Below are 41,963 nucleotides of genomic sequence, written 5' to 3' on the forward strand. Positions count from 1 at the left end.
CCACGGGGACAGCGACCCGATGGATCTGGACGCGGTCACCGTCGGCCGACGCGAGGACGGCTACCCGTGGCTGCTACAGGGGTTGCTACACGTGGGGGTCCTGGGAGGCTCGATCCTCGGCCGGACACGGGTCCGGGGACGCGATGATGCAGCGTGGGGGCTTGATCCCCGAGTGCGCCCGGCAGGGATCGAACCTGCGACCTGGTGCTTAGAAGGCACTCGCTCTATCCGCTGAGCTACGGGCGCGCACCACCTATTGTGCTGTCTCCTATCGCGATCACTTAGCACGGTTCCCGCCGGCAACGAAATGACTCCATTTAACCACTTTGAGTGCTCGGATCTGGTGGTCATCTGGAGGTCAAATCTCTGACGCTCGCATGGCGAAGGTAGATCGCGCATCTGCCCGGCTTCGTGCCTGTGGATGGATGCGGTCTGTCCACAGGTGGAGGAACGCAGGTGCCAGGCTGGCTGCGGGGCTGGAGAGTGTGAGTCGGGACGAGATACCGATCCGGTCACAACGACCGTCCGTCACACGGAACCAAGCCAGCTACCCCATGATCCGGGAGGAACCATGATCGAGGCGTCGGTCACGCTGCTCGGCAACCTTGTCGACGAGCCTGAGCTGCGATGCACGCAGAACGGGAACTTCGTCTGCTCCCTTCGCCTGGCCAGCACGTCGCGCCGGTTCGACCGCACGCAGAACCGCTGGGTGGATGGTCGCACCGTCTTCATCACGGTCACCTGCTGGCGGCATATGGCTGAAAACGTCGGCGCATCGTTGCGCAAGGGAGACAGGACGCTCGTGGTCGGGCGGCTACGGCAGAGATCCTTCGAGACCCATGAGGGAAACCGCCGGGTCGTCTACGAGGTGGATGCCGACGCTGTTGCGGTTGATCTTGCACGTCAGACGGCAGAGGTCCGGCGGACGGTTCGCTCGAATGGGGACGATCAGGCTGCGGAAGGGGTGGCGTCAGGGCAGGGGGCCGTTGGTACGACCGACGGAGCCGGTGTGCACGATGGCAGGAGCGAGGCACGCTTCGAGACCGGTACGGAGTATCGCGACGGAGATCTTGCCGACACGGGTGCGGCCGACACGGGTGCGGATGAGCCGTTCGGCAGGTCGCTGCTCGGTGCCACCGCGCCGGTGGCAGAGTTCGACGAGGTGCCGCCCCCAGCCACGGCTCTCCACCCGGCCACAGTGTGACGCAACGGATTCGACCAGCTCCGATTTGTCCATCGACTCGGCTGTCCGCCCGCGCTGACACGGACCCGTGCCCGATCGGGATGGAAGCTGTGGGTAGCGTCGGTCCGTGACCAGCGCGCGGGGGGCCGACACGCCAATGCCCATCCCGGTGCCGCGGGGGCAGGCGGGAACGTCCCGGACGGATGGTAGCGGCCCGGATACGGAATCCACGGATCAGTCCATGGATCAGCGGCCGGAGCCGTCCGACCGGCACCTCTCTGACCGCCGGTCGGACGGTCGGCCGGCTCGTGGGCCGGGGTGGCGATATTCACGTGCGGTCCTGCGATCACGGTTGGCCGCGGTATCCCGGCCCGGCTGGACGGTCGCGGTGGCGGCCCTGCTCAGCGCGGTTGCCGCCGTACTGATCAATCAGCATCTGTTTCCCTACCTGTCGATCAACAACGACGAGGCGCTCTACCGGCTGCAGGCCCAGACTTTGGCGGGAGGCGACTTGTTTCCATCAGCGCCGCCGTCGGCCGAGTCCTACGCACCGTGGCTGGCGACGGTTGTCGATGGTCACTATGTACTGAAGTACACCCCTGTGATCGCTGGGTTGTTAGCCTTGAGCCTAGTGATCACCGGCGGGACGGCCGCGGCGCTTGCCTTTGTCGCGGCTGCCGCGGTCGGGGTGACCTACCTCGTCGGGATCGAGCTGCTCAACGACCGGCGGGCCGCCGCCGTCGCCGCGTGGTTGCTGGCCCTGTCACCGCTGACAGTCCTGCACAGCGCGATGCTCTTGCCGTATCTGCCGGTGCTCGTCCTGTCCGAATGCGTGGTGCTCGGACTGCTGCGTGGGCTGCGTACCCGTCACCGGCCGCCGCTCATCGGTGCCGGGCTGGCATTGGGGCTTGCGGCGGCGGTACGTCCGTACGACACCGTGCTGGTACTCGGCCCGCTTGTGCTGTGGGTGGTGTGCCGAGGTGCGCGTGGACGGCGGTGGTGGGTGCTGCGCTGGGTGGGAACAGGGCTGGTTGCTCCGGTCGCCCTCCTACTCGGCTACAACGCGGCGGCGACGGGCAACCCCTTCCAGCTTCCGTTCGCGCTGCTGGAACCCGATGACAAGTTGGGTTTCGGGGTCCGCAGGCTTTTTCCCACCGACACCGCTCACCGCTTCGGGGTAGCCGAAGGGATCGCCGCCATCGGCGATCACCTGTGGCTGCTCGGCGCCTGGGCGTGCGGAGGGGTTCTCCTCGCGGTCCTGTCGGCCGCGACGGTCGCCCGCCGTCGGCTGTCCGCCCCTGCGCTCGCGGTCGGAGCCGGCGCCCTGCTCCTGATTGTCGGGTACGTCGGGTTCTGGGGCGCCTGGAACGCTGCCGACCTGTGGGGCGGCACCCGCTACATCGGCCCGTTCTACCTCATGCCGGTGCTGGTCACGCTTGTCCTGTTCGGAGCCCGCGGGCTGGTGGACATGGCCTCGGCGTGGCCACGCATCACCGGTCTCGCCGCCGGCGCGGGTCTCGCTCTGAGTGCGTTCGTCCTGGTCGTCGCATTGCAGGACAACATGACGTTCACCCGGCGTGATCGCGATCTGTCGAATATGATCGCTACCCAAGCTGGTCCCATGTTGGTCATCGTTCCGGTCGACCCGGCCTTTCTCATGCACCCCACATCGGTGGTGTCCAATTCGCCGACGCTGGACGACCGGGTGCTGTACGCGGTCTCGCGGGGGCAAGCCGACTTCGACGTCGTCGCCGATCATCCGGACCGGCCGGCGTACCTGCTCAGGTTGGCCATCGGTTACAACCGGACGCTGGCATCGTCGTCGGCAGCCCAGTTGGAACGCCTGCGGGTGGTGCACAGCGCGAGTGTCGACGTCGGCATCACCGCGTCGGTGCCGGCCGGTGCCCGGGCGGCCCGTATCGAGGTGACTGGAGGCGGCAGGCGGAGCTCCTTCCCGGTGAACCCGGATCAACCACTGGTGGGCCGGCTCACCATCAGCCCCGACGGTGTGGACACAACCGGCCTCGGGTTCCGTCCGAAAGTCAGCGATGTCCTTGCCACAAAGGACCGTTCGGTGACGCTGAGGCTGTTCTACACCCCGTCGGCAGATGGCCGTGAACGTCTTCTTGACTGGACTGACCTGCCCGTTCGCGTCGATTCCAGGCAGGCCGCGGTCAGGGTCTTGGTACCGGACAGTCAGGTGGGTGCGGTGGGATCGGGGGTGACGCCGACGATCCGGCTCAGCGCGGGCTGACGACCCGCACCTGTGTCCGGCGGCGGATTCCCAGCAGTCCGAGTCCGCCGCCTCGTGGTGCCCGGCCCCTGCAGTATCTGCCCGGTGCCGGCCCGGATGAGGACGCCAGTCGCGGCTGCGGGATCCGCCCTTGCAAGTACCTGCCTGGGCCGGCCGCGGCGGAGGCTACGGCCCATGGCGAGGAGCTCTGCCGCGGCCGTACCTGCCCGGCCGGTGAGGTTCGCCGGACCGGCCGGACCGACAGGCCCATCTGACCCATAAGGTTGACCGCATGGCGCAGTACGTCTTCCAGATGCGCAAAGTGCGCAAAGCCCACGGTGACAAGGTCGTTCTCGACGACGTCACCCTGTCGTTCCTGCCCGGCGCAAAGATCGGTGTCGTCGGTCCGAACGGTGCGGGTAAGTCGTCGTTGCTTAAGATCATGGCTGGTCTTGACCAGCCGAGCAATGGAGACGCGACGCTGAGTCCCGGTTTCACCGTCGGCATGCTTGCGCAGGAACCGCCGCTGGACGAGACAAAGGACGTCCGCGGCAATGTCGAGGACGGCGTCCGGGAGATCCGTGAGGTCCTTGCCCGGTACGAGGAGATCAACGAGAAGATGGCCGCGCCGGACGCGGACTTCGACTCCCTCCTCGCCGCGCAGGCAGCCCTCATCGACAGGATCGAGGCGGCGAATGCCTGGGAGCTCGACAGCCAGCTCGACCAGGCGATGGACGCGTTGCGCCTGCCTCCCGGCGATGCCGATGTGACCAAGCTCTCCGGTGGTGAGCGGCGCCGTGTCGCGTTGTGCAAGCTCCTGCTCGAAGCTCCCGACCTGCTCCTGCTGGACGAGCCCACGAACCACTTGGACGCCGAGAGCGTCGCCTGGTTGGAGCAGCATCTGGCCCGCTACGCCGGAGCGGTGCTCGCGGTCACCCACGACCGCTACTTCCTCGACAACGTCGCCGGCTGGATCCTCGAACTTGACCGTGGCCATACCTATCCGTATGAGGGTAACTACACCACGTACCTGGAGGCCAAGGCCGCTCGGCTCAAGGTCGAGGGTGGCAAGGACGCCAAGCGCAAGCGCGTCCTTACTCAGGAGCTGGAATGGGTGCGTTCGAACCCGAAAGCCCGTCAAGCCAAGAGCAAGGCACGTCTCGCCCGGTACGAGGAGCTGGCAGCCGAGGCCAACAAGGCGCGTCCTCGCGACTTCGAGGAGATCCAGATCCCGCCCGGCCCGCGGCTGGGGAATGTCGTGATCGAGGCGAAGAAGCTACGCAAGGGCTTCGGCGATCGGCTTCTCATCGACGACCTGTCGTTCTCGTTGCCCCGCGGTGGCATCGTGGGTGTGATCGGCCCGAACGGCATCGGCAAGACCACCTTGTTCACCATGTTGACCGGTCAGGCGACTGCCGACGCCGGTGAGCTGCTCATCGGTGAGACCGTGGACATCGCCTACGTGGACCAGAGCCGTGCGGGTCTCGACCCGAAGAAGAACGTGTGGGAGGTCGTCTCCGACGGGCTCGACCACATCATCGTGGGCAAGGTCGACCTACCGAGCCGCGCCTACGTGTCGTCCTTCGGCTTCAAAGGGCCTGACCAGCAGAAACCCGTCGGTGTCCTCTCCGGCGGAGAGCGCAATCGGCTCAACCTCGCACTGACTCTCAAGAAGGGCGGCAACCTGCTGCTCCTCGACGAGCCGACCAACGACCTGGACGTCGAGACGCTGCGTTCGCTGGAGGACGCACTCGGTGAGTTCCCGGGCTGCGCGGTGGTGATCTCTCACGACCGGTGGTTCCTCGACCGTGTCACCACTCACACCCTCGCCTGGGAGGGCACGGACTCCGACCCGGCCCGCTGGTTCTGGTTCGAGGGGAACTTCGCGGACTACGAGGCAAACAAGATCGACCGTCTGGGTGCCGAGGCGGCACGGCCACACCGGGTGACCTACCGCAAACTCACCCGAGACTAGGGCACCGGCCAGGTAGTGCGGACCCCGTCCGCAGCCACCCGCAGGGGTCATGATCCAAACGAGTTTGTTGCTGTGCACGCTTTTCGGCCGAATTAGCGTACACGGCGACAAACTCGTGCCGATCTTCTCTGGTGGCCAGCGCTCATCGACGCATGCCAGCGTTCGCCAGGCCACGCATGGTTACATGACCGGCGTACTGGTGGTATCCGGGACTGTCGGTAACCAGCGTGGGCCGTGTCTTCCGGGGCGCAGCCGCGCCCTGCGGGTGAAGGCATGCCTTCCGGAGTGCACACGGGTGGATACGTGAGTGGACGCGGGTGTGCTCCCCGGATTCACTCCGGGTGGTTGACCAGGGAGCTGGCGGCCATCGTCAGGTAGTCCCAGAGGGGTTGGAAGTGCTCCGGTGGCAGGTTGAGCTCGTTGACGGCGGCTCGCATCCGGACCAGCCAGGCGTCCCGCTGGGCGGGGCCGATCGCGAACGGCGCGTGCCGCATCCGCAGCCGGGGATGTCCGCGCTGCTCGCTGTAGGTTGACGGCCCGCCCCAGTACTGGACGAGGAACATCTGCAGCCGCTCCTGCGCGCCGGAGAGGTCTCCCTCCGGGTAGAGCGGGCGCAGCAGCGGGTCCTCGGCAACCCCCGCGTAGAAATGGGCTACCAGCCGCCGGAAGGTCTCCTCGCCGCCTACCGCGTCGTAGAAGGTGTCTGCCGGGCGGGCCGTGGACGGTTGCTGGGTCACGCCATCCATTGTGCTGGACGGATCGTGGGCAGCGAGCATGATGCGGCCAACGGCATCTTTTCGGATCACCGGTTGCCGTCCGCGTCCCGGTTCCCCCACGGTGCATCGCAGTGGGGGAACCGGGACGGCGAATTCTAGCGGGGAACCGTGGCGTGGCGTCAGCCTGTTGGAGGTGGAGGTTGGAGGTGGAGGAAGGCCGGCGGACCTCGGATGCGCATCGCAGCGGGGGAACTGTGGTGGCGTACCGCAGCACAGTGTCAGCCGCAGCACGGTGTCAGCCGGAGTGCGGTGTCAGCCGGAGTGCGGCGCGAGCCAGACCGTCGTGTCCGGGGGGAGCGTCAGGGTGGCTCCGTCGTAGCCGACCGGGCTGCTGGCCAGCACAAGACGTCCGGGTATGGCCAGGCTGACATCCGTCTCGGCGGTGGACATGACACAGGTCAGGCCAGTCGTGCCGGATGCGCTTGGCAGTGCATCGGATGCGTTCGACGGAGTGTCTGACGCGACCAGTAGTGTGTCGGACGCGTCTAGTGGTGTTCCGGGTGCGTTCAGTGGCCCCGGGCGGTCGAATGCCAGGACCGCGGGCACGGTGTCGTCGCGCCAGCGCAGTCGACCGGCTCCGAGCACGGGCAACGCCCGCCGCAACGCCAGCGCTCCGCGTACCAGTACCAGCGTCGACACCGGGTCGGACGCCTGTGCGGCGACGGTCAGCTCGGCCCAGCCGTCGGGCTGGGGCAGCCATGGCGGTACGCCGTCGGCGCCGCCGAACCCGTACGGTGCCCGCTGTCCTGACCAGGGTAGCGGGATCCGGCAGCCGTCCCGGCCGGGGTTGCGCCGCCCGGATCGTTCCCAGACGGGGTCCTGCCGGTACGCCGACGGCACGTCCACCTCGGGCAGGCCCAGTTCGTCGCCCTGGTAGAGGAAGACCGGCCCGGGCAGGGCGAGCAGGGTCAGCAGCGCGGCACGGGCCCGACGCAGGCCGGTCTCGCCGCCCCCGTAACGGCTCGCCGGCCGGGTGACGTCGTGATTGGCCAGCACCCAGGTGGTGGGCGCGCCCACCTCGGCGGTGGCGGCCAGATCCGCGGTGATCGCCGTACGCCAGGCCGTCGCCGACCACGGGGCGGCCAGCAGCGAGAAGGCGAAGGTCAGGTGCAGTTCGTCGGGACGCACGTAGCGGGCCAGTCGACGTGGGTCGGCCACCCAGGTTTCGCCGACGAGCGCCCTGGCCCGTCCGTCGCGGCGGCGGTAGTCCTCGATGATCGTGCGCCAGTGCTGGTAGATCTCGTGCACGCCTTCTTGATCCCAGCTGTGGGGTTCGGCCCGCTCGCGGAAGAAGGGGACGTCTTCGGCCGGGCGCGGTGGATTGTCCGGCAGGATGTCGTTCTTGACCAGGCCGTGGGTGACGTCGATGCGGAAACCGTCGACACCGCGATCGAGCCAGAACCGGACGGTGGCGTCGTGGTCGTCGCGCACCCGGAGGTGCCGCCAGTTCCAGTCGGGCTGTTCCGGCGCGAACAGGTGCAGGTACCACTGGCCGTCGGCCACCCGGGTCCAGGCCGGCCCACCGAAGACCGAGACCCAGTTGTTGGGTGGCTCGCGGCCGTCTTCGCCCCGCCCGTTGCGGAAGATGTACAGATCCCGCTCGGGGGAACCGGCGCCGGCTGCCAGCGCGGCGCGAAAGGCCGGGTGGGTGTTGCTGGAGTGGTTCGGGACGAGGTCGACGAGAACCTTCAGCCCGTGCCGGTGAGCTTCGGCGAGTAGCGAGTCGAAGGCGGCCAGATCGCCGAACAGCGGGTCGACGTCACGGTGGTCGGCGACATCGTAGCCGTGGTCGGCCATGGGGGAACGATAGAACGGGGTGATCCAGATTCCGTCCACGCCCAGGTCGCGTAGATAGGGCAGGCGGGAGGAGATACCGGTGAGATCCCCGACCCCGTCGGAGTCGGAATCGGCGAAGCTGCGGATGTAGACCTCGTATATTACGGCGTCGAGCCACCAGTCACCCATGGTCTCATCCAATCCCGCAGCTCCGTCGCTGTCCGGCGTCCGTCGCCGAATCTTTCCAACGATCGCGGGCCCGGCTCCCCGGGCGCGAAATGTCAATGATCGAACCGCCTTCGGCCCGCTGGTCCGGAGCCTGTCGCCAGGCGCGATATCCGATAACCGAACTAGACTCCGCCAGGTGGAGGAGGTGACGACACGTTATCAACTGACTTCAAAAGGTGTGCACAGTCCGTTCGTGCTTGTCCGGCGGGTTGTGCATGAGCGAATCGGACGCCTCGGTGGCATCCTCGCCGGCTATGCTTTCGGTAGCAATATACTTACTAAAAGCAACGGCACGGCCGCCGGTGACAATACGGCCGCTGGTGACAACGCGGCGGGCAACGCCATCCGGACGGGCGCGGCCCTCACCGGGATGGCGGCGGGCCGGCTCGGGTCGGTTCTGGCCGAGCTCGGCCGAGGGACGTGGTCACTGCGCCAGATACTGGGCCGTCCTCGCGAGCGTGCCCCCGAGCGGCTCGCGCTCGAGCAGCTGGGCTTTCTTTCCGACGCCGGACTGGTGCTGTCGAGTTCCCTCGTCCCGCAGCGGATCATCGATATGATCGCGTCGCTGGCGGTACCACGGCTTGGTGACGGCGCCATCGTCTTTCTCCGTGACGGCGAGAAGGTACGCCTCGGCGCGATCGTGCACCGTGACGGCCGGGTCGCCGAGTATCTGCGCAACTTCGTTGCCACCCGGCTGCCGAGTTTGGACAGTGAGGACGGGCCCGGTCTCGTCCTGCGGACGGGTCAGACCTGGTACATGCCGTACCTGACCGACGAGCTGATGGCGCGGATGTCCACAGCGGGCATGGCCGATGCTCCGTTCCCCGCGTTCCTGAAGGGTCCGACGATCACTGTTTCGATGCCGGGGCAGGGCCGGGTACTCGGTGCTGTCACGCTTGTGCGCAGTTCGGGGACCTACACTCCCGTCGACATCAGCCTTGCCGAGCACCTGGCCCGGCGGGGGGCGGCCGCGCTCGACAACGCGCAGCTCTACAGCATCGAACAGGAGTCCGCTCTCACCCTGCAACGCTCGCTCCTGCCGGAGAACCCGCCCGCGCTGCGGGGGGTGGAGATCGCGATGGAATATCGTCCCGGAACGGCCGGGACGGAGGCCGGCGGCGACCTGTACGACGTGATCGCGCTCCCCGGCGGCCGGGTCGGGATCGCGATCGGAGACGTGATGGGACGCGGCCTGCACGCGGCTGCGGTGATGGGGCAGCTGCGGGCGGCGTTACGCGCGTACGCGCTGGAGGACTGGGCGCCGGCCGAACTGCTGTCCCGGCTCGACCGGGTCGTGGACTCGCTGCCCGGGCTGCACCTGACGACGTGTATGTACATCGTCTACGACCCGGTGAGCCGTCGGGCCACCGTGTCCAACGCCGGCCATCTGCCACCGTTGCTGGTCATGCCCGACGAGGAGCCGGACTACCTGGTCCTCGATCCGGGACTGCCGCTCGGTGTCGGCGGCGCCGGAGCGTTCTCGGAGACGTCGCTGGAACTCCCGCCCGGTTCCGGCATCGTCCTGTACACCGATGGGCTTGTCGAGTCCCGCCGGCACCCGCTGGAGGACGGCATGGATCGGCTGCGCCGCGGGTTGGTCAGGGCGAGGGAGGACTCGGCGACAGCGGATGCCGGGACGCCCGCCGCGGGGGTGCCCTCGCCAGGTTCGGCGCGGGCGCTGCTGCGCCAGTGCCTGGCCGCGTCCGGAGTGGCCGTGCAGACCGACGACGACACGGCGTTGCTGGTGATGACCACCTATCCGTCCCGGCCGGCTCTGGTGGACGTGGCGTTGCCCGCCGAACCCGAGTCGGCCGTTCACGCCCGCTCGGCGCTCGCGCGAATCCTCGCTGGACAGCGTCTTGCCGCTGTCGCGGACGACGCCTTGCTGCTCGTCAGCGAAGTGGTGACGAACGCGGTGCTGCACGCCCGCAGTGATCTCGTGCTGCGCGTTCACCAGGAAGGGGACCGGTTGCGGGTCAGCGTCGAGGACCGGGAAAGTGCCAGGATGCCTCGCCGTCAGACACCACGAGATGACGGAGAGTCGGGCTGGGGTCTGCTGATCGTTGATGTGCTCGCACACGGGTGGGGGGTGGAAACCACCGGTGACGGCAAACGGGTGTGGTTCGACCTGATGATCCCGGCGAGCGGCAACGCCGACAGGACGCTGTCGCGCTGACTACTCGCTGCTCGTCCCGTCCGCTGGCTGGCTGCTCGTTGCGTCGGGGTGGTCGGCCGCCCGGGGTCAGGCGGACGCGGCCTCGTCACCGTCGGAGCTCAGATAGCGCGACCAGCGCGGATCCATCCGACGGCTGCCCAGGATGCGCCAAGCGGCTCCGCTCGGCGCCCGGGGAGCCGTGCGAAGCCGCCAACCAAGATCAGCCACAGCTCGGTCGGCTTTCAGATGATTGCAGCGGCCGCAGGCCGCCACCACGTTCTCCCATACATGAGCGCCCCCGCGGGAGCGGGGGATGACGTGATCCAGCGATGTTGCCGGCGCGCCGCAGTAGACACAACGGTGATGATCCCGGGCCAGCACCCCCTTGCGGGTGAGGGGGACCTGCGAACGGTAAGGTACACGGACAAACCGAGCCAGCCGTACGACGACAGGCACCTCGACGGTGTACGTGGCCGAGTGGAGAACTTTGTCCCCGGGTTCGACCATGACTGCCTTCTCGGTGAGCACGAGCACCAGCGCACGCCTCTGTGAAACCACGCATAACGGTTCATACGTGGCATTGAGAACCAGCGCTTCTGTCACGCGCCGACCTCCTCGCCCTACCGGATGGCGACCGTCATGAGCTAGCCACCGGTGACACTGAGATAGTCAACCGCCTTCGGGCCTCGAACGCGAGTGGGTTTGCGATTGTCGCCGGGTAATCATTGACACACTGCGCAACCTGGCCCCCGTCCGACAAGCCTAGCGTAGCCAACAGTTTTCTGTGTGTTATGGGCGGGTGTCGGACCCCTGTTCGGTAGCTGACACGTATCGGTAAGACTGGATGCCGCCGGATCCCCTGGGGGTCGCCCACCCGAAAGTTCGAAATTGATCACATGTGAGGAGCTGACTGGAGGCCGTGGCCAACTCCCCGTCCCTGCTTGCCCAGCCGTTCGGGTCGTTACTGCCCCCGGTGGCCGCAGCGTCGAGCTCGCCGCCGCCATCGCCGGCCGCTGTGCCCGCCGCATCCGCGAGCGTGCCCGTACCGATCCCGACCGACGTCCCGCTGGGACCCAGCCTTGGCCAGATCAGGGACGCGCTGCAGAACGCCTGCGGAGCGCACCCCGGGGTGTTGTGCCGTACGGTCTACGACGTCACCCACAGCCAGTACCTTGCCGGCGGTGCCAACGTCTTCGTCGGCACGCCGCTGAAGATCCTGCTGATCCTGCTGGCTGCTTTCATCATCCGGTCGCTGCTGCAGCGGTTCATCGTCCGGACGACCCGCCGAGCCTCCACCGGAGGGTCGGGAGGGATACTGCGCTCCGGGCGCGCGGTGCTTCTGGGCGCGTTCGGTGATCCCACTGTGCTGCTGGAGCGACGCCGGCAGCGCGCTGAAACGGTCGGATCACTGCTGCGCAGTGTCACGTCCGTCATCGTCTTCGGGATCGCCTTCGTCACGGTCCTCGGCGAGCTGGACATCAACCTCGCGCCGATCGTGGCAAGTGCCGGAATCGTCGGCGTCGCGGTCGGCTTCGGCGCGCAGAACCTCGTCCGGGACTTCCTGGCCGGCATGTTCATGCTGCTGGAGGACCAGTACGGCGTGGGTGACGTGATCGACGTGGGGCCGGTCAGCGGGAACGTCGAGGCGGTCAGCCTGCGTGTCACCCGCCTGCGTGACGTTGAGGGCACCGTCTGGTACGTCCGTAACGGCGAGATCGCCCGGGTGGGGAACAAGGGCCAGCAGTGGGCACGGACAGTGCTCGACGTACCGCTCGACTACGACACCGACGTGGCCACGGCCAAGCGGATCCTCAAGCGGACGGCGGACAAGCTCTGGACGGATCCGCAGTTCGCCGCAGCCATCATCGAGGAACCCGAGGTGTGGGGGATGGAGTCGATGACCGCGGACGGCTACGCACTGCGCGTCATCGCCAAGACGCAGCCGCTGAAGCAGTGGGACGTCGCTCGCGCCCTGCGTGAGCGCTTCCGCGCGGCGCTGGAAGCCGAGGGCATCGCGCTCGGCAGCGTCCAGCGCAGCGAGGTCGTCATGATCGATGATGACGAGGAGCCGCGCGCCGATGACGAGAAAGGCGATGCCGGCCCGCACGCGACCAGCGCGACCGACAGCGGTCCCATCCCGGAGCTGGCCGGTCCCGCGCCCTCACCGGTGGGCCGGTCGTCCGGTCCCGCGTCCGCTTCTCGCTGACTCCCCTCGTCCGCGCCGCCGCTGGCTGGGCGGCCAGGTTGCCGGTGCCGCCTTCGTTCGACCGGATCGCCAGTGCCGCCTTCGGTCGGCCCGATTGTCGGCAGTGTGTCCGGCCGGATTGCCGGCGGTGTGTCGCGGTAGCTGAACCGCGGATAAGGATCACGGTAGGCGAAGCTGAGAGTTGGTCGCACCGGCTCCTGTCGCGCTGTGGGCCGGGCAGACTGTGTGGTGTGCGTGTACTGGTGGTCGATGACGAGCCGGCGGTCCGGGAGTCCCTCGAGCGATCGCTGAGGTTCGAAGGCTACGAGGTCAGTTCCGCCCGGGACGGGGCCGAGGCGTTGGACGCGGTCGCCCGCGACCGTCCGGACATCGCCGTGCTCGATGTGATGATGCCGCGGGTGGACGGCCTGGAGACCTGCCGGCGGCTGCGGGCCCGAGGCGACGACCTGCCCGTCCTCATGCTCACCGCCCGTGACGGGCTTGCCGACCGGGTGAGCGGCCTGGATGTCGGGGCCGACGACTACCTGGTCAAACCGTTCGCGCTGGAGGAACTGTTCGCCCGGCTGCGTGCCCTCACCCGCCGGGCGTCGCTGTCGGCCCGGGCGGCCAGCGCCGCCGCTGTTGCGGCCGGCGGGAGCGCGGACTCCTCCGCCGGTCTCGCCCCGGGGCTGCCGCAGGTGCTGGCGTTCTCCGACGTCCGTCTCGACCCGAGCAGCCGGCAGGTGACCCGCGGGGATCGCGACCTGACTCTCACCAAGACCGAGTTCGACCTGCTCGAGCTCTTCCTCGCCCACCAACGCCAGGTGTTGTCACGTTCGACGATCATGGAGAGGGTGTGGGGATACGACTTCGGTCCGTCCTCGAACTCGCTTGAGGTGTTCGTCAGCTACCTGCGTCGCAAGCTGGAGGCCGGCGGTGAATCCAGATTGCTGCACACGGTTCGCGGGGTCGGCTATGTCCTGCGGGAGACGGCGTGACGGACGGCGTGGCAGGCGCGGACGTGACGGCTGTCGCGGTCGGATCGAGCCCTGGCCCGTTATGAAGGCTCCAGCATGACAGCGCGGCCGGGATGAGCGTCCTACCCGGCTCGGGTACTGCCGGGCAGCAGCCGGACGTACCGGCGGATGCGTCCGGAAGTAGTATGTCCGGAAGAGGCATGTCTGGAAATGGTGCGTCTGGAAATGGTGCGTCTGGAGGCGGGACGTCCTGGCGGCGCCGCTTCGCGCACAGCCATCTGTCGCTGCGTAACCGGATGGTACTGCTGATCGGCGTCGCGGTGGCTGCCGTCGTGGCCGTGGTCGCGGGCGTGGCGCTCGCCTCGACCGGGATCGTGCTCAACAGGTCCATCGACGATCAGCTGACCGAGCAGGTCCAGGCGGCCGCTCGGACGATCGTGCCGAGCATGCCGGGTCCGCGCGGTTCGTGGCGGCTGATCGGATCCAACTTCGGTCTGCCTGCTCAGGTCATCCTCGCGGACGGCAGCACGGCCACCTGGTCGGGGCAGCCGGTGACGCTGCCCGTGAACACCACCGACCTCGCCGTGGCCGAGGGGATGGTGGACAAGCAGCTGCGTACCGTTACCGTGGACGGTGACCGGTATCGGGTGGCGACCTTCCCCCTGCTGTTCCCCGGCCGTAGCCCGGGCGCGATCCAGCTGGCTCGGCCCATGGCCGACGTCGACCAGACACTGCGTACTCTCGGCCTGATCCTGTTGGGGGTGGGCGCGGCCGGGGTGGTCGGGTCGGTGCTGCTGGGCAGGTTGATCGCGCGGGCCTCCCTCAAACCGGTGAACGCCGCCGCCGCCGCCGCCGAGGAGGTGGCCCGTACCCAGGACTTGTCCGCGTTGATTCCGGTTACTGGCAGTGACGAGATCGCCCGGTTGGCCAGCAGCCTCAACAGCATGCTGCGGGCCCTGGAGGCCTCCCGTGCGCGCCAGCGCGAGCTCGTCGACGACGCCAGCCACGAACTGCGCACCCCGCTGACCAGCCTGCGGACCAACATCGAGTTGCTGTTGCGGGCTGAGGCCAACCCGCAGCGCGCATTGCCCGCGAACGACCGGGACGCGTTGCTGCGGGACGTCGACGCCCAGATCCGGGAGCTCAGCGGGCTGGTCAGCGAGCTGGTCGAGCTGGCCCGGGACGAAGTTCCCCCCGAGGACATCGAGCGCACCGACCTGACCGAGATCGTCCACAGTGCGGCGGAGCGGGTGCGCCGGCGTGCCAAGGCGAAGAACGTCCAGATCGTGGTGACCACCGCCTCGTCTCCCGTTGACGGGCGACCGCACATGCTGGAACGGGCGGTGACGAACCTGCTCGACAACGCGGTGAAGTTTTCTCCTCCGCAGGGCGAGGTCTTCGTGACTGTTGGTGGTGGCGAGGTTGTTGTCACCGACCAGGGCCCGGGAATCGCGCCGCAGGACCGGTCCCGGATCTTCGACCGGTTCTACCGCGCCACGTCCGCGCGCGGGCTGCCCGGCTCCGGGCTGGGCCTGGCCATCGTCGCGGATGCCGCGGCCGTGCACGGCGGGAGCGTGTGGGCCGAGGAGGGCCCGGGTGGTGGCGCACGCCTGCGGCTGTCGCTTCCGGTTCCCGAGGACGCGTTGTGGTCGTCACCGTCCGTTGCAGGCTTGAGCACGGCTTGTCCCGACAGCTGGGATGAGGTCAGCTCGGCGGCCTCGTCCGGGTTTGCCCGAGCGTCCGACCGCGGACCCCGACGGGCGAGAGGATCCGTCCGTGGCCTCTGACGACACCGACATCGGTACCGGTACTGACACTGACACTGACACCGGCACCGGTACTGACGCCGGCGCGGGTAGCGGCACCGAGATCGGCACCGGCATCAGCCCTGCTCGGCAGGTGACAGGCGTCGACCCGCTGCTGGCGGAGCTGGCGGCCGTGTACGGCGTCGCCACCCGCTATGTCGACGCCGACGATCGGGAAGTCACCGTCGACCCGGATGTCGTCCGGGCTGTGCTGGGCCTGCTCGACGTCGACACGGCGAACCCGGCTGCCGCTCTTGCCGCGGCTCGCGACGCACCGTGGCGGCGTCCGCTGCCCGCCTGTGTGATCGTACGGCGGTCCGTGCCCGCGCCGGTGATCGCACGGGTGCCCGTCGGTACGCTCCCCCTCGCCCGGCTGGAGTTCGAAAGCGGTGGGCTCCGGGACCTCACCGAATGGGGTGAGGCGGTCGAACACCGGACGGTTGACGGCCAGGACCTCGTCGGCGTCCCGTTGACACCGCCCGCGGGCCTGCCGCTGGGCGATCACGTACTGCGGGTCCGGGCCGGTGCCGCCTCGGCCACGGCAAGGCTCGTCGTCGTGCCGGACGCGGTACCCGATCCTGCTGGAGCCATTCCCACCCGCACCTGGGGATGGATGATCCAACTCTATGCACTGCGGTCGGCGGGCTCCTGGGGGATGGGCGACTATGCCGACCTCGCCGAACTCGCGGTCTGGTCCGGCAGCGAGGAGGGCCGGCGTGCCGACGTGCTGCTGGTCAATCCGCTGCACGCGGTCACCCCGACGCTTCCCATCGAGCCGTCCCCGTATTTTCCGGCGAGTCGACGTTTTGCCTCCCCGCTGTATCTGCGTCCGCAGGACCTGCCCGAATACGCCCACGCGGACGCCGCCACCCGAGCCCGTGTCGATCAGCTTGCCGCCACCGCCCGCGCCGAGGCCGGTACCGAGCTGTCGCCGGGGGACGATCCGCGGGGGGACGAGCACGGTCCGGGCAGGGCCGACCTGCTGGACCGGGACGCGGTGTGGCGGGCCAAGCGCGCCGCCCTGGAGTTGCTGTTCAGCGTCTCCGGCGGCGGCACACCTACAGCGGGTGGCACGGACGCAGCGGGTGGCATGGTCATAACAGGTGGCACGGCTACAGCCGCGTCCACCCGCGCTGGCCACGAGGACGGCCACGGGAATGGCTGCGAGGACGGCCACGAAGAGGGCCACGACGGCCTCACGGATTTCGCAACCTGGTGTGCTCTCGCCGAGCGGCACGGGCCGGACTGGCGGCTGTGGCCGGCACAGCTGCACGACCCGCGGAGCTCCGCTGTCGCCGATGCCCGCGTCGAGCTGCGGGATCGGGTCGCCTTCCACCGCTGGTTGCAGCATGCCTGTGATGCTGCGCTCGCGACTGCGCAAGCGGCTGCCCGCGACGCTGGGATGGCTGTCGGTATCGTGCACGACCTTGCGGTCGGCGTGGATCCCGGTGGCGCGGACGCCTGGGCGTTGCAGGACGTGTTCGCGGCCGGCGCGACCGTGGGAGCACCTCCGGACGGGTTCAACCAGCAGGGCCAGGACTGGGCGCTGCCCCCGTGGCGGCCCGACCGGCTGGCCGAAACCGGTTACGCACCGTTTCGACAGATGGTTGCCGCGGTGCTTCGCCGGGGCGGCGGACTGCGGGTCGACCACATCCTCGGATTGTTCCGGCTGTGGTGGATCCCGGCCGGAAACTCCGCGTCGCAGGGCACCTACGTCCGCTATGACGCCGATGCCATGCTCGGCCTGCTCGCACTCGAGGCGGCCAGGGCGGGGGCGCTCGTCGTCGGTGAGGACCTCGGTACGGTCGAGTCCTCGGTCGCGGCAAGGCTTGCCCGCGCGGGAGTGCTCGGGTCGACCGTCGCGTGGTTCGAACGCGACGCCGACGGTGGGCCACTGCCGCCGCGACGCTGGCGGGAACCGGCGATGGCGAGCATCACCACGCACGACCTGCCCACCGTCGCCGGCTATCTCACCGGTGAGCACGTGCGGGTACGGGCCCGTCGTGGCCTGCTGCGGCGCTCGGAGGAGGCCGAACTCCAGGCATGGCGGCGGGAACGGGACGCACTGATCGCCCTGTTGCAGGGCGAGGGCCTGCTGGCGGTGGATCTCATCGTCGCGGATCCGGCCGACCTGCCGAGGTCCGCTCCCGCTCCTGGCTCCAGCCCTGGATCCGCTTCTGCTCCTGGATCCGCTTCTGGCTCTGATCCCGCTGTTGGTCTCGGCCCAGCGGCCGGTCTCGGCCCGTCGGCGCTGCGCGAGGTCGCCTTTGCCCTGCACGGCCTGCTCGCCCGCTCGCCGTCGCGGATCGTGCTCGCGGCTCCGGGTGACGCCCTGGGCGACCTGCGTCAGCCGAACCTGCCCGGCACTGTGGACTCCTATCCGAACTGGAGGCTGCCGGTGACCGACGCCGACGGTCGACCTGTCACCGTGGAACGACTGCGGGTCGACCCGCAGGTACGCCGGTTGGCCCGGCTGCTCGCCTGCGTGCGGGAACAGGACCGGTGAGTGTGACAGCGACCAAGGACGAGGTGACGCGGCATCGCGGGGCTGCGCCGCCGTACCGTGCCGCGTGGACATGGTTTCAGGCGACCATGGGCCAATCACCCGGTAACCTTCGCAACGTGACTCGTCGACGTCCTCGGCACACCACCACTCGCCGCGTGCTCACCGCCGTGGTGATGGCTCTTCTTGCGATTCCTGCGATGTGCGGCGCCGCGCTGGCGCAGGACATCGGAGACCGGTACAGCCCCGCTCCGCTCACGCCGCTGGAGGCCTGGGCCATCTACGGCGGGACGATCGTCGGCGGGTTCCTTGTCGCGACCGCGCTCACGCTGCTGTCGAGTCGCAACAGCAGCCCGTCCCGTTACCGGCCGGGGCACTCCTGGGAGCATGACGAGGTCTGGATCGGCGAGCCTCCCACGGCCGCCGAAGGCGAGCATCCGCACGTGGCCTCGCCCGGTACAGGCGGTGCCAGTGGCACGTGGTGAGCCCTTCACCTGGGAGCAGCGTGATCGTCTCGAACGGGCGCAGGCGGCGGCGCAGGCCCAGACCGGCATCCGGTTCACCGTCCGGGTGGGCGTCGTCGACGGTGACGCAAGGCTGTTCGCCGAACGGGTACTGGCCAACCTGGTGGAGCTCCCAAGCGACCCGGCCGTTGTCGTCCTGGTCTCTCCCGGCCAGCGGTTCGTCCACGTCATGACGACGCAGGCGGCCAAGCAGCGCATCACCGACCAGGCTGCCGGGCTCGCCGTCCTGACGATGACCTCCAGCTTCGCGCTCGGCGACATCGTCAACGGGATCATCAACGGCCTGCGCCAGCTGGCCGACGCCGCAGGCGGGCACCCGTCCGCCTTCCCCGGCGGGCCGATCGGGGTGTTAGCGCGTGTCTGACAGTCGTGAGCATTGTTCACAACTCGGATTGCGATCGGTGTCGCCGTAGGCCGGCATCGGTCCGACCTGCCCGATCAGCGCGTTTTGGTTGACATCACCAGCCGTCCGACAGGCTGATCGAACGTTGTTGTTCAGCGACCTTCCGGTCGGCCGAAGAGCGCGCGATCATTTTTTCGTGCTCGGCGGATGGTCATCTCCACGCGTGTGCCCGCGAAGTCCGCAACCCCGATTCCTTCTTCTCGCTACCGGCCGAGAAGTGCTGTGCGCCGTCCATTTCCATTCCATTTCCGTTCCGTTTTCGGACGGTTTCTGGATGTTCATCGCCGTGTTCCTCCTGCATCCGCCGATTTCGTCCTAGTGTTACCGGCGGCGCGGACAATGCCGTCCGGAAGGGTCGCCGGCGGCGACGAAAGAGCAGAAAATCCGCAGCCTTCGGCCCGGCGCTGTTGCCGCATCTTGGAGGTCAGCAATGGAACGGCGGACGTTCTTGCGTTCCACCATTGCCGGAGCAGGCGTCATCGCCTTCTCCGGAGCGATGTGGGACACGGCCTTGGCCGCTCCCGCCCAGAATGGTCCCGGCCCCTACGGATCACTGTTGCCCGCCGACGCCAACGGCGTCATGCTTCCCTCCGGCTTTACCAGCCGCATTGTCGCCCGTTCCAGCCAGGTGGTCTCCGGGACCAGCTATACCTGACACAACGCCCCGGACGGCGGTGCGGTTTTCCCGGACGGCACGGGTTGGATATACGCGTCGAACTCCGAGGTCGGTAGTAGTGGCGGTGGCGCCTCGGTGCTGCGGTTCAACTCCAGCGGCACCATCACCTCGGCCCAGTGGATCCTTTCCAACACCAGCTCCAACTGCGCGGGCGGGGCGACTCCCTGGGGCACCTGGCTGTCGTGCGAGGAAACCTCCTCGGGACGGGTGTGGGAGACCTACCCGGCCACCGGCGCGTCCGCGGTGAGCCGCCCGGCCATGGGCCGCTTCAAGCACGAAGCGGCCGCGGCGGACCCGGTCCGCCAGGCCGTCTACCTGACCGAGGACCAGACCGACGGCTGTTTCTACCGGTTCCGCCCGACCACCTGGGGAAACCTCTCCTCGGGCACCCTTGAGGTGCTGGTCGCCGGAACCGGCACGTCCGGAATGTTCACCTGGCAGGTCGTTCCGGACGTGGACGGTTCACCGACCACCACCCGCAACCAGGTTTCCGGCGCGAAGCACTTCAACGGTGGCGAGGGCTGTCACTACGCGAACAACACCGTCTGGTTCACCACCAAGGGCGACAACCGGGTGTGGGAGGTACATGTCGACAACATCACCGGGTCGACATACGGGGACCTGTACGTCGCCGAGGACGGTGGCAACCTGGAGATCTGCATCATCACTCCGGACGACATCGTGGCCCCGTTCCTGCGGCTGGTGGGCCACGACTCGTCGGAAATCACCGGCCCTGCCTTCACCCCCAACGGCCAGCGGCTGTACTTCTTGTCCCAGCGAGGCACCTCCGGCTCGTCCTCCGGAGGCATCACCTTCGAGGTCACCGGCCCCTTCCGGGTCTGACCGGGTCGAATCGACCGGCGGATTTCATATCCCGGTAAGCGTTGTGTCCCAGCAGGCCGTTGTATTTCGGCGGGCGTTGTAGCGGGGACGGCATCGGCACTGCTCCCGATACGTCCGTCCACCACCGGCTGTCGAGCCGCCGGTGGTGGACGGACGACCGCACCCACTCCCGAATGTCAGCGGCCCGTCCGGCTGGGGTGGAAGTACCCCCAGCCGGACTGCTGGCTACAGTTTCATCACGTTCTGTTGCCAGCATGCTCGGGTGGCTCAGGAGCTGGTGGCGGCTTCGGCGTCCTTGGCGCGGGCGCGCAGGGCGCGGAGCAGGCCGTCGCGGCCCTCGACCAACCCCCGGCGCAGTGCCGGCCCGGGATCGGCCTCGGCCAGATAGGCGTCCACCGCGTCCACCGTCGCCGGTTCGACGATCGCGGACGGGAAGAGCATCTGCGTGATCGTCTGAGCCGTGTCGAAGGTCCGGGTCCGCCAGATCTCGCCGATCTCGGCGAAGAACCGGCTCACGTACGGCCGGGTCAGATCGTCCTGGCCGGGAATCCAGAAACCGCCCAGGGTGGCCACGAGCAGATGGTTCGACAACGTGTCGGAGTCGATCGCCGCTGACCAGGCAGCCGCCTTCGCCTCGGCGGTCGGTCGGGCCGACCGGGCGCTGGCGGCCCGCTTCTCGCCGGTCGCCGTCCGGTCGCGGGCGAGCTCCGCCTCGATCTCCTCGACGCCGTAGACACCCCGCGCCACCAGCTGGATCAGCAGCGTCCAGCGCAGTTCGGTGTCCAGCACGAGGCCGTCGATCACGTCGGTGCCCTCGAAGATCGCGCGTACCCGTTCGACCTGGTCGGGGTCTTCGGCGTGGGCGAACGTGGTCGCGTACACCAGCTGCAGGTCGCTGCCGGGTGCTGCGGTGCGCAGCAGATCCTCGACGCGGGCGGACAGCTCGCGCAGGGCCTGCGTCCGGTTCGCCGGATCCCCGTAGGTGTTGATGGTGAGCTGGGCCTTTGCCAGCAGTGACTGCACGACCCCGATGTCGTCCTCGGCGTCCACACCGGACAGCACGAGCTTGACGTAGTCGCGGGCGGCCAGCTCCGCGTCCCGGGTCATGTCCCAGGCGGCCGCCCAGCACAGCGTCCGCGGGAGCGACTCACGGATCGAACCGATCGAGTCGATCAGTGTGGCCAGCGAGCGGTCGTCCAGGCGGACCTTGGCGTAGGTGAGGTCGTCGTCGTTGAGCAGCACCAGGTCGGGCTGCCGGGCCCCGACGAGCTTCGGCACCTCGGTCAGCGCGCCGACCACGTCGAGCTCGACGCGTTCGCGGCGCTGGAGCGAACCGTCGGAGACGCGGTCGTACAGGCCGATCGCCAGCCGGTGCGGCCGCAGGGTCGCGCTCGCCGTCGGGGGCGAGGACGCCGGCTCCTGCACCACGTCGAAGACGGTGAACAGACCCGAGGAGTCGGTTTCGAACCGTGGCCGCAGGGTGTTGGCGCCGGTGGTCTCCAACCAGTTCGCCGACCACACCGTCAGGTCGCGGCCGCTGGCGTTCTCCAGCTCGTCGAGCAGGTCGCGCAGGGAGGTGTTGCCATATTCGTAGTGGCGGAAGTACGAGCGCAGTCCGGTCAGGAACTCTTCCTGGCCCACCCAGGCCACGAGTTGTTTGAGGACGGAGGCGCCCTTGGCGTAGGTGATGCCGTCGAAGTTGGTGCGCACGGCTTCCATGTCCGCCGCGTCGGCGACGATCGGATGGGTGGAGGAGAGCTGGTCCTGCCGGTATGCCCAGCCCTTCTCGGCGTTCGCGAACGTCGTCCAACCGTTGGTGAACCGGGTCGCGCGGACCTGGGCCAGTACCGACATGAACGTGGCAAACGACTCGTTCAGCCACAGGTCGTCCCACCAGCGCATCGTCACGAGGTCGCCGAACCACATGTGCGCCATCTCGTGCAGGATGGTTTCGGCCCGCCGTTCCCGGCGGGCTTCGGTGACCTTCGCGCGGAAGACGTAGTCCTCCAGGAACGTCACGCATCCGGCGTTCTCCATCGCCCCGGCATTGAATTCCGGGACGAAGAGCTGATCGTACTTGCCGAACGGATACCGGTAGTCGAACACGCGGTGGTAGAAGTCGAATCCGGCCTTGGTGACGGTGAGGATCTCCTCGGGGTCGAGGAACTCGGCGAGCGACTGCCGGCAGTACAGGCCGAGGTCGATCCCATCGTGGTGGTCACGCACCTCGTGGTAAGGGCCGGCGACCAGCGCGGTGATGTAGGTCGAGATGACCGGCGTCGGCTCGAACAGCCAGAAGGTCCTGCCGTCCCCGGCGTCGGTGGTCTCAAGACGGCGGCCGTTGGAGATGCACCGCCATTCCGGCGGCGCCACCACCGACAGCTTGAAGATCGCCTTGAGGTCCGGCTGGTCGAAGCATGCGTACATGCGATGTGCGTCGTAGGTCTCGAACTGCGTGTACAGGTAGACGCCACCGTCGACCGGGTCGACGAAACGGTGCAGTCCCTCGCCCGTCTTCGAGTACGCGCAGTCGGCCACCACCTCCAGCTCGTTGACCTCCCGCAGCTCCGTCAGTGTGATCCGGTTACCGTCGTACACCTCGGCCGTGGTCAGACTGTGGCCGTTGAGGGTCACCGTGTGCACGCTCGGAGCGATCAGTTCGATGAAGGTGGAAGCGCCCGGCTCGGTGCAGGTGAAATGCACCACGGTCCGTGACACGAAGGTCGCATCACCGCGGGTCAGATCGAGGTTTGCCTCGTAGGAGGACACATTGAGCAGCCGGGCGCGCTCACGCGCCTCGTCGCGGGTGAGGTTGTTGGCTGACACACAGGTCCTTTCGATCCAGAGGCGGACAGGTGACGTCCGGTTGCTCCGTTGGTTCCGGTCCGTTGGCCTGAGTCTGTTCGGTCCGAGCCAAGGTGTCGAACGTCCCGACCCGATGGTCTGGTCAGCGCGACGGAGGGTCCGACGGGTTCTTCAGTCTCCCATGCCCCGTGCGGCGGTTGTGCCGGCTCCACCTGGGCCTACCCCGTGGCGGCGAATGGCTACCCCGCCCATCTGCTGTCGGGTTTGATACGGGAGGTTCGAGGAGCGATTGTGGGCTCGATGCCCGAATTGTCGGGCAGAGTGACGGGGGAGAGGATCCATGCGGGGAAATGGACGCGGGGGAAGGGGCGAAGCGGGTGACGGGTTCGATCATTGAGGTCGCCGTGACGGTCGACCAGGAGCGTCCGTGAAGTGGGGGACCGGCCGCGGACGCCGTGCTCGTCCGAGCGACTCCACACCACGTGCGCGGGTACCGACACCGGACGCCGCGGTGCCGGATGCCGCCGTCCCGGACTCTGTGCTGCCGGATCCTGTGCTGCCGGATGTTGCGGCGCCGGGCACGGTCGTTGCGCCGGAGGGGCCTGTCACCTCGACCGAAGGGCCTGCCACCTCAATCGAACCGGTCGACGCACAGGTTCCGGCGCCACTGCGGGTGGCTGCCGGATGGTCGTGGCGCCTGCTCATCATCGGTCTGGCGATCTACGTACTTCTGCTCGTGGTCGGACGTGTCCGCGTCGTGGTGATCCCGGTGATCGCCGGCCTGCTCATCAGCGCCATGATCTACCCGACGGCTCACGGTCTGCGTCGACGCGGGGTACCCAGGCTCGTGTCGTCCTTCGTGGTCGTCTTCGGCTTCCTGATCCTGGTGGCGGGCGCCGGAGTGGGCGTCGGCTTCAACGCGGCCAACGAGTTCCCCAATCTTTCTGACCAGGTCAGCAAGGGTGTGGAGCAGGTTCGCGACTACCTGCAGGACGGCCCTCTGCACCTGTCGAAGAGCCAGCTGGACGATCTCACGAACGACATCACCACGGCTTTGGCGAACAACCGGGGCCGGCTGGTCTCCGGAGTGCTCTCCGGAGCCACGGTCGCCGCCGAGGTGATCACCGGAATCCTGCTCACCCTGTTCGCGACCTTCTTCTTCGTCCACGACGGCGACCGGATCTGGGACTGGATCGTGGCCCGTTTCCCCTCGGGCAGCGAGGAGCGGGTCCGGGGCGCGGGGAGGGAGGCATGGGCGACCATCACGGGATACATCCGCGGGACGATGTTCGTGGCGCTGGTGGACGCGATCGGTATCACCATCGGGCTGCTGGCCGTCGGGGTTCCCTTGGTCGCGCCGCTGGCACTGCTGACCTTTCTGGGAGGTTTCATCCCGATCGTCGGCGCGACGGTGGCAGGCGTGGCGGCCATCCTGGTCACGCTCGTCTCCAACGGTCTGGTACCCGCGCTGGTCATCCTCGGTGTGGTGCTCGGCGTACAGCAGATCGAAGGTCACCTGCTCCAGCCGTTGGTCATGCGACGGGCGGTGCGCCTGCACCCGCTGGCGATCGTCATCTCACTGTCCGCGGGTGGTGTACTGGCCGGCATCCCCGGAGCGGTTGCCGCTGTGCCGTTCGTGGCGGTGATCAACCGGGTCGCGGGCTATCTCGCCCGATCCGGGAAGCAGCCACCCGCTCCCGATGGTTGCGCCTGAATGACCGATGAACCTGGGCCTCCCGGCAGCATGATCGCGCTGCCGACGTGCCCGTTTCTGGCGATCAGGAGTGACTTGTGACCACGCAGTCCGGGATCGAGACCGTGTCCGCACGCCCATCACCGGCCTCCGGATCGGATCCGGGGCCTTCTGGCCCTTCCGTCCCTACGCAGGCCGGCTTCTGGTTCGATCCGAGCTGCCCCTGGGCGTGGCTGACCTCGCGCTGGGCGCTGAACGTCGAACAGGTGCGGCCGGTGCGGTTCAACTGGCACGTGATGAGCCTCGCCGTCCTCAACGAGGGCAGGGACGTCCCGCAGCAGTACCGGGAGCAGATGAAGCTCCTGTGGGGTCCGGTGCGGATCTGTATCGCCGCCGCGGCGCGCCATGGCGACGAGGTGCTGCTCCCGCTCTACACGGCGCTGGGCCGGCGTCGTCATCTGGAGAAGGCGCAGTGGAACACCGACACCTTCGCCGCGGCGCTGGCCGAGGTCGGCCTGCCCGCAGATCTTGTGGACACGGCAGCGTCGGACGAGTTCGACCAGGCGCTGCGGGCGAGTCACCACGACGGCATGGACCGTGTGGGCATGGACGTGGGAACCCCGGTGATCGCGGTGGGGGATACGGCCTTCTTTGGCCCGGTCGTCACCCCGGCGCCGAAGGGCGAATCCGCTGGCAGACTCTGGGACGGTGTGGTGCTCGTTGCCGGTACGCCCGGCTTCTACGAGCTCAAGCGCACCCGGGATGCCGCCCCCTCGTTCGACTGAGCGGTGCCGACGGCGCGGCGATGCGCTCCGCGTGTCGCCTGTCAGGTGCGGTTTCCTCCTTTTCAGCGGGAGCGGGAGTGACGACCACATGGGACGGGCATCATTTCCACCCATGCGCGTTCATCTAGGTTCCGACCATGCGGGCTTCCAACTGAAGGTCTCGTTGATCACATGGCTGACCGAGCACGGTCATACGCCGGTCGACCACGGACCTGCCACCTATGATCCGGACGACGACTATCCGCCGTACGTGCTCGCGGCCGCGACTGCGACCGCGAGCGAACCGGACGCCTTCGGCATCGTTCTCGGTGGTTCCGGCAACGGCGAGGTCATATGTGCGAACAAGGTCTCCAGCGTGCGTGCGGCGTTGGTCTGGAGCACCGAAACCGCCCGGCTCGCCCGGTTGCACAACGACGCCAACGTGATCAGCCTTGGTGCCCGGATGCATACCGTCCCCGAGGCCGTGAGCTTCGTCGAGGTGTTCCTGCGGACGCCGTTTAGCGCCGAACAGCGTCATGTCCGGCGGATCGGCATGATCTCCTCCTACGAGCGAACCGGTGTGGTTCAGGTGCCGTCGGCACCGCTGGCCCCCTGAGGCCGACGCTGCGCCCGGCCGGCGGTGGCCGCGGGGTGGTCCGTCCGCAGACGCCGGCGAATGACGATGCTGCGTTCGGCCTCGGCCAGGTCGTCGAGGTCGGGGCGGGCGATGTCGCGGGCCCGCATAGCCGTCCCCGGAGGTAGCCGCGACCGCCCGGCGCCGACCAGTGCGCGCAGGCCGGGATCACCGGTGCTCCAGCGGCGGCCCGGCCTGTCCTGCTGGCCGTCGCCGGGGTCCGCCGGGGTGTTCCTCCGCGGGTTCGGTTCGCCCGACGCTGTGGCGCCATCAGACCTGCCGCTATCAGACCTGGCCCCATCGGAGTTGGCGTTATTGGACGTGGTGCCGTCAGACGTGGTGCCGTCAGAGCCGGGTTTGTCGATCTGATGGCGTTTCGTCATCGAATGTCCCTCCTGTGGCGCCTCACGGCGAGGCGTCCACTGGATCCAGGGTGTTCCATCACCGGCGCGGGTGCTCGTTGCGGGCGCCGGCCGCGCAGCCCACTGACGCAGCCCACTGACGTCGGACCGCGTCCTCGCCGGCCGGGTTCTCCGACACGGCCTGCCGCTGGAGGGGAAGGTAGGTTGATCGACGGGTTCGGGCCTCAGTACGTTATGTATAAGATCACCTATAGCAGGACGTACTGAGGGAAGTACGTGTTTAGCAAGATATGAGTGTGAGCAGCGACATGCGGCCCGTGACGGATAATGCTGTCCTTGCCGACGATCTGACGGTGTACCGGTCACGGCAACCGTGCTCCTCGGATTGAGCACGGAAACAGGAGAAGTGGTTTTCTGATGTCGGTACGGATGACTTTCGTCGTTGCCGGCAGGGTGCTCACCCAGATTCGGCACGACCGGCGCACGACCGGCCATCATGCTGATGGTACCGAGCCTGCTGCTCGCGTTGCTGTATTTCGTGCTTTACAACCGGCCTGACCTGTTCGACCGGATAGGCCTGATGCTGCTCGGCATTTTCCCTACGCGTCCATGTTCCTGGTCACCAGCGTGGCGATGTTGCGGGAACGGACCAGCGGGACGCCGGAGCGGTTGCTGAGCACCCCGTTGCACAAGCTCGACCTGCTGGTGGGTACGGCATCGGGTTTGCGGTGGCCGCGATCGTCCGGCCGGTGCGGCGGCGTTGGTCACGTACACCCTGCTTGGGCTGCACACGGAGGGCAACGCGGGGCTGGTCATGATGATCGTGGTGTGCACGGCGGTGCTTGGGTCCGCGACCGGCCTGCTCACCAGCGCGTTTGCCAAGGCCGAGTTCCAGGCGATGCAGTTCCTGCCGGCTACGGTGATGCCCCGGATCCTGCTGTGCGGCCTGATCCGGCCGCGTGACCGGATGGCGCCGTGGCTGGACGCGGTCAGCGATGCGATGCCGTCGAGGTATGCGGCGGTGGCGCTGACCGAGGTCGGCGGGCACTCGCTGCCGACGGGCACTATGTGGCTCGATCTCTCGGTTGTCGTCGGCTGTGTTCTCCTGGCGCTGTTGCTGGGTGCGGCCACGTTCCGGCGGCAGACCGCGTAGGGACCGGAAAGGAGGGACTAGAAAAGACGGACCGGAAAGGAGAGACCGGAAAAAGACGCGGCACGGAGTCGCTCATCGGCTGTTCGAGCGGGTAGGGCAGCTTTATTGGAAAACCTCTCATTCCTCCGGTAGGGGTGAGAGCCCGGGTGACACCCGAACAGGGTGACCGTTCGTACTGCCCGCGTTTCATGCCCCGTCAATGCCCACGGAAACCGGCAGATCTCACGTCCACGATACTTTCGGTGCAAATGTGCCGACGTTTGTCGAGTGGGTGGCCGAATTCCCGGCGGAGGGTTCCCCTATTTTCGTCCGGGGTATGTGTCGGTACGCAATGGTGGGGCGAGGAGGTGGCGCATCTGTCCGCCCCGGGTCGCTGTCAGGTCATGGACGCTCATCGTCGTTGTCCCTTCGGTGGGCTGTGATCATGGTCGTCATGCGTGACGTAGCTGGGATCTCGGTCCGACCTGGGAATCTTCCGCGGCCTGCTGCCCACCCGGACGGCGTTACCGATGCAACCCCGCGGGTCGCGGCTTTTCCGGGCGGTACCGCGCCCTCTCCGGCCGTGCGGCAGGAGGTTGTGGTGTGACGAATTGCGGACTGTCGGATGTGCGTCGCAGTGATGTCAGGGTGGCGGGCGAAGGGCGGGATCGTGCCTGCGGGAGGATGCCGTAGGTGTACGTGTGAGGCGGCGCTGATCCGTGGGTGGACAGTTGTGCTCATGGGCCGGTGCCTCGGCAGCGAAGCCGATGGCGATGCTACCGATTGTGAGGTTATAGTGACGATGTTCGGGCCGGATGTTGCAGTGGATTTCCGGAGGTGCCCCCATGGACGGTCACGCTCCGAATGGGTGCGGACCGCAGCGCTGACTGTCAGGACAGGGCAGGCACATGTCCGACCCCCGGCCGCCGTCACGTATGGCCGGAAGACGCTGACGTTCTGTCAGTGTCCGGCCGGTGCATCTTTATCAGCCGAATATTCATCTGACCTGGCATCTCAAATCCTGACGGCTTGGCGATGTCGCATCGAAACTTCGGCCGGATGTCGGACGGCACGAAGTGCTTCGAGATCGGCAGGCGATCACAACTGCCTTCGTCGTTGCCGACGCAGCTTGGGAGTGACTCTTGGACTACGTTCCCGTCAGCATCGTCATCCCCGCCTTCAACGAGGCGCACCGGCTCCCGGAGTCACTGCCCCGGCTCACGTCCGTGCTGAGCAGGCTTGCCGGCGCAGAGGTGATCGTTGTCGATGACGGCAGCAGCGACTGCACCGCCGAGGTTGCCCAGCAGCTTCTGAGCGAACTCCCGCGATCACGTGTCGTCAGGCTCCCGTGGAACTCCGGTAAGGGCGCGGCTGTTCGGACCGGGGTGGCGATGGCTCGGGGCGCGTCGATCGTGTTCATGGACGCTGACATGGCCTCGGACGTAAACGATCTTCCGTTGCTGCTTGCCGCCCTCCAGGATGCCGAGGTGGCGCTGGGATCGCGCCGGATCGGTGACAGCGCGGTCCGCTCGAACAGCCGGCGGATGGGTAGTTGGGCGTTCAACCAGGTCACCCGGACGCTCGCGGCGCTGGACGTCGCCGACACCCAGTGCGGCTTCAAGGCGTTCCGCCATGCCGAGGCGAAGCTGTTGTTCAGCCTGTCCAGGTCGACCGGCTTCGGTTTCGATGTCGAGGTTCTCTCGATAGCCCGGTCGATGGGCTACCGGATCACGGAGGTTCCCGTCCGCTGGTCGGAGATGGACGGTGGGACGTTCCGGGTAACCCGCCACACCCCGGCGATGCTGGTCGACGTGGTACGGGCTCGGCGTTATCGGAGGCGGGTTGCGGTCACGCCCGTGCCGTTGCGCCTGCGGCCCGTCGAGGCGCAGCCGCCGGTCGTCCTGCAGCCGGTGCCCACGACTCTGGCGGTCGTCCGGCGTCCCGGTGTGAGCACGCCCCTGACGGACCCGGACGGTACCCAGGCGCCGCAGACGCCGGTTGCCCGGGTGATCAGCATGGGTACCGGTGCGTTGGTGGCCGGTGGTGGTCCGGCGGAGATACCCGCTTCGCCGACCATGCTCCCAGGCGGCCGGGACACCGGCCGGCAGCCGGCTCCGCGTGAGGTCGTGTGAAGTTCCCCGTTTCCGGCTGAACCGATACCGGCTGAGTCGTATCGGTTCGGCCGGGCAGGTCGCTGTGCGTCGTGATCCGACCACGGCCTCCAATGAGGGGCACAGTGGTGTGCGGGCAGTGACATCAGGGCCGGGCGCCGGTCCACCCCGTACTGCGTCGTTGCACCTGGTTGTCCATCTGGCAGTTTTATTGTTTTATTATTGTTGGTATTGCTACCGATGATTGATATTTGCGACTGGCGATGGGGCGACTCCTGCCGGTTTGTGGTGTCAGCTGCTTGAAGAATTGTTCTGATGTTGTTTATAAACGACTCTCCGCTAGCTGCTCATTCCGGCGCTCCGGTCGCCGGAGCGAATCCGGCGACCAGCGAGGTCTTCACCACTATTCCCGGCTGGATCACATCAATGGTCTCGACGAGCCCGAAACTGGGCTGCGTGGGGATCTGTCGTGGGGACATTCGCCGCTGGACCGTTCTTCCGACCGGGATGGACGGGCAGGCAGAAGGAGGATGTGAACATCGACTCCCACGAAATGTGGCGATCCGCGTTGCTCCCGGGACCGTCCGCACCCCCGGTTCCCTCCCCGCGAACCGGATCGTCCGCACCGCCGGTGTCGACCCGCTCGGGCCGGACCGCTTCGGTCCGGCCCGGTTCCGTACAGACGGATTCCGTTCGGACCGGCTTCGAGCCCGCACGACCCGTCCAGGAACGCCGTTTCTCGGTGCTGGAAGATCTGATCATCGCCTCTGACCGCCGGGTCGCGCCGATCTCGGTCGGGATGATCGCTCGTACTCGCGAGATCATCGACCCGTTCGTCCTGCGCGACGCGGTGATCGGTGTCCTGATGCGACATCCGATGGCCCGGGCACGCATGCGCAGGGGTCTGTCCGGTCGGTGGTGGTGGTTCCCGCACACACCGGATGATGTGCTGACCGTGACGAAAGGCGACAGTGACGACGACGCGTGGGAGAAGTTCGCGGACATCTGCTCGCATCCGTTCGACCTGACCGCATCCCCTCCGCTGCGGGTTCTGCACGTGCGGTTGCCCGATGGTGACGCGGTCGCCGTCGCCGCGCATCATGCCGCGCTGGACGGAATGAGCGTGGCGATGCTGCTGTGGGCGATCCTGGAGCGCTGCCCCACCACGGATCCTTGGGGCGGTGGCAGCGAGCCCACCGGACATGCGACGGCGACCGCGGCTGTCGGCGTGCGTACGCTCGCACGGCCCGACCGGTCGGTGCCGCCTCTCCTGCCGGCGCGTGTCCGCCCAGCGCCTGTCCGTCCGGTACGCCGGTTCGTGTCCGGGCTGCCGGTGCCGCGGATGCCGAGCCGGGTTGCCCCGTCACCCGGCACTCGCTCCGTCCATGCGCATGCCGAGGGTGCGCACCCAGGCCAGGCATCGGACGATCGTCACAGTTCTGCCTACGGGGTGTACTGCCAGGTCGTCCCGATCCCGAAATCCGTCCGGACGCTGGTGGAGGACGCACCGGCCACTGTCAACGATCTCCTCTTGGCCGCCGCGAAAGTGGCTGTCCAGCGGTGGAACACCGCGGCCGGGCAAGCCACCGTGACGTTGCGGGTACGCATGCCGATCAGCCGGCGCACCCCGGGTGGTACGGCCGCCATCGGAAACCACACCGGCGAAGTCCTGATCGTGACGACGCCGCGGGATCGCCGGGATCCCGCCACACTGCTCGCCGCGGTGCGCAGGCAGACGGCGGCGAGCAAGACGGCGGGGCCACCGCCGGTCACCGGGAGCGGGATCGGCGGTGTCGCCCGACTGCCCGGCCCTGCCCGCCACGCGCTGCTCCGGCTGGGTGTGAGTATGGCCCGGCCGTTGCTGATGCCGACGATCACCGTGACGAATCTGGGTCGGCTCGCCGACCCGTCGAGGTCAGGTGCGCACGGGCCAGATATCACGTCACTGCACTTCGCGGCTTTCGCCGGGTTGCCGCAGGGGCTGGTGATAGCTGCGGCTGGTTACCGTCATAATCTCAGTCTGACTTTCTGTTACCACCGTGATCTGTTCGACCGGGCCGCCGTGAGCCGCTTCGCACAGCTGTACCGGTTGGCGCTGGGTGAACTTACCGAGTTCCCCGTGGTGGAGACGGTTGGTTAACGCGCGGTGGCCCGTGGATCCGCGGTGGCCGTCGGATCCGCGGTGACTGTTGCGGCCGTGGTGACTGTTGCGGCCGTGGTCTCTCCTGCGATCACCGGATCGGGCAGCGCGCAGTGGACAGCGGCGATCAGCAGGTCCTCACCGGTCGCGGGCCGCACCTCGATCGGACCGGTTACACCGGCCCGGACGAGCGCCGCGCAGGCATCGGCGGGTTGCGCACCATAGAGGACCGCGACTGCCCGTCCGGGGCCCTTCACGGTCCTGGAGGGGCAGCCGTGGGCGGGTCCGGTTTCGTCCCCGTCCCCGTCGGGGACGGCGTCCCCGGTCAGGCGGTACACCAGGTCGGTGCGACGCAGGATCGGCAGCGGGTGGGTGGGTTCGAGGGGGAACTCCGCGTGGGTCACGACGTCGTCCGTGCGTCGTGACCCACGCGGACGCCTGCCCAGCAGGCCCCCTCCGAGCATCCCGCGGGTCCGTGCGCCCAACCGGTCCATCTCGGCGGTCACCACCCGGGCAAGCAGCTCGGCGGTGGCGTCCCAGGTGAAACCCGCGGCCCATGCGCGCGCCCGCTCGCGCCAGCGCGCCGCTGCGGCCGGGTCCGCCAACACGGACAGGACCGTGTCGATCGTCGCCGTGAGCGAGCCGGGTTCGTCCACCAGCCAGCCGGTGTGTCCGTGGCGGACGGCGTCGCGTAGTCCGGGGACGCGGAAGGCGACCGCCGGCACGCCATGGGCGTTGGCTTCCAGAACCGACAGGCCCCAGCCCTCCCCATGCGAGGGATTGACCGTCAGCCAGGCCGTCGACAGCAGCCGGTCACGTTCGGCCGCGTCGACATGGCCATGCCAGCGCAGGACCTCCTCGCCGACGCCCAGCCCGTGGGCGTGCTGGACCAGCCGTTCGCGGTCGGGCCCGTCCCCGACCATGTCCACGACGAGGCCGGGATGGGAGGTACGCAGCGCGGGGAGCGCGTCGATGAGCAGGTGCAGCCGCTTGTGCGGTACCAGCCGACCGACACAGACGATGGTCGGCCGCTCGGCCGGCCGGCTCGGACCGGCCTGCGCCGGGACGTCCACCGGGGTGTCGGCGCCGCCGGGCACGATGAAGCGCGGTCCGGCCAGCTTCAGGATGTCCCGGGCCTCGTCCCGGGTTGACGGTGACACCACCGCCACCGGGCGCCGCCCGTACACCCAGCGGCTTCCTGGAGCCTCCAGAAGCTGCCCGATCCGTGCCACCGGTGCCGGGAAGTAGAGCGGGAACTGTCGTTGGTGGACGTGGTGCAGGACCTGGACCACCGCGGTGGTGGTCGGCAGCACCAGGGGGCTGAAGAACGGGATGCCGTTCTGGCAGTCCACCACCGCGTCGACACCGCGGCGGTCGCGCAGCAGCCGGGCGAGCGTCGCCGGGTATACCCCGAACGTGCCACCGCGGCGGCGGACCTCGACGCCGCGGACGTTCTGTGACCGTGCTTGCCCAGCTGGTCGGGCGGTGAGCAGACTCACGCGTGCGCCGGCCGCGGCGAAGCGCTCGGCCACCGACTGGCAGTAGAGTTCAGCACCACCGGCCTGTGGGTGGTCAAGATCACGCCAGTTGAGGAACACCACGCGGCGGCCGGCGAGTGTGCCGATCTGCCTGCTCAGACTGCCTGCGGGCGCTGCGGTTACGGGCACCGGCGCACTCCTTTCGGTACGGCCGTCTCAAGCCTGCTGACGCCTGTGGCGCAGATCGTTGCCCCACCCCGCGACGATGGTGCCAGATCGCGGGCACCGAACGCCGGTGGGGCACGACCTTGGCCTACCGTGAATCAGTGATGTCCGGCAAAGGGCGGCAAAACGGGCCCGCTGCCGGACCGAGGCCGTGCGGAAGGAGATGGGTGACGAACGTGAGACGCGAGGTGCTCGCGCGAGTCCTCCAGGGGCCCGGGTCGCTCGCGGCCGCAGGGGTTGCCGTCAACGGCGGCAATCTTCTGGCCAACCTGGTGTTCGCACGGGCACTCGACGCCACCAACTACGGCGCGCTGGTCGTCCAGACCGGAATATTCCTGATCCTGTCGATGGGCGGCTCCGCCCTGCAGGTCGCCGTGGTGCAGCGGGATACCTCCACCCCCGGCAACACACGGCATCAGCGGGGATTCTGGATCCGCCGCCTGCGCGGGGTCTGCGCGGTCGGGGCGGCCGTCACCTGTGTCCTCGGTCTGCTGGCCGCCAGCCCCACGGCAACGGTGCTGTCCTATCCCCATCCGCTGGCGATCGCCGAGGCGATCGCGGCCGCGGGGATGTGGCTCTCCCTGTCGGTCGAGCGCGGCCTGCTGCAGGCCCGTGGCGCCTACCAGGAGCTTGCCCGCAACTTCGTCCTCGAGGGCGTTGTCCGGATCACCGTCACCATCGGCCTGGTGTCCGCCGGGTTCGGGGTGAACGGCGCTGGCCTCGGTCTGATCGTCAGCGTTCTGCTCGCGACCGAACACGCCCGCCGGCGCACGGCACGCACGTCGTGGAGCGTGGCGGATGCGCGGCGCACGGCCACGCACGACGGGACCGACGGGCCGGATCACATCGACTCCACGGGGCCGATGCTCCTGCGACCCACTCCGACGGTGCGTACCAGGCACGCCCTCCGGCGTGACACGACAACCGCGCTCGCCGCGCTCGTGCCGCTGGCCATGCTGCAGAACATGGACGTGGTCATCGTCGGCTGGCTCAACCCCGCCTCGGTCGGGGCGTACGCCGCCATTGCCACGGCCTGCAAGGTACCGGTGTTCATCGGACTGGCGGTGGCGAACTTCCTGCTCCCGGAGGCGGCCCGCCGCCGGCAGCAGGGTCGTCCCGCTACGGCGGCGCTGCTGGTGGCGGTCGGGTGGGTGGTCACCCCCGGGCTGCTGCTGGTGGCGATCGGCGGGGTGGCCGCCCGGTTCCTGCTGTCGGAGGTCTTCGGTCCGGGCTTGACCGGGGGTGCGTCCGCCCTGTGGGTGTTGGCGCTTGCCATGACCTGCCTGGCCGTGACGCTGCTGTTCACCAACTACCTGCTGGGTGCGGGCTGTCGCGGTGTGGTGGGCGTGCTCGCGGCCGGAACCGTGCTCACCGGCGGTGGCCTGGTCATGGCTGGTGGGGATCTGGTTGCCACTGCGGTGATCGCTCTCGGTTGCCAGGCTGTGACCGCCTCCCTGGCCGGCTTCATGGTGTTGCGTACGCATTCACCCGCCGCGTTGGGCACGACTGCGGGTGTGCCGTTGGATCGGGCGTCCCGGCTGCGGGTGGGTATCCGGCCGGACACGCGGACAGGCGGGTTGGATCCGGATGTCGACCGGCAGCCGGGCAGGGGGTCCCGCCGCGGCCTGGCCGGGATCCCGGAAGCGCGTGACCGGGGACCCGTACGTGAGCCGGGTGGTCTCATCCTCGGCCGATCCAAGTAGCCGTTCGGCAGCATGTGGTAGCCGCTATACGGCCGTCAGGTCCGCCGGTCCGCGGGGACCCGATGCCGCCGGGCGTGCTAAACCGAAAGGTAGGTCACCCCACCGGTTTTCCGATCCTGACGAACCGGGGCCATGCCGTCATCGGAAACTAGGAGGCATGCGTCGGGATTCCGTACCGGGGGGGCATTCGCCGACACCCGGTGAAGTATCCCCTCGCGCCGGTGGTGAGCCCGACCAGATGGCAGGCCGGCAGGAGCACTCGGTCCCCCGTCGGGAGTGGATTCCGGTTCGGCCCCGGCGCAGTCCGGTCGGCCCGGTGGATTCCGGACAATCCACCCCCACCTCTATACCTACCCCTGTACCTGCCTGCGTGCCCCCCGACAGCGCCCACGCAGCATGCCAGGATGAGGGATGTCAGGATGAGGGCGCGCCGCGGGTGAGGCGCCGGGGCGTGACCCGTCGCTGGGTGGTGGCCGGCGCGACCACGGCAGGTCTGGGAGCTCTTGCCGGTGCGGCCAGGATGCTGTTCGGATCGAAGCGGGGCAGCGGTCATGCCGATGCTCCTGACATCGGCGCGCTCGCGCTGTTCGGTGCACCCGGCAGCTTCGGAGACCTCGACAGCTCCCAGGACACAGCCGAGGGCATCCGGATCGTCACGGTGGATGTGCCCGGCTGGGGCTTCGGCCCTGGTCAGGCCGCCTACATGTCGACCGTCACCTCCGATGGAACCGTTTTCACCGCCACCACGCCGTTTTCGGACAACCAGGCCCAGCCCACCGGGACGGGGATGGAGCTTGCGGTGTTCGAGCCCGACACGATGCGCTTCACCCGGCTGGTCGTGCCGTCGAACACCGGACGGACGCACCTGCCTCGGGCCGAGGCGCGGTTCCGTGGCGTCGGGGGTGCCGACGTCGCCGACGTGACCGTGGTCGGTTCGGGCGCTGACGAACGGGTGGTGTTCGTCTCGGCGGTGTCGTACTTCGGGTGGGACACGGCAGTCTACGGACAGCTGCCGGCATTCGGTCAGGTCCACCGTCCCGCTCCCGGACGGCCCTGGAGCTACGATCCGACGCGGTCGTGGACGACCGACCAGCTTGCGGTGACCGCGCCGCCCGGGGTCTCGGCGAGCGCCTTTCCGCACGAAGGTCGCGGGGAGCCACGGTGGTCGCGTGGTCCGGCCGCGATCGGCAGGCTGCCGGCCAGTGGTCACCTGGTGATCGCGCAGTACTTCGGGGCCGCGAGCCTCGGCACCGACCAGGGAGCTCTGCTGGTTGTGGACACCGCGGGCCGGGTGCGCGCGGCATGGCAGTATCCCGAGGTCCGGGTCTTCGGCATACCGGTGGTCGTGAGCCCCCGCGAGGTCGTCACCGATCCCACGAGCGCGGCCGGCGACGAGCGCTTCGTACTGATCAGTGACTGTCGGACCGCCGACAACCAGGTGGTTTCCTTTCCGATCCAGGAATTCTCCTACTCGGCGGGCACCGGGAGCCAGGGGAGCGGAACAATTACCCCTTGTAGCACCGCGGTGCGTGCCGCCGCGGACGACTCCCGGATGGAAACCGCATGTTTCGACGAGAACGGCACCCTGTATGTTGCCCGCACCCGGTTGGACGGACTGCGCGCGGCGACACTCGCGGTCTATCCGAAGATCGGTGGTGACCGTGGTCTGGTCACCCGCACACCGGCAACCGAGGGCTGGCCGCAGCGCAGCTGGGGAGCGTTGAACCCGCCGGACTATTTCGTGGCGGGCACCGATTCGGGCGGTCTTGTCCGCAGCATCGTGTTCGATCCGGCCAGTGGGGCGGTCGTGCTCGCCGGTCTTGACGGCACCCTGCAGGTTGTCCGCCCATCCGGGCGGGGTACACGGATGACTTTCGCGGTCGGCCGCCCGATCGACATCGGTCTGCGCCACCTGCGCGGGCCGTCCAACCGCTATGTCGGTTTGCGGCGGGGTGCCGTCGACGCGCAACGCCGGGTGATGTGGCTGCCGGTCAACCAGCTGGTCCTGGACGCCATTGCGTGGCCGTACCCGCCGTTCAAACTCGACCAGTGGCTGATGCGGATCGACCTGCGGGCCGTGCTCACCTGACCCGAGCCGCTCACCTGATTCACCGGTCAGGACACACCGGTGTCAGGACGTCACGTCACGTCGCGCGAACAGCACCAGTGTGATCGCGATCGCCACGGCGCAGAAGACCAGGATCCGGATGCCTGCGGTCTCGTAGCCGACCTGGTATCCGCGCGCGCCTGTGGCCAGGGTGTCCATGAGCCGGGCGGGTAGCCAGCTCGCGGCCGGGCTCCAGATCCGCGATACCAGCATCTCCAGCGGCAGCGCGTAGGCCAGCCCGACCGACACCGCGGCGGCGGGGGAGCGGAACACGACCCCGACGAGGAGTCCCAGGGTTGCGTATCCCAGGGACGAGGCCAGCACGTTCACGTAGCCTTTGCCGATCTCCGCCAGGCCGGCGACGCTGTGCCAGGCGCTCGTGTCCACGCCCCTGACAGGCGCGATGGCGAACGATGCGGCGACGGCCATGACGGTGGCAGCAGTGATCATCGCCGCCACGAACGTCACCAGGGCCAGGCATTTGCCCAGGAGCAGACGGAGCCGGTGCGGCTGAGCCATGAGCTGGTTACGCAGGGTTCCGTGGGTGTAGTCGGCGCCGATCACGGCGGCTGTGACGGCGAGCCCCACCACGCCGAGCAGGATGCTGACGGCTTCCAGCCCCTGCATGACCCCGTCCGGGCGGGACATCGTGGTCGCGGTGACAACCACGCCGTCGTAGTCGCTGCGTCCGACCGAGAGCATGGTCAGTATCGCGCCGAGCGCTGCCACCGAGACGACGGCTGCCAATGTGCCGAAGAAGAAACGTGAGCGGCCGAGCTTGACCCACTCAGCCAACAACGTCGCGGTCATGAGCTCCGTCCGGATGCGTTCGAGCCGGCGGCCCCGGCGATGAGCAGTCCCGTCGAGGTGTCCGGGGAGCTGCGGCTGCGTGGGATCAGGTCCCCGTCGACTCCTCCGGTCGCGACCAGGAACGTCTCCTCCAGGGTGGGCCGGCATGCGCTCAGCGCTCGCAGGGCGATACCGGCGTTCATGGCAATCTTGTTGAGGTTCGCGGCTCTGCCTTCGGGGGCGTGCACACTGACCGAGCCGTTCGACGACTCCTCGGGCGGGTCGACCCGTAGACCGTGGTCACACAGCAGAGCTGCCAGGCGCGCCGCGTCACCGGGGTGCTCGGGGGTCAGGATGAGCCGTGGATCCTCGGCGGCCAGCAGTTCGGTCACATGACCTTGGAAGAGCAGTTGCCCGTCTCTGATCATCACCAGATGATCGCAGATCTGTTCGACCTCCGACAGCAGGTGGCTGGACACGAAGACCGTCATCCGTCCCCCGGCGAGCTCCTTGAGCAGACTCCGGATCTCGCGGATGCCCGCCGGGTCAAGCCCGTTCGTCGGTTCGTCGAGCACCAGCAGTTCGGGGCGCGGCAGCAGGGCGGCGGCGATCCCCAGGCGCTGCTTCATGCCCAGGGAGTAGGAGGTGAACCGGTCGTCGGCCCGGCTGGTGAGGCCGACCATGGACAGCGTCTCGGCGACGCGATCCGGGCCCAGCTGGCGCAGGCGCGCCAGTAGGTGCAGGTTGGCCCGCCCGGTGAGGCCGGGGTGGAAGGTTGGGCCTTCGATCATGGCTCCGACCCGGGACAGATACCCGGCGGGTCGCTCGATCGGATGCCCGAGCACGAAACCGTGTCCCGCGCTGGGCCTGATCAGTCCAAGGAGCATCCGCAGGGTGGTCGTCTTGCCGGCACCGTTCGGCCCGACGAATCCGGACAGCGCTCCCACAGGAACATGGATATCGATCTTGTCTACCGAGCGCCGGGTGCCGTAGCACCTGGTGAGCCCCTGGCTCCAGATGGCGGTGTCGGCCGGGGGCTGTGGCAGGTCCATACGGGCCTGGCGTCGTGATCCCCGTCGTATCCGCAGTGGCCTCGCCGGAGTCTCCGCCGTCATTACGTGGTTGCCTCCTTGGTCCCCGGCGTCTGGTCCGGGTAAGACGGTCGCCTGGCTGGGCTGGCGTTGACCGAACAGAGCGTAACGGATAGAAACGAGTTGTGCTTAATGACGATTGCTGGTTTTCGTGCAATAACGATCATTGACCTATGATGCTACCGAGCGTGACAGTCGGTAGGAGTATGCGGTGACCACCGCGGCGATGTTCCTTCGACCGCTTCGTCACGGGCCGGTCCTGCCACGGAGATCACGTGCGACCGCGCACGGGGCCCACGGAGCTGCTCGACGACGTCTGGCGGACCAAAGGTTGTTCGATCGTGGTTTTTCCGTGCAGCCGGAGACCCAAGCCTCTGGGCCACTGAGTGACAACGCGGTGCAGCCGGTGCCGTCGGTCAGCCTGGAGCGTGCCCGAACAGCCGGGGGGCGAACCGCTCGGTGATCAGTGTCAGGGGGCGGCCGGTCAGCATGTCGCGCATCCGGTAGGTCCGGGCCGGCACGCGGGATTCCGGGCTGAGATCCGACCCGAGATGAGCGGCGAAGTCTCCTGCCGGGAGCCGTCCCCACGACTGCAGTTCACGGACGACCGGCAGGGCGGCCCGCACGAGCAGCCTGCCGATAGGCTCCTCGGTGTCGAGGTCGCGCGTGACGTCGGTCGGAAGTCTGTTGACGATGGCGAGTACGGATGCCGTCCCGTAGACAACGCCGTTGTCGCCAGTGAGGAACACTTCACGAACCAGTAGATCGTCCCCGGCCTCGCCGTCGAGGTCGCGCAGCCCGATATCGGTGTAGGTGTCAAGATCGGTGTAGATGCTGAGGTCGTCGAATCGGGGATCGCTGTTCGTTCCCCGCGTATCCGCTGCGTAGCTGGGCTGCCCCGGTACGATCAGGGGAAAGCGCTGTTGGCGGCGTATACGAACGGTGATTTGACGCCCGGTGAGGATTTCTAGCGACGTGGTGGTCAACCCGTCGCCACGCAGAACCAGTTGCTCGAGCGGACCGAACTTTGGGCTGGTCTCCGTGGCAGTGTCGGTGGTGGAGAACCCCGCGACCGGAGGCGGTGTCGATCCGACCTGCGCACCCGGCAACCTTCCGTCGACAACGATCTTATTCCCTACGACTTCATTATATTTCGATACTCGACCTTGATAGGAGGAAAGCACGTAAAAAACATTATCATGTACCTATATTGCTGGTCGTGCCGATACGGATCGACCCTGCCGGGGCCCGCCGACGACGGCTGGACGTCGCCGGCGGGCCCCGGCGGGACGTGTGACACGGTTGACGAGGTTCGGGCCGATGGTGTGTGTGGAGCTGCCGCCCGGTCAGGGCGTTGCTCTCCCGCGAGACCGGAGGGGAGCGGGCATATGGGGTCGTCTGTACGGTCATCCATGCGGTCGTCGTCGCAACGACGGGCTCTTTCCCGCGGATGTCGACCACTCGTCCTTGACCCGTCGGTGTCGGCCGGAGGACAACGGGTACCTCAGCGTCCACGCCTGGGGTTTCCTCGGGGCGGGAGCCGTCCGATGGTTACGGTCGGGAGCTCGGTAGTTCCCACGCGGCCCGGATGGAGACAGATGATCGAAGTCGATCGGCTGACCAAGCGCTATGGCTCGACTGTCGCGGTGGACGACCTTTCGTTCCAGGTCCTTCCCGGTCGGGTCACCGGATTTCTCGGGCCGAACGGAGCGGGAAAGTCGACGACGATGCGGGCCGTTATCGGTCTGGACCTGCCGACCATGGGCGAGGTCCGGATCAACGGCAGGTCATACGCGTCGATTCGACGCCCGCTGTGCGAGGTGGGAGCGCTCCTGGACGCACGTGCCGTACACGCTGGTCGCAGTGCTTCCCACCATCTGCTGTGTATCGCGCGGAGCAACGGCATCGATCCGTCTCGGGTGAGCGCCGTTCTGGAAATGGTGGGCCTCGCCGGCGTCACCCCGCGGCGGATCCGTACATTTTCGCTCGGGATGTTACAGCGCCTCGGCGTCGCGGCCGCGCTGCTCGGCAATCCGGGTGTGCTGCTTTTTGACGAGCCGGTGAACGGCCTGGATCCAGAAGGTATCCGGTGGATCCGCACGCTGATGAAACAGCTGGCCGCCGAAGGACGGACGGTGCTGGTCTCCAGCCATCTGATGAGTGAGATGGCCCTGACCGCCGACCATCTCATCGTGATCGGGCGAGGTCGGCTCGTCGCGGACGCGAGCGTCGCGGAACTGCTTTCCACCAGCTCGCGCAACCGGGTTCGGGTGCGCTCCCCGCAGGCCGGACGGCTGTCGACGCTGTTGACCCGGGACCAGCCGGGCGTGAACGTGCAGTCCGGGCCGGACGGGGGCCTGGAAGTCCTGGGGATGGACGCACCCGCAGTGGGTGAGCTCGCTGCCGCCCACGGCGTCGTCCTCCACGAACTGTCGTCCCAGCAGGCTTCACTGGAGGAAGCCTTCATGGACCTGACCCGGGACTCGGTCGACTACCGGACCGGGACGGACCTGCTCTCGCTCGAGTCCTCCACCACGCCCACAACCGCCGGATCGAGGCCCTGACCCCATGCCCTCGGATTTCGTGCCTCCGAACGTCATCGACTCCCCCTCGGAGATCGTCGACACCATGCCCCCGGACCTGCCCCCGGACCTGCCCCCGGACCCGGTCGGCAGCCGGGCCGGTAA

At 68.1% G+C, this 41,963-nt stretch carries 30 protein-coding genes, 1 tRNA gene and 1 pseudogene; 21 read left to right on the forward strand and 11 right to left on the reverse strand.

Annotation, left to right across the window (positions count from 1 at the left end):
* Positions 1–173: 173 nt before the first annotated feature.
* A tRNA-Arg gene (locus tag CV1CTNOD_RS07085) sits at positions 174–246 on the reverse strand.
* Positions 247–571: 325 nt separating this feature from the next.
* Between CV1CTNOD_RS07085 and ssb the strand changes: the two genes are divergently transcribed.
* The 3 genes from ssb (at position 572) to ettA (ending at position 5,391) form a co-directional block, all read left to right on the forward strand.
* The gene (ssb, locus tag CV1CTNOD_RS07090; RefSeq protein ID WP_131785357.1) at positions 572–1,204 is read left to right on the forward strand and encodes a single-stranded DNA-binding protein; all 633 of its coding nucleotides are present in this window, start codon (positions 572–574) and stop codon (positions 1,202–1,204) included.
* A gap of 220 nt (positions 1,205–1,424) precedes the next feature.
* Positions 1,425–3,437, forward strand: a complete 2,013-nt coding sequence (locus CV1CTNOD_RS07095; protein WP_165485360.1) for a glycosyltransferase family 39 protein — start codon at positions 1,425–1,427, stop codon at positions 3,435–3,437.
* Positions 3,438–3,708: 271 nt separating this feature from the next.
* Entirely contained in the window at positions 3,709–5,391 is a 1,683-nt protein-coding gene (ettA, locus tag CV1CTNOD_RS07100; protein ID WP_131785359.1) for an energy-dependent translational throttle protein EttA, read from the forward strand.
* A 332-nt stretch (positions 5,392–5,723) separates the two neighbouring features.
* Here the strand turns inward: ettA and CV1CTNOD_RS07105 are convergent, their stop codons facing one another.
* A complete protein-coding gene (locus CV1CTNOD_RS07105; RefSeq protein WP_131785378.1) occupies positions 5,724–6,137 on the reverse strand; it encodes a globin in 414 nt (137 codons plus the stop codon).
* 282 nt (positions 6,138–6,419) lie between these two features.
* Positions 6,420–8,132: a glycoside hydrolase family 13 protein gene (locus CV1CTNOD_RS07110; protein WP_131785379.1), complete on the reverse strand. Its 1,713-nt coding sequence runs from the start codon at positions 8,130–8,132 to the stop codon at positions 6,420–6,422.
* A gap of 184 nt (positions 8,133–8,316) precedes the next feature.
* On the opposite strand from CV1CTNOD_RS07110, the gene CV1CTNOD_RS07115 reads away from it, so the two are divergent.
* Positions 8,317–10,347, forward strand: coding sequence for an ATP-binding SpoIIE family protein phosphatase (locus tag CV1CTNOD_RS07115; RefSeq protein WP_242606440.1), 2,031 nt, complete (start codon positions 8,317–8,319; stop codon positions 10,345–10,347).
* A 66-nt stretch (positions 10,348–10,413) separates the two neighbouring features.
* On the opposite strand, the gene CV1CTNOD_RS07120 is transcribed toward CV1CTNOD_RS07115, so the two are convergent.
* The gene (locus CV1CTNOD_RS07120) at positions 10,414–10,929 is read right to left on the reverse strand and encodes an HNH endonuclease (protein ID WP_013872912.1); all 516 of its coding nucleotides are present in this window, start codon (positions 10,927–10,929) and stop codon (positions 10,414–10,416) included.
* Between the two features lie 316 nt (positions 10,930–11,245).
* On the opposite strand from CV1CTNOD_RS07120, the gene CV1CTNOD_RS07125 reads away from it, so the two are divergent.
* From CV1CTNOD_RS07125 to CV1CTNOD_RS07155, 8 genes are all read left to right on the forward strand, one after another.
* Complete coding sequence (locus CV1CTNOD_RS07125; protein ID WP_131785361.1) at positions 11,246–12,532, forward strand: mechanosensitive ion channel family protein; 1,287 nt, start codon at positions 11,246–11,248, stop codon at positions 12,530–12,532.
* A gap of 230 nt (positions 12,533–12,762) precedes the next feature.
* Entirely contained in the window at positions 12,763–13,509 is a 747-nt protein-coding gene (locus CV1CTNOD_RS07130) for a response regulator transcription factor (protein ID WP_131785362.1), read from the forward strand.
* Positions 13,510–13,688: 179 nt separating this feature from the next.
* The gene (locus CV1CTNOD_RS07135; protein WP_131785363.1) at positions 13,689–15,275 is read left to right on the forward strand and encodes a HAMP domain-containing sensor histidine kinase; all 1,587 of its coding nucleotides are present in this window, start codon (positions 13,689–13,691) and stop codon (positions 15,273–15,275) included.
* A complete protein-coding gene (locus CV1CTNOD_RS07140; protein WP_207386249.1) occupies positions 15,265–17,799 on the forward strand; it encodes a 4-alpha-glucanotransferase in 2,535 nt (844 codons plus the stop codon). Before CV1CTNOD_RS07135 ends, CV1CTNOD_RS07140 begins: the two co-directional genes overlap by 11 nt.
* Positions 17,796–18,281: a hypothetical protein gene (locus CV1CTNOD_RS07145; RefSeq protein ID WP_242606441.1), complete on the forward strand. Its 486-nt coding sequence runs from the start codon at positions 17,796–17,798 to the stop codon at positions 18,279–18,281. Before CV1CTNOD_RS07140 ends, CV1CTNOD_RS07145 begins: the two co-directional genes overlap by 4 nt.
* Positions 18,268–18,684, forward strand: coding sequence for a DUF5130 family protein (locus tag CV1CTNOD_RS07150; RefSeq protein ID WP_131785364.1), 417 nt, complete (start codon positions 18,268–18,270; stop codon positions 18,682–18,684). Before CV1CTNOD_RS07145 ends, CV1CTNOD_RS07150 begins: the two co-directional genes overlap by 14 nt.
* Positions 18,685–19,153: 469 nt before the next feature.
* A complete protein-coding gene (locus CV1CTNOD_RS28150; protein ID WP_431607084.1) occupies positions 19,154–19,378 on the forward strand; it encodes a hypothetical protein in 225 nt (74 codons plus the stop codon).
* A 96-nt stretch (positions 19,379–19,474) separates the two neighbouring features.
* Positions 19,475–20,242: an alkaline phosphatase PhoX gene (locus CV1CTNOD_RS07155; RefSeq protein WP_431607085.1), complete on the forward strand. Its 768-nt coding sequence runs from the start codon at positions 19,475–19,477 to the stop codon at positions 20,240–20,242.
* A 267-nt stretch (positions 20,243–20,509) separates the two neighbouring features.
* Here the strand turns inward: CV1CTNOD_RS07155 and pepN are convergent, their stop codons facing one another.
* Complete coding sequence (gene pepN, locus CV1CTNOD_RS07160; protein WP_131785365.1) at positions 20,510–23,068, reverse strand: aminopeptidase N; 2,559 nt, start codon at positions 23,066–23,068, stop codon at positions 20,510–20,512.
* A 406-nt stretch (positions 23,069–23,474) separates the two neighbouring features.
* Between pepN and CV1CTNOD_RS07165 the strand changes: the two genes are divergently transcribed.
* The 3 genes from CV1CTNOD_RS07165 (at position 23,475) to CV1CTNOD_RS07175 (ending at position 26,120) form a co-directional block, all read left to right on the forward strand.
* Positions 23,475–24,761, forward strand: coding sequence for an AI-2E family transporter (locus tag CV1CTNOD_RS07165; protein WP_242606442.1), 1,287 nt, complete (start codon positions 23,475–23,477; stop codon positions 24,759–24,761).
* A 77-nt stretch (positions 24,762–24,838) separates the two neighbouring features.
* Complete coding sequence (locus CV1CTNOD_RS07170; RefSeq protein ID WP_131785366.1) at positions 24,839–25,525, forward strand: disulfide bond formation protein DsbA; 687 nt, start codon at positions 24,839–24,841, stop codon at positions 25,523–25,525.
* A gap of 112 nt (positions 25,526–25,637) precedes the next feature.
* The gene (locus CV1CTNOD_RS07175; protein WP_131785367.1) at positions 25,638–26,120 is read left to right on the forward strand and encodes a ribose-5-phosphate isomerase; all 483 of its coding nucleotides are present in this window, start codon (positions 25,638–25,640) and stop codon (positions 26,118–26,120) included.
* On the opposite strand, the gene CV1CTNOD_RS07180 is transcribed toward CV1CTNOD_RS07175, so the two are convergent.
* Positions 26,090–26,521, reverse strand: coding sequence for a hypothetical protein (locus CV1CTNOD_RS07180; RefSeq protein WP_131785368.1), 432 nt, complete (start codon positions 26,519–26,521; stop codon positions 26,090–26,092). The genes CV1CTNOD_RS07175 and CV1CTNOD_RS07180 overlap by 31 nt on opposite strands.
* A 396-nt stretch (positions 26,522–26,917) precedes the next feature.
* Here CV1CTNOD_RS07180 and CV1CTNOD_RS27665 point away from each other — a divergent pair.
* Together CV1CTNOD_RS27665 and CV1CTNOD_RS07190 are read left to right on the forward strand one after the other, a co-directional pair.
* Positions 26,918–27,653: pseudogene (locus CV1CTNOD_RS27665) on the forward strand (ABC transporter permease).
* Between the two features lie 1,121 nt (positions 27,654–28,774).
* Positions 28,775–29,764, forward strand: a complete 990-nt coding sequence (locus CV1CTNOD_RS07190; protein ID WP_131785369.1) for a dolichyl-phosphate beta-glucosyltransferase — start codon at positions 28,775–28,777, stop codon at positions 29,762–29,764.
* 326 nt (positions 29,765–30,090) lie between these two features.
* Here CV1CTNOD_RS07190 and CV1CTNOD_RS27285 read toward each other — a convergent pair whose 3' ends face one another.
* On the reverse strand, positions 30,091–30,222 hold the full coding sequence (locus CV1CTNOD_RS27285) for a hypothetical protein (RefSeq protein WP_278043874.1): 132 nt from the start codon (positions 30,220–30,222) through the stop codon (positions 30,091–30,093).
* 263 nt (positions 30,223–30,485) lie between these two features.
* Between CV1CTNOD_RS27285 and CV1CTNOD_RS07195 the strand changes: the two genes are divergently transcribed.
* Positions 30,486–31,883, forward strand: a complete 1,398-nt coding sequence (locus CV1CTNOD_RS07195; protein ID WP_165485361.1) for a hypothetical protein — start codon at positions 30,486–30,488, stop codon at positions 31,881–31,883.
* On the opposite strand, the gene CV1CTNOD_RS07200 is transcribed toward CV1CTNOD_RS07195, so the two are convergent.
* Positions 31,880–33,550, reverse strand: a complete 1,671-nt coding sequence (locus CV1CTNOD_RS07200) for a glycosyltransferase family 4 protein (RefSeq protein WP_131785371.1) — start codon at positions 33,548–33,550, stop codon at positions 31,880–31,882. The genes CV1CTNOD_RS07195 and CV1CTNOD_RS07200 overlap by 4 nt on opposite strands.
* Positions 33,551–33,753: 203 nt before the next feature.
* Between CV1CTNOD_RS07200 and CV1CTNOD_RS07205 the strand changes: the two genes are divergently transcribed.
* Both CV1CTNOD_RS07205 and CV1CTNOD_RS07210 read left to right on the forward strand, forming a co-directional pair.
* Positions 33,754–35,289 carry a lipopolysaccharide biosynthesis protein gene (locus CV1CTNOD_RS07205; protein WP_131785372.1) on the forward strand — a complete coding sequence of 512 codons (1,536 nt, stop codon included), beginning with the start codon at positions 33,754–33,756 and terminating at the stop codon, positions 35,287–35,289.
* Positions 35,290–35,740: 451 nt separating this feature from the next.
* Positions 35,741–37,378, forward strand: coding sequence for a hypothetical protein (locus CV1CTNOD_RS07210; RefSeq protein ID WP_431607086.1), 1,638 nt, complete (start codon positions 35,741–35,743; stop codon positions 37,376–37,378).
* Between the two features lie 42 nt (positions 37,379–37,420).
* Here the strand turns inward: CV1CTNOD_RS07210 and CV1CTNOD_RS07215 are convergent, their stop codons facing one another.
* The 3 genes from CV1CTNOD_RS07215 to CV1CTNOD_RS07225 all read right to left on the reverse strand — a co-directional run bounded on the left by CV1CTNOD_RS07215 (position 37,421) and on the right by CV1CTNOD_RS07225 (position 40,262).
* On the reverse strand, positions 37,421–38,206 hold the full coding sequence (locus CV1CTNOD_RS07215; protein WP_131785373.1) for an ABC transporter permease subunit: 786 nt from the start codon (positions 38,204–38,206) through the stop codon (positions 37,421–37,423).
* Complete coding sequence (locus tag CV1CTNOD_RS07220; protein ID WP_131785374.1) at positions 38,203–39,300, reverse strand: ABC transporter ATP-binding protein; 1,098 nt, start codon at positions 39,298–39,300, stop codon at positions 38,203–38,205. Before CV1CTNOD_RS07220 ends, CV1CTNOD_RS07215 begins: the two co-directional genes overlap by 4 nt.
* Positions 39,301–39,692: 392 nt before the next feature.
* A complete protein-coding gene (locus CV1CTNOD_RS07225; protein WP_242606445.1) occupies positions 39,693–40,262 on the reverse strand; it encodes a chorismate--pyruvate lyase family protein in 570 nt (189 codons plus the stop codon).
* Between the two features lie 612 nt (positions 40,263–40,874).
* Here CV1CTNOD_RS07225 and CV1CTNOD_RS07230 point away from each other — a divergent pair.
* Complete coding sequence (locus CV1CTNOD_RS07230; RefSeq protein WP_131785376.1) at positions 40,875–41,840, forward strand: ABC transporter ATP-binding protein; 966 nt, start codon at positions 40,875–40,877, stop codon at positions 41,838–41,840.
* Positions 41,841–41,963 lie beyond the last annotated feature (123 nt).

The sequence above is a fragment of the Protofrankia symbiont of Coriaria ruscifolia genome (genome assembly GCF_900634745.1).
GTDB classification, from domain to species: domain Bacteria; phylum Actinomycetota; class Actinomycetes; order Frankiales; family Frankiaceae; genus Protofrankia; species Protofrankia californiensis.

Coding starts and splice junctions, on each gene's coding strand:
- ettA (WP_131785359.1), top strand. CDS start 3,709: ATGGCGCAGTACGTCTTCCAGATGCGCAAAGTGCGCAAAGCCCACGGT.
- CV1CTNOD_RS07095 (WP_165485360.1), top strand. CDS start 1,425: ATGGATCAGCGGCCGGAGCCGTCCGACCGGCACCTCTCTGACCGCCGG.
- ssb (WP_131785357.1), top strand. CDS start 572: ATGATCGAGGCGTCGGTCACGCTGCTCGGCAACCTTGTCGACGAGCCT.
- CV1CTNOD_RS07175 (WP_131785367.1), top strand. CDS start 25,638: ATGCGCGTTCATCTAGGTTCCGACCATGCGGGCTTCCAACTGAAGGTC.
- CV1CTNOD_RS07105 (WP_131785378.1), bottom strand. CDS start 6,137: ATGGATGGCGTGACCCAGCAACCGTCCACGGCCCGCCCGGCAGACACC.
- CV1CTNOD_RS07180 (WP_131785368.1), bottom strand. CDS start 26,521: ATGACGAAACGCCATCAGATCGACAAACCCGGCTCTGACGGCACCACG.
- CV1CTNOD_RS07110 (WP_131785379.1), bottom strand. CDS start 8,132: ATGGGTGACTGGTGGCTCGACGCCGTAATATACGAGGTCTACATCCGC.
- CV1CTNOD_RS07215 (WP_131785373.1), bottom strand. CDS start 38,206: ATGACCGCGACGTTGTTGGCTGAGTGGGTCAAGCTCGGCCGCTCACGT.
- CV1CTNOD_RS28150 (WP_431607084.1), top strand. CDS start 19,154: ATGGAACGGCGGACGTTCTTGCGTTCCACCATTGCCGGAGCAGGCGTC.
- CV1CTNOD_RS07135 (WP_131785363.1), top strand. CDS start 13,689: ATGTCTGGAAATGGTGCGTCTGGAAATGGTGCGTCTGGAGGCGGGACG.
- CV1CTNOD_RS27285 (WP_278043874.1), bottom strand. CDS start 30,222: ATGTCCCCACGACAGATCCCCACGCAGCCCAGTTTCGGGCTCGTCGAG.
- CV1CTNOD_RS07230 (WP_131785376.1), top strand. CDS start 40,875: ATGATCGAAGTCGATCGGCTGACCAAGCGCTATGGCTCGACTGTCGCG.
- CV1CTNOD_RS07220 (WP_131785374.1), bottom strand. CDS start 39,300: ATGACGGCGGAGACTCCGGCGAGGCCACTGCGGATACGACGGGGATCA.